Here is a 57,671-nt window from a genome sequence, read left to right as displayed (position 1 = left end):
GCCCGTTCGAATGAGGAGACACTGAAGGTCATCGGCAGTCAAATGGAAAAAACGGTGGACAGCATCTCGTTTGTCTCGGTGTATTTCTCTGAGGCTTATGATCCGGCCGTGCTGGAGAGTCTGCGTTATCTCAAAAATACGGGAAGCTTCGGAAATTACGGAGTGTATACCCATTACAACAAGCTCAAGACTACGGCCAATATCCTGTCGGTGCAGTCGCTCGATGCTGATCTTCAGATCATGCTGGTCAACCGGGAGAACCGGATACTGATCGGCAACCAGAATATTCCGGTGTTCTCTGTGCTGCCTGAGAAGCTTCTTAAGGAGAGCAGCAGGCTGGATGAGCGGGAAAAAGTGTCGCTGCAATGGTTCCCCTACGGCGGCACCCCCGCTGCACCGGATTATTATTATGCGGTACGGTTCATTACCGACCCGCTGAATCAGGACAAGCTGGCCACGCTGTACGTGGGCATTCCGAGCCACTACTTCCGCAGCCTGCTCGATACGGGCAATGCGGTAAGCAGGCTCGCGCTTGTTGACCAGAAGGGGAGAAGCATTGCGGTCACCGGAGAAGCCGCTCCTGCGGATGAAGGCCCGCTGCTGGCTAGTGAGGTCCGTATTCCCAAGGTCGGCTGGCTGCTTACCAGCAAGACGCCCCGCAGCTCCATCGACAGTCATATCAACCGGGAGTTTCTGGTCTCCATCTCGCTGATCGGACTGTTCTTCCTGGCGTTCCTGGTCCTGTCCATGCTGTGGGCCGGATATATGAACAAGCCGATCAGCCTGCTGCGGGCCAGCGTCAAGCAGTATGTCGGCGGCAACCGCGCGGTGCGGATACCCGTCAGGGGCAAGGATGAGGTGGCGGTGCTGTCGGCGGCCTTTAATCAGATGCTGGAGGATATGAACGGGCTGCTGCAGCAGGTCGAGAGTGAACAGGAGGAGAAAAGGCGGCTGGAGCTTCAGGCGCTGGCGGCGCAGATCCGCCCTCATTTTCTGCTGAATACGCTCAATTCCATCAAGGTGGATCTGCTGCTCAGCGGTGACCCGGCGCATGGCGCCATGATCGATGCACTCATGAAGCTGCTGCGTGTGTATGTGCATGTGGATAAGCCGCTGGAGCTGGCGGAGGAGTGCAGGGTGCTGGGCAGCTATGTGCAGGTGATGCAGATCCGCAACCGTCTGGATATCGTCTGGGAATGCGAGGTGGGCGAGGAGGAGGGTGCAGTGATGCTGCCCCGGCTGCTGTTGCAGCCCATTGTCGAGAATGCCATCAGCCACGGCTTCTCCGCCCGTCCGGACCATCCGGCGATCCGGCTCGAAGCGGCGTTCGAGTCCGATCTGCTGCGGATCAGCATCAGCGATAACGGCCGCGGGATGCCGGAGGATAAGCTCCAGCGCCTGAACCGGCGTCTGCAAGGAAGTGAAGACACTGCGCTCTGGCCGGAAAAAGGGGTCGGGCTGGTCAACACAGCACGCCGTCTGCAGGTATTGTACGGATATCGCGCACGGCTGAGCGCACGGGCAAGAGAAGACGAGGAAGGCATGACGTTCACCCTATATATCCCCGTGACCCGGGAGAAGGAGGCGGTTTCCCTTGATGACCCTGATGCTGATTGACGATGATGTCCCGATGCTGGAATACGTGGAATATCTGCTCGGGTCCTTGGGGCTGGACCTGCAGCTGGTGGCTTCGGCGTATAGCAGCGAGGATGCGCTGGAGCAGTTCCATACCGCACTGCCGGATATTGTGATTGTGGACATCGGCCTGCCGGGGATGGACGGGCTGGAGCTGGCGGATGCCTTCCGGATCACGAAGCCGGAGGTCCGCCTGATTTTCCTGACCTGCTATGAGGATTTCCACTACTCGAAGCGGGCGATCCAGCTGGAGGCGGATGATTATCTGATTAAGGATGAGCTGTCGCCCGAGCAGCTTAAGAGCAGTCTCGCCAAAGCGATGAGCCGCTTCAAGAGCCGCGAGGAACTGCTGGAGCGCTACTCCTTCCGCCAGGCGATTGAGCGCAATAAGGAAGTACTGAAGCAGAGCTTCCTGAAGCAGCTGTTGTCGGGTGCGGCGGGCCAGGAGAACACCCTGGAGTTCGGAGAACGGCTGGGCATCTCCTGGAAGCACCCCTTTCTGCGTCATGGATTCCTTCATATGGATGCCGCATCTGTCACCGAGCGTTACCGCTACAAGGATATTCCGCTGATCCATTCAGCCGTGAACAATATTGCGCTGGAGCTGTCTGCGGCAGAGGCTTCCATTACACCGATTATGAGCAGGGACGCCGATATTTATCTGGTCTGGAATGTGGCGGACCCCGGCGTTACAGAGAACAAGCTGGCTGAATTCATGCAGGCGGTACAGGATAAGGTGGAGCAGTATCTGAAGATTAGCCTGCGGGGGTTCTATTCGGAATCCTGTGCACCGGTCCGCAGCTTCGATGTGTTATACAAGACTCTCACCGATTGCCGGGAAAATAACTTCTACCAGTCCGTGAAGCCTGTGTCTCTGCTTGAGAAGCACGCGGATTTCGGGGTGGCGTTGGAACGGCGCGGGGAAAAGGAACGCGGGATGCTGTCGTTGGCGCTTGCAGACCAGCATGCCGCCTGGATTGATCTGGCGGTGAATCAGTGGACGCAGCTGGCATCGGCGGAGCGGCTGCTGCCCCGGCTGGTGAAGGAGACCTGCGGGAATCTCGTGCGCCAGCTGGCCTTCGAAGCCGGCGGGCTGGCTGAGGAGGACTTCTTCACGCAACTCGAGCAGACGGTTCATATCGAGGAAGCGGCCAGCCTGACCAAGCGGGAGCTGAGGCATCTGTGGCGGCAGTTTGCACTGGCCCCCGCAGCCGCTGAGGAGAAGGATGTCCGGCTTCAGGCGGTGGATGAGTTTCTGGAGGAGCATGTGGACCGGATGGTCACCTCTACCGACATGGCGGAGCATCTGCATCTGAACGCCAGCTACTTCTCCCGCTATTTCAAGAAGCTGTCCGGCGTGAACTTCACCGATTACGTCAACCAGTACAAGATGAATATGGCCATCACGATGCTGGCCCGCCCGCACGAGACCGTGGAGAATGTCGCCTACACGCTCGGCTTCTCCGACCGGGCCTACTTCTCCAAGGTGTTCAAGAAATACAGCGGCCGGAATCCCAGCGAATTCAAGGCAGGTCCGGTGGAAGAGCAGGGCAGAGAGCCATCCACGGATGACCCGAAGCCATAAAGGTCAAAACTGTCCACTGCAACAGGCAATCAGTCTGCACGCTGTTGCAGCCTCTGCCTTCTTATAATGGTGAGGAGTACTAAGTATAGCTTCAAGGAGGAAGAATGATGAACAGAACTGTATTTACCTTGCCAGCGGAGGAGATTGAGGTATCCCGTGAGGTGGATGTGCTGGTTGCAGGCGGCGGGCCTGCCGGTGTGGCAGCGGCGATAGCTGCGGCCCGCAGCGGGGCGCGGACGCTGCTGATTGAGCAGCGCGGCTTCCTGGGCGGCATGGGCACCGTTGCCCTGGTGCCAGCCTTCTGTCCTTACAGCGACGGGGAGAAGGCCGTCGTGCGCGGTATTGGCTTAGAGCTGCTTGACCGGATGAAGGCCGGATGTGAGCCGGAGTTCCGCGAGCGTTTCGGGGCGGAGCTGGATTGGGTGCCCATCGACCCGGAGGTGCTGAAGCGTGTATACGACGAGGCTGCCACCGAGAGCGGAGCGGAAGTTCTGCTCCATACCGTGGCGAGCCAGACGGTGATGGATGAGACCGGCCGAAGCATTGAGGGCGTGGTGATCGTCAACAAGTCAGGCCGGAGTCTGGTCCGCGCCCGGACCGTTATTGATACGACCGGGGACGCCGATCTGGCCGCCCTGGCGGGAGCGCCGTTCCATAAGGGCGGAGAATCCGGCGAGCTTCAAGCCGCGACGATGTGCTACCTGCTGGCGAATGTGGACCGGCAGCGTTTTGAAGAATACCGGAATGAAAGCGGTGACACGGATCAGATCCATCAGGCCGTCCAGCAGGCGCAGGTTGACGGGAAGCTGCCGCAGGGCCGGGACTCTGTCTCAGGCCTGGCTTGGATTGCCGATTATCTGGTCGGTGTGAATTTCGGCCATGTGTTCGGCATTGACGGCTCCCGTGCAGAGGATCTGACCCGGGGCGCCATAGAGGGACGCCAGCTGGTTCACCGCCAGCTGGAATTCTTCAGGGCGTATGTACCCGGATTTGAACAGGCCCATCTGGTGTCCACCGGGGAGCAGATCGGTATCCGCGAGACGCGGCGGATTGTGGGCGATTACGTGCTGACCCAGGAGGATTTCATGAATATGGCTTCCTTCCCGGATGATATTGCCCGCAACAGCTACTTCATCGATATTCATATGGCCCGCAGCAGCGGGGCGATGCATATTCACCATCTTCCGCCGGGGAAGTCGCATGGTGTCCCTTACCGCTGCATGCTGCCGGTGGGACTGGACAATGTATGGGTGGCGGGGCGCGCCGCCTCCTCGGACCGTGTCGTGCAAGGCTCACTGCGGGTGATGCCGAACTGCTTCGCCATGGGGCAGGCGGCGGGTATGGCGGCGGCGATGGCGGCCGAAGCGGAGGGACAGAGCCGGAAGGTGGATCTCGCCAAGCTTCAGAACGGGCTGGTGCAGCAGGGAGCCTGGCTGGGTGAGGCCTTGGCTGCTTTATAACTAATCTGCGGGAGCGTGATCAGAATGACAAGGTATCGTATGAAGCATAGATCAAGACAAGGCAGGCCGGGCAGGCTGACCTTGCTCGGTATGGTCGGCTTTCTGCTGTTCAGTCTTATCTCAGGAATATCGGGTCCGGTTGCAGAGGCGGCAGGCACCACGTATTACGTCGATTCTGCCCAGGGCAGTGACAATAGCTCCGGCACCAGTGAAGCGGCAGCCTGGAAGACGCTGGGCAAAGTCAACAGCGTGACCTTCAGCCCGGGGGACCGGATTTTGCTCAAGGCAGGCAGTATATGGAAGGACCAGTATCTGGATCTCAAGGGCTCAGGCGCAGAGGGGAATCCGATTACGGTAGACCGCTACGGGAGCGGAGCCAAGCCGCTGATTGATTTCGGCAACACAGCCGTGGGCGGGGAGGGCTTCGGCGTCCGGCTACGCAATGTCTCCTACTGGGAGATCAACAATCTGGAGATTACAAGCGGACAGCAGCCTACAGATATGCGCAGAAACGGCGTGCTGGTCGTAGGTGAAGGAGCAGGGGCTGGGAACTTCCGGCATATGTATATCCGCAATCTCGACATCCACGATATCTTCGGCACAGACCGCCGCACAGGCGGCATCAACTTTCATGCCCGGGGAGCCAATACAGCACTTGAGAGCACCTGGGAAGATATTTTGATCGAGAACAATACGGTCATTAACGTGGCGGACACGGGGATACAGACGATGACGGATGCTTTTTTCAACAATGCTTGGACACATAAGTTCGACGCCTTCCGGGGTGTAGTGATCCGGGGCAATGTGGTGGAGAAGATCCACCGAGACGGCATCCTGGTCAGAGCCAGCGCCTCGCCGCTGATCGAATACAACAAGACGAGATCCATCGGGGAAGCCTGCGAGGTGAATACATCCATCGTCAATTATCTTGAGGATATTACTGTAGTTGCGGCGCAGTGGGCCTATTATACCAAAGGTGCTATTTTTCAATATAATGAAGCTTCCGATACCCGGATGCTGGGTGGAGACGGCCAGCCCTGGGACTTCGACATCGAGGTGCACGACAGCATCTACCAGTACAATTTCAGCTATGACAATGAGGGCGGCACCCTGCTGGTGATGAACAACACGAACAATAATATTTTCCGCTATAATATCAGCCAGAACGATAAGGACGCTAACGGGGTGTTCCATCTGGTGAACGGCGGCGGCAATCTCTATGTCTACAACAACATTATCTACCGTTCGGGAACGCAGAATAAGGCGCTGACCCATGCGAGCAACACAGGAATGGCCTATTACACTAACAACATCTTTTATAATGCAGCCAGCGGACAATATACGAACAGCCCCAGAATGACGTATGATCACAACAGCTTCTACGGGCTGAATTCAAGTGTTCCGAACGATCCCAATAAAATCACAGGCAACCCCGGATTCGTAAGTCCCGGCACGGCCACAGGACGCGATTCGGCAGACGGCTATAAGCTGGCGCTCTCCTCTCCGCTGATCAACTCCGGGGCGGTGGTTGCAGGCAACGGAGGACAGGACTTCTTCGGGAATCCGCTGTATAATGGCGTGCCGGATATCGGTGTATTTGAGTTCCAGGGTACGATTACACCGCCGGTTACGCTGTTCCAGGATGATTTCGAGGATGGCAATTCCAGCGGCTGGACGACCTCGGGCGGGTCATGGAGTGTGACGGATGACGGGACGAAAGCTTTGACGCAGACATCAATGTCAGGGGAAGCACTGGCCTATACAGGCGATGCCACTTGGAGAAACTACACGTATTCGGCCAAAATAAAGCTGCTGAACGCCTTCGGCAACGCCGGGCTGCTGTTCCGTTATGCAGACGCTTCCAATTATTATATGTTCCGGCTGAATGATTCAGGCGACAAGGCGGAGCTGTTCAAAAAAACCGCCGGCACGCTCACGATGGTGAGCAGCGCAAGCTTTGCGCTTACGCCCGGCCAGTGGACGGAGCTGAAGGTCACTGTCAGCGGCAGTACGGTTACCGCCTACGCCGGCGGTGTCCAGCTGCTTCAGTGGACGGATACGGCGGCACAGCCGGCCGGAGGGAAGATCGGTCTGCGGATGCATTCCAGCACCGCACAGATTGACGATGTCAAGGTGATGGAGTGAACGTTGGTCCGCTTCGGGAGGATTCGATAAAATTCTACTTAAAAGCGAAACGAATCCTGCGCATTCGCGTAAGATAACAGCAAAGGGCACAGCCGCAATCCTTTTACAGGTGCTTAGCGGCGGTGCCCTTTGCTGCTTACACAGATTACACAGGGAGGCATAACTCATGAAATTCAGAAAACTGTTGTCGCTCAAACAATGGTCTCATATATTCCGCAGCTCCTGGCATTATATCGTTTCGCCTAATGTGGCTATGGCCGACAAGCTGCTGTTCACTATTCCGGCGCTGCTGTACTGGGTGCTGCCCGACTTCATGCCGTTTATACCGATTGACGATATAGGCGTAACGATGCTGCTGATGGGCTGGTTCGTTACACGGATGGACCGTAAATACGCGGCGCTGCACAGCGGAAGATGACATTTTAGCGACGATTGCACCTTTAAGTGTGGATGTCCATCTCCTAATGGTTGCTTTATCCTCCCATATTCCTTAAAATGAATTATTGAGTATTTAAAATATAGAGGCTTGGGAGATGGAATCGAATGAACGTCAAAATTACCCGCAACGCGGCTAAAGTGATAAAGAAAACCATGGAACTTGAAGGCAACAGCGAGCTTAAGCTTCGTGTAGCGATTACACATGCCCATGGCGACCATGCCCACTACGGACTGGATCTGGACACGCCTAAGGAGAACGATGTAGTGGTATCCACCGATAAGGATATCGATGTCATTCTTGATCCGAACCAGCCGCTGCTGGACGGGGTGAAGATTGATTATCTCTACTTGCCTGAAGAAGGCTTTGTGATTACTAATCCGTCTAAAGGAAATCATGGCGATCACTAGTTGATCCGCCCGTATTTTACGGACATAAAGAAGGGTTGCTTCATGGCTAACGATATAAGATTATGTGACGAGTGCAATCATATTAAAATGAAAAGCATCGTGCCCAAGCTGCTAAAGATGGCACCGGATTCTGAGATCAAGACAGGCTGCATCTCCTACTGCGGACCGTGCGGCAAACGCCCGTTTGTCTACATCAACGGCCGCTACATCAGCGGACCGACGGAAGACGAGGTGCTGGCCAAGGCGGAAGCCTTCGTCAAACGGCCGGTGGAGAAGAAGTAATTCAGATCTGCTGCGCCAGCAGCATCGTACAGCCCCTGCGTTATTTGCGGGGCTGTTTTGGTGTGCGCGGGTGTAGTCGGAAAACCGAACACAATAGGCGGGTGAGAGGGTGCGTGGGGTGGATGTATGCCGAAAACAACATACAATGTGCATCTGCGGGGGTGGACGGAGCAAATGTATGTGGAAAACAACATACAATGTGCAGCTTCGGGGGTGAGAGGAGCAAATGTATGTGGAAAACAATATACAATGTGCAGCTTCGGGGGTGAGCGGGGCAATGTATGCCAAAAACAACATACAATTTGCATCTACAAGGTGAGCGGAGGGAATTGCAACTCTATATTACTACCTTTATATTGCATTCGTTGCCCAAAAGTGGGACACTAATTCTAGGTACAAATTAACGCGGCAAAGTATGCCCCGCTCCCTTCCATTCAGAAGGAGGCGGGGTTTTATGCGTTCTGAGATTAAATTCGATGCTAAGTGGGGGGACTGAAATGGGCTTTGCTGGAGAGCATGATCAATGGTTAAGCAATCATCTCAAACGAAGAAAGGGGGAGCGGCTAGATGCGCTTAAGCGGGGGCATGGCTACGGGAACCGCTTATTCGTCGAAAGTGTATGGTGGCCGCTTGCCGGACATTTTCACGGACTGCATCCGGAATACGAAGTAAAGGACTGGCGCGGCAGATCCTATTTTGTCGATTTACTATGGAAGGTTGGATCTTCGCGCATTGCGTTTGAGATTATGGATTTTGGGTCGCATGGCACGGACCGTAGCAAATACCGGATGGACCTGAATCGGGGTCTCTTCCTGCAATCACAAGATTGCGTGGTGCTCTACATCTCTCTAGACGAGATGAAAGATAATCCATCTTTCATCCTTTCCGCACTACGGAACCTTTTGTTTCCTTATTTGTCGGCTGGAACTACAAATCGGAGTACAGAAAAAGCTTATTCCAGAATTGAACGAGAGTTAATGCGATTAGCTATCCGTTACAATCGTGTTCTTCGTCCGGGGAATGCTGCGAGAGAGCTTGAACTGCAAACCGCGACAGTCATTAAGTACAGTCGCATGTTGGTGGATAAAGGTAAATTTCGCCCTGTAGCTCGAGGAGTATCGCAACGGATTACTCACTATGAGTATGTAGGTTCGCTGCAAAGCCCAGATTTGGTTTAAGGTCTGATTCCACCCGCAAATGTATGCCGAAAACAACATACAATGTGCAACTGCGGGGGTAAGCGGGGCAAATGTATGTGGAAAACAACATACAAAGTGCAGCTGCGGGGACGAGTGGGGCAAATGTATGTGGAAAACAACATACAATGTGCAACTGCGGGGGTGAGCGGGGCGAATGTATGTGGAAAACAACATACAATTTGCAATGCGAGGGTGAGCGGGGCAAATGTATGCGGAAAACAACATACAATGTGTAGGTATGAGGGTGAGCGGAGCAACTGTGTTCGAAATTGATGCAGCATCAGCAGCTTATTGAGAACAAAAAGCCTTAAGTCCATAGCACAGAGTGCTTCATGTGACTTAAGGCGCTTTAGTGATTAAGGCTTATTAGGGATAGTTACTTAACTGCAAAACTGCTTACCCCTCGCCGCTCGTCCTATTTCCGTGGAGGCAGCGGCCCCAGGTATTGATAGTATTGGCATTCGATCCGGCCGTTGTAGAGCTTGCGGCGCTTGTCCGCCTTGCGTCCGTAGTATTGCTCGAACTCCTTGTACGGGCTGATGGCGAAAAAGGACCAGGTTGGCAGATAGAGCATCATCTCGCCGAACTGGCGGGTCAGCTTCTCCACTTCCTTGTCATTGCTGATCCGCTCGCCGTAAGGGGGGTTGGTGATGATGCAGCCGTATTCGCCTTCCGGCCGGGCCTTCGCAGCGGCCATATGCTTGAACGTGATCTCACCGGAGAGTCCGGCGCTCTTCGCCGCCGCCTCGGCGATCTCAATTGCTGCCGGATCGATATCCGTTCCGGTCAGCTGCAGCGGGTAATCGTCACGCACCGCATCGAAGGCTTCCTCGCGGGCTTCCTCCCACAGACGCTGCGGAATCTCCGGCCAGTGCTCGGACGGGAAGGAGCGGCGCAGGCCTGGCGCGATATTCCAGGCGATCATCGCAGCCTCGATCAGAATCGTGCCTGATCCGCAGCAAGGATCATAGAGCGGACGATGGCCGTTCCAGCGGCTGAGCTGGATCAGAGCCGCAGCCATCGTCTCCTTCAGAGGCGCTTCCGTAGCCTGGCGGCGGTAGCCTCGCTTGTGCAGGGCCGGGCCGGTGGTATCCAGGGTGATCAGCGCGATATCATTCAGCAGGATCACTTCTACCACATACCGGGGGCCGTTCTCCGGGAACCATTCGGTGTGGTACGACAGCTTCAGCTTCTCGACAATGGCCTTCTTCACAATCCCTTGGCAGGCAGGTACGCTGGTCAGCTGAGATTTATGCGAACGTCCCTCTACCGGGAATTCGCCGTTCTCGGGAATCCAGTCCTCCCAATTTATCGCCTTTACTCCTTCGAACAGCTCATCGAAGGTCCGGGCCGGGAACTGGCCCATCTTAACCAGTACACGGTCCGAGGTACGCAGCCACAGATTACAGCGGCAGATGTCGATGTAATCCCCGCAGAACAGGACCCGTCCATTCTCGACCGTGGTCTCATAACCCAGCTCGTTTAATTCGCGTGCTACTACAGCCTCCAGCCCCATGGGGGCGGTGGCGATCAATTGTAATTTGCCCAAGTGCGCTCAACTCCGTTTAACTTGTGGATAAATACGTATAGCCAGTACAATAAGAGTAACTGGTTTGTTAGCTGAACCTGCAGAACGTTCAGCTTACAGTATAGGGTAAGGAAGAGTTCTGCACAATGCCTGTCCGCAGGCACACACACCCATTCAAGAGGAGAATACATATGCAGAATCAGGAAGAGTACAGCGAACAGCTATATACAGAAGACGAATTATTGCTCCAAGTCAAAGCAGCCATCGCAGCCAAAGGCATGCCGGAGGTGTCCATTGCCCCGGGCTACGGCAGACTGCTGACGATGCTGGTGACCCTCTCCCGCTCGGCAAACCTGCTGGAGATCGGGGCGCTTGGCGGCTACAGCGGAATCTGTCTGTGCCGGGGACTCACGCAGGAAGGCCGTCTCACCTCTTTGGAGCTTAAGGCTGAATATGCAGAGCTGGCACAGAGCCATCTGCAGCAGGCGGGCCTCGGAGACCGGGTGGAATACCGGACGGGCCCTGCACTGGACAGCCTGAAGCTGCTCGAAGCACAGGGAAACAGGTATGATTTCTTCTTCATCGATGCCGATAAGGAGAACTATCCGAATTATCTGGAATATGCGATCCGGCTTGCTTCACCGGGGGCGATTATTGCCGGGGATAATATTTTTCTGCGCGGCCGCACGCTTAATACGGAGAAGAACGGACCGGCCGTCCAGGCTATGCGCCGCTTCAATGAGATGATCGCGGGCGATCCCCGCCTGACCAGCACACTGCTGCCTGCCTATGACGGCCTGGCGCTGGCGATGGTGAAATAGCCTGGACAGCATCGCCTATACCGTTCATGCCAATCATACCGCTCGTACCGCACACACCAGTTATACCGCCCATAAGAGAAGCAGCCTGTTAACGGAATAGCCGGGGTTCAGTCTTCTTGTACAGCTTGATCCGCACCCAGACCGTATTGATCAGCAGGAATGCACCGGAGACAATGAACAGGCCTTCAATCCCGATATAACCGGACAGGAATCCGCCGATCACCGCACCGAGCATATTGCCGAGCGCGAGCGTACTGCTGTTGAAGCCAAACGCCCGGCTCTCCTTGCCGTCAGGCGTATAGGAGCGGATCAGGGCGTTGACGCTAGGCAGCAGGCCGCCCATGAAGACGCCCATCAGGAAGCGGACGAGAATCAGCTGCCAGACACTGGTCACGAACGCCTGCGGGATCAGGAACAGAGCAGCGCCGATCAGCGCAAAGGTCAGTATCCGGTGCGCTCCCACCTTGTCGCTGAGCTTGCCGAGCAGCGGCGAAGCGAGCATATTCGAGATGCCGGTGACTGCGCTGACCATACCTGCCCAGAAGGCAAGGTCCACGGTGGTGCCGTGCAGCTTCTCTACATAGAGCGGCAGCAGCGACATGGGGCTGACCATGGCGAACTGCAGCAGGAAGGTCACGCCGAACAGGGCGGGAAGCTGCGGCACCTTCGCCAGTTCCTTTAAGCCTTCCAGCACGGATACCTGAGGCACCTGTGCTGCTTCTGCCCGGTCGAATTTCTCTTTGACGAGGAATAACGCCAGCAATGAAGCAACGAACAGCAGCGCGCCGACCACATAGAAGATCGGACGGAACCCGATCCAGTCGGCCAGTAAGCCGCCCATCAGCGGCCCCAGAATCGTTCCGGCTACCGCGCCGGATTGCATCAGGCCCATCGCGAAGCCCATCTTCGGTTTCGGTGTGGTGCCTGAGACCAGCGCGACAGAGGCGGGGTTGAAGCCGGAGATGGTTCCGTTCAGCAGCCGGAGCAGCAGCAGCTGCATCGGGGACTGGGCGAAGCCCATCAGCACAATAACAATCGCCATGCCGAAGCTAGAGCGCAGGAGCATAATTTTGCGTCCGTATTTGTCGGCAAGCTTGCCCCAGAGCGGCTGGAAGATGAACGAGGTCAAGAAGTTGGCGGCAAAAATAAGCCCGGCCCACATCCCGATCGCGCGGTCGCCGGTCACCCCCAGATCTTTGGCGAGATAAAGTGACAGAAACGGGGTAATCATAGTCATGCCTGCATTCACCAGAAACTGGCCGAACCAAAGCACCATGAGGTTGACTTTCCAGGTCTCCCAATTCTTCAAAGTGCTTTCACTTCCTTTCAGGGGATTCATTGATACAGAGTTCACGAAAAATTGACATTATATCAGTATATCATAGATTTTCAGCCGGACAATGCAACACATGTCATAGTAATGTCATGGGATTGTCATTCCCTTTCGGGTGAGGCGGTTGTTAGCCGCTTACAAAAGGGGCATAATAATGATATGTGTTTTTTCACAGTATTCTATCAAATCTAATGGAGATCTTATCATGACCTACAACGACACTTTTATCCGTGCCTGCAGACAGCAGAACACGGAGTACACCCCCGTATGGTACATGCGGCAGGCCGGCCGGTATGATCCCGACTACCGTACGATCAAGGAGAAATATTCGCTGCTTGAGATCTGCAAGCAGCCTGAGCTTGCGGCTGAGGTAACTCTGATGCCTGTGCGCAAGCTGGGCGTGGACGCAGCGATTCTGTATTCCGACATCATGAATCCGGTGGCCTCCCTCGGTGTGGATTTTGACATTGTGAAGAACATCGGGCCGGTTATCGAGAATCCGATCCGCTCTGCAAGCGATGTGGAGCGGCTGAAGCCGATCGATGTGGAGGGCGATCTGGGCCATATTCTGGAGACCATCGCCATACTGGACAAGGAGCTGGACGTTCCGCTGATCACCTTCGCCGGAGCTCCGTTCACCATCGCCAGTTATCTCATCGAAGGCAGACCGTCCAAGACGTATCACCGCACCAAGGAGCTGATGTTCAGCCAGCCTCAGGTATGGGAGAAGCTGATGGAGAAGCTGGGCGATATGGTTATTACCTATCTGCGCGCCCATGTCGCCAGCGGCGGGAAGGCGTTTCAGCTGTTCGACAGCTGGGTCGGGGCGCTGGCTCCGCGTGATTTCGAGCAGTATGTGCTGCCGACGATCACCCGGATTTTTGCCGAATTGTCCGATCTGGAGGTTCCGAAAATCTACTTCCCGGGTGTCAGCTCAGGGGAGCTGCTCCCCAGCTTGACCAAGCTGCAGGCCGATGTGATCGGACTGGACTGGCGGGTCAGCATCACCGAAGGACGGCGCAGACTGGGCGGAGGCTATGCGGTTCAAGGCAATCTGGATCCATACCTGCTGACCGCGCCGATGGATATGCTCAAAGCCCGGGCCAAGGAACTGATTGATGAAGGCATCATGCAGCCGGGGTATATTTTTAACCTGGGACATGGATTATTCCCTGAAGCTTCACTCGATACGCTCAAGGAATTAACGGATTATGTGCATGAGTATTCAGCAGCGGCAATGAAACAGGCGGCACCGCCGCTGGCATAGTTGAAGAAATAGCATCTGATGGCAGCAGCCTTTGCTGCTCTCTTTGCTGTATAGGACGTTAATTATTGTAAAAGGGGATGGAATCCGTGGCCAACAAAATTGGAGTACTCGTGATGTCGTACGGCACGCCTGAGAGTCTTGAGGATGTAGAGGCTTATTATACGCATATCCGCCGGGGGAACGCTCCTTCAGCTGAGCAGCTCAAAGAGCTGACTGACCGCTATAAGGCGATTGTCGGCGGGGTTTTTCCGCTTAGGGATAATACGGACCGTCAGGTGGAAGCCTTGCAGGCCAAGCTGAACAGCGGGCAGATCCAGTATGTCTGCTACCAGGGTCTCAAGCATGCCAGACCGTTCATCGAGGATGGTGTCGAGGCTATGGTCCGGGACGGTATTACCCAGGCGATTGGCATCGTGCTGGCTCCGCATTACTCTGTGATGAGTGTAGGAACCTATATCAAGCGCGCCAAGGAAAAAGCCGAAGCCTGCGGTATTCATATGGAGTTCGTAGAGAGCTACCATATGCATCCCGAGCTGATCGATGTGCTTAGCCGGAGAGTGACTGCCAAGCTGGACGAGTTCGAAGAGACCGGCGCGTCGCGCGAGGAAGTGCGCGTGCTGTTCAGTGCACATAGTCTTCCTGAACGTATTCTGGCGATGGGCGATCCGTACCGTGACCAACTGCTGGAGACCTCTCAGGCGATTGCCGCACAGGCAGGCGTAGAATCCTGGCAGTTCACCTGGCAGAGTGCGGGCCGGACGGCGGAGCCTTGGCTGGGCCCGGATATTCTCGATACGCTGCGTGAGCTGGCCGAGAGCCAGGTGAAATACGTGCTGTCAGCCCCGATCGGCTTCGTCTCCGACCATTTGGAGGTGCTGTACGATCTGGATATTGAAGCACAGCAGCTTGCCTCCGAGCTGGATATGCGTCTCTTGCGGATTGACTCGCTGAACAGTGATCCGGCCTATATGTCGGTGCTCAGCGATGTGGTGCGTACGAAGGCGAACCAGTTGAAGGTGAATCTGCCATGACGGCATCACCCCGCAAGGTAGTTATTATCGGCGGAGGCCTCAGCGGGCTCAGCGCCGCATTCTATATCCGCAAGTTCTACCGTGAAGCGGCAGTACAGCCGGAGATTACCTTAATCGAGAAGGACAAGGTCCTTGGCGGCAAAATCGAGACACTGCACCGTGACGGCTTCGTGATTGAGAAGGGCCCGGATTCCTTCCTGGCCCGTAAGACGGCGATGGTCGATCTGGCCAGGGAGCTGGAGCTGGACCACGAGCTGGTAAGCACGAATCCGAATGCCAAGAAGACCTACATCCTGCAGCGGGGCAAGCTTCATCCGATGCCTGCCGGTCTTGTGCTGGGCATTCCGACAGAGCTGAAGCCCTTCCTGAAGAGCGGTCTGGTCTCCTTCGGCGGCAAAATGCGGGCGATGATGGATTTGGTACTTCCGCCCCGCCGCAGTGCTGAGGATGAGTCGCTTGGCGATCTGATTGAGCGCCGTCTGGGTACAGAGGTGCTGGAGAATATGACGGAGCCGCTGCTGGCAGGGATCTATGCCGGGGATATGCGCAAGATCAGCCTTCAGGCGACCTTTCCGCAGTTCGGTGAGGTCGAGCGTCAGTACGGCAGCCTGATCCGGGGCATGACGACCGGCAGGAAGCCGGTGGAGACCCATACCGGGACGAAGAAAAGTGCTTTTCTCACCTTCCGGCAAGGATTGCAGAGTCTTGTGCATGCGCTCATCCATGATCTGCAGGATGTCCGGCAAATCACGGGGACAGGAGCGAAGTCCATCCGGGTGCTGGGAGGCGCCGGTTCTTCCGGCGCTGCCCGTTACGAGGTGGAGCTTGAGACAGGTGAGTTGCTGGAAGCAGACGACATCTATGTTACGGTGCAGAACTTCGCAGCCGCAGAGCTGCTGCGTCCCCATGTGGATGTATCGGCGCTGGATGCAGTGAACTATGTATCAGTAGCTAATGTGGTTCTGGCGTTCACCCGGCAAGATATCGTTACCGAATACGACGGATCAGGCTTCCTTGTTCCGCGTAAGGAAGGGCGGAACATCACAGCCTGCACCTGGACCTCTACGAAATGGCTGCATACCAGCCCTGACGATAAGGTGCTGCTGCGCTGCTACGTGGGACGCTCGGGGGATGAACAGAATGTGGAGCTGCCGGACGACGCGCTGGCAGAGCTGGTCCGCAAGGACCTGAAGGAGATTATGGGGATCACCGCAGCGCCGCTGTTCACAGAGATTACCCGGCTGAGGTCGTCTATGCCGCAGTATCCGGTCGGCCATCCCGGCCGGATTGCCGGCCTGCGCAGCGAGCTGGCACAGAAGCTGCCCGGCGTCTATGCCTTCGGCGCAGGCTATGACGGCATCGGAATGCCGGACTGCATCAAGCAGGCGAAGCTTACGGCAGAGACTGCCGCAGCCAGCCTCACGAAGCTGCCGGAGCCGGCGGGAGCTACAGTCTAAAAGGAACGGTGGAGCGGAGCAGTGGCGCTCCACCTTTTTTTAGAAAGATAAGAATTTATATGTGTTGGGGCCCCCGCAAAGTACCTGAGTCATCATCGAAGCTAAAGCCTCACTTTGTGGGGTGATTTAATAACAGCCTCCGTTCCCGGCTTGGAGCGGCAGCTGATAGATATGCTATAATAGAAACACTTTAAGGGTAAAGGAGATTACTTGGACTCATGTATCCGCCGAGATCAGGCAATAGACAAGGCAAGAGACAACATAGCAGGCGGCGGCGCAGAAGGATATGGGCGTGGGTCAATGTGGCGTTGCTGCTGATGATTACCGCTGCGCTCGCATATTCATTCATGGACGGCAAGGACCCGCAGGGCTCTGCTGCTCCGCCAGCGGCGCTCGTTACCCCCCCTTCGCCGGAAGCTGCTGCAACGGCGGCAGCCCCTACGGAAGCCGTCCCTGCAGAAGAAGACCCCGGGGCAGAGGCTACAGCCACTGCGGAGCCTGCTCCGGAGGAGACACCGGAGGCTTCTTCAGTGCCTGCGGAGACCACGGAAGCTTCGGCTACGCCTGCACCGTCACCAGCGGATCAGGCAACCCCTACGAATGCACCGCAGGCCACAACGGGAAGCGGCAGCGGGCTGGTCGCAGGCTTGCCGGAGAATACGTCCGGCGCGACGGTGAAGCTGAGCTTCGCCGGAGATATCATCTTCAGCGGGAAGGCAGGTGCGCTGCTGGAGCAGAAGGGCTACGATTATTCCTACAGCGCGCTGGATGGAATGTTCAAGAAGGATGACCTTACGGTAGTCAATCTGGAAACGCCGATTACTACACGCGGGGTTGGGGCCAAGAACAAGCAGTTTGTGTTCAAGGGCCCGCCGAAGGCACTCGACGCGCTCAAAGCCGCCGGTGTGGATGCCGTCAATCTGGCTAACAACCACACGCTGGATCAGGGGGAGGAAGGTCTGCTGGACACCCTGAAGCATCTGGGTGAGCGCGGAATCCCTCATGTGGGGGCAGGACGGAATAGCCAGGAGGCCTATTCGGCGCAGTATTTTGAACGTAATGGAATTAAGATTGCCCTGCTGGGCTTCACCCGGGTGATGCCGGTGATTGAATGGAAGGCGGAAGCGGGCAAGCCCGGCCTTGCCTCGGTGTATGACAGTGCGGAAGGTCTCAAGGCGATTGCCGCAGCCAAGCAAAAGGCCGATATTGTCGTTGTCGTCGTCCATTGGGGACGGGAGCGGATGGAGCAGTATGACAAGACCCAGCAGGCGCTTGGGCATAGCTTCATTGATGCCGGAGCCGATCTGGTGATGGGCGGCCATCCGCATGTGCTGCAGGGCATTGAGCCGTACAAAGGCAAATGGATTGCCTACAGCACAGGCAACTTTATTTTCACACGCGGCTCCATCCCGGCTACTTGGGAGACGGCGGTATTCCAGGCGGAATGCAGCAAGCAGGGGCAATGCGCTCTTAAGCTGAAGCCGATGGATGCCGAGCTGGCGCAGCCGGTGCCGATGAATGATGCCGACGGGCAGCTGCTGCTGCACAGAATACAGTCTATTTCTTCCGGCCTGATCAAGGTTCGCAATGACGGCACTGTGATCCAAGCGGTGAAATAGCCGGAGGTGCGTATAATGATGAACAATATGTGTGTAGCCCACCGCGGATTTTCCGGTAAGGCCCCCGAGAATACACTGGCCGCCGTGCGGATGGCGATTGCGCTGCCTTTTGTACGCTGGATAGAGATTGATGTGCAGCTGACGAAGGACGGGGTTCCCGTGGTCATCCATGACTATTCCCTGGACCGTACGACCAACGGACACGGCAAGGTGAAGAATATGGAGTACGAGCCGATGCGGCGGCTGGATGCGGGGAGCTGGAAAGGGCGTGCTTTTCGCGGAGAGCGGGTGCCTTCTCTGGAAGAGGTGCTTGCTCTGGCATCAGGCCGGCTGCGGCTGAATATTGAACTGAAGACGGTGGGGGATATGTATCCCGGTCTTGCGCAGGCAGTCATTGATCTGGTGAATGCCAGGGGAATGCGCGAGGAAGTGGTGCTGACCTCGTTCGATGCCGGTGTATTGCGGCGGATCAAGGAGCTGGACGCGCGGTTCCATACAGGGCTGATCTATGACTCCAGATCCGGTAATCCTGCGGGGAAGCTTGATGAGCTGGGCTGCTCTTTCTTATCCATCAGCTATGACCGGCTTAGCCCGGTTCTGGCCAAATCCCTGATTGAACGCGGGGTGCAGGTGATGGCCTGGACCTTGAATAAGGGCAAGGAAATGCGCCGCCTGTCGGAGATTCATTCCGATATTATGATCTGTACGAACCGTCCGGATATCTGGGGCGAACTCTTTTTGAAGGCCTAATAAGGATTGCAGCATTGCAGTATGAATTCCAATTCATAGAGGAAGAGAGCTGACGGAACAATGAGCAGTGCGATCAATAATGTATACTGTGTAGGACGCAACTATCAATTACATGCGGAGGAGCTGGGCAACAAGGTGCCTGCCGAGCCGCTGATCTTCCTGAAGCCGTCTCATGCTGCCGTGGCCCTGGACAAAGCGATCATCCATCTGCCCAAGGACGCCGGACTGATTCATTACGAGGGGGAGCTGGTGCTGCGCATTGCGCGTGATTACGTGCCGGGGATGAGCGTGCAGGAGCTGGTGGATGTGATGGCGCTGGGCCTCGACTTCACGCTCCGTGATGTGCATAATGATCTGCAGAAGAAGGGCCTGCCCTGGACGGCCGCCAAGGGCTTCAAGAATGCGGCTCCGCTGACCCCTTACATGGCATTGCCTGAGGAAGAGGAACTGGAGGCCACCGACTTCACCGTCCGCAAGAACGGAATTGAAGTTCAGCGCGGGAACGTGAAGAACATGATTTTCTCCCTGCAAAAAATCGTTGAATTCATTGCCGCCCGCTACGGGCTGGGCAAAGACGATATTATCTTCACCGGAACCCCCGCCGGAGTAGGTCCGGTAGTGGCGGGCGATTCGTTCGAGCTGTTCTGGGGTGCGCGCCTCATGGGCACCTGCCTGATCGGTTAAGGCGATGCTCTCAGGACTTGAAGTGCTGCAATGGCTGATCGGGGCCTGCGGTGCGCTGCTGGTTGCCGGGGCTGCCTACTGGAAGCAGTCGCTTAGCTTCTCAGGGATGGTGGCGGCAGTCGTCATGGGGACGATCTATTTCGGTGCGGGGAATCTGTTCTGGTTCGGTATCCTGCTCGTGTTCTTCATTTCCTCAACCCTGCTGTCGAAGCTGCATCATGAGAATAAGGCCGAGCTGGAGGCCACGTATGACAAAACCGGACGCCGCGACGCGGGTCAGGTCTTCGCCAACGGCGGACTCGGGATGCTGGCCGTTCTGCTGAACGCGGTCTATCCGCTGGAGCTCTGGGGCTTCCTGTTCATCGGGGTGATGGCTACCGTAACCTCGGATACATGGGCGACAGAGATCGGCACGCTGGCCCGGAAGCCTCCCCGGTCGGTGCTGACCGGGAAGGTGCTGCAGGCAGGCACCTCCGGCGGCGTATCCCTGCCCGGGACGCTGGCCGCGGCGGCGGGAGGGGCACTCATCGGCGCGGCCTCCTGGGTGCTGCGGGCGGCCTCCGGCATGACGCCCCATGCCTTCTGGCTGCTGATGCTGGCCGGACTGCTGGGCGGGCTCGCGGGAGCTTTTGCCGACTCCGTTCTGGGGGCTACTGTGCAACGGATGAATCGCTGCACAGTCTGCGGCCGCGAGGTCGAGGCCTCTATCCACTGCGGGAAGCCTACGGAATACGCCAGGGGCTGGCGCTGGATGGACAATGATACTGTAAATGCTGTAAGTTCTATAATAGGCGGTGCTGTAGCGCTGCTGGTCAGTTATATCAGTTACATAGGATAAGGACGGATCTGAGAGTTAAGCCGGCCGTTGCGTTATCCGGTAACATACAGGATTCTATGGGTTGGGAGGTGAACCGTTGAGCAGTGCATCCGTAGACAAACATGCAGCTATTCTGGATGCCGCTTATGAGCTTTTCGGTTCAGGCGGCTTTTATGAGACCAAGATGTCGGAAGTGGCCGAACGTGCAGGCATTGCCAAGGGTACGGTTTATTTATATTTTAAAAGCAAAGAGGAGCTCTTCATGGCGGTTACCCGCCGCGATTGTGAAGGCTTCCTTGAGCAGCTTGAGGGCAAGCTGAGGACCCGCTCCGCATTGACAGACAAGCTCTCCGTGATTGCAGAGCATCATCTGTTCTATTACTATGAGCGCAAGCAGCATACGAAGCTGTTCTTCCGTGCGCCTAACAATAACCCTGAGCTGGTGGCGTATATGGCACAGTTCATGGAAGCCTATATGCAGGCTGTGGTGAAGGTGCTGCTGGAAGGCGGGGCTACCGAGCCGGAGCTGATGGCGCAGTCGTACATCGGGATTCTGGACCGTCTGAAGATGGATATCCTGTTCGACCCTGAGTTTGCCGAGGCAGATGCGGATAAGCGGGCGAAGTTTGCGGCCAGGCTCTTTATCACTGGGGCACTGGGCAGCCTGGATTCGGCAATGGGCGACTTCCCTGCTGAAGCCGAATCTTAAGAGAGTACAGCCAATTCCGGTTTCAAAATATAAGGCAAGCGAGGACAACTGATGAATATTATGACGGTGGAACATCTCTCCAAGAGCTACGGGGAGAAAACCCTGTTCCGTGATGCCTCCTTTGGCATGGACGACAGGGATAAGATAGGCGTAATTGGCGTCAATGGCACGGGAAAATCAACCTTTCTGAAGATTATCGCCGGGCTCGATACAGCAGATGAAGGGCAGATTAGCATCGGCAATGATGTGCGGGTGCAGTTCCTGGCCCAGAATCCGCCTTATGAGCCTGGAAATACGGTCTTGCAGCAGGTATTTGCCGGAGAGGACCCGGAGCTTGCGACGATGCGGGAATACATGGAGGTGATGTCTCTTCTGGAGCAGAATCCGGGAGACTCAGGGCTGGAGAGCAGGCTTGTCCGGATTGGACAGGCCATCGACGCCGCCGGCACCTGGCAGCTGGAGAGTGAGGCCAAGACGGTCCTCACGAAGCTGGGGATTACCCGCTTCGATGCGCGGATGGAGAGCCTGTCGGGCGGACAGCGCAAGCGCGTAGCGCTGGCGGCGGCACTGATTACACCGTCGGAGCTGCTGATTCTGGATGAGCCTACCAACCATATTGATACGGATTCCGTAGCCTGGCTGGAGCAGTATCTGCAGAAGCGGCGCGGGGCGCTGCTGATGGTAACGCATGACCGTTATTTCCTGGAACGGGTAGCCAGTGTAATGCTTGAGCTGGACGGCGGGAATCTGTACCGGTATGAAGCGAACTATTCGCGGTTCCTGGAGCTGAAGGCAGACCGTGAAGAACGGGAGGCTTCGGCCGAGCAGAAGCGCAAGAATCTGCTGCGCACCGAGCTGGCCTGGATTCGCCGCGGGGCTAAGGCCCGCTCCACGAAGCAGAAGGCGCGGATCGACCGCTTCGAGAAGCTCAAGGAGAGTACGGGAGGCGCATCGGCGTCATCTATGGATATCTCTGTAGCCTCCACCAGACTGGGCCGCAAAATCATTGAGATTCAGGATCTCACCAAATCAATGGATGGCCGGACCTTAATCAAGGATCTGAATTATATTGCTGTGCCGCAGGACCGCGTGGGGATTGTCGGCAAGAACGGCAGCGGCAAGTCCACGCTGCTTAACCTGATTGCCGGTAAGCTTACCCCGGACAGCGGTGAGGTGCAGCTCGGGACAACCGTGAAGCTGGGCTATTTCACCCAGGAGCATCAGGACATGGATCTCAGCCTGCGGGCGATCGAGTATGTGAAGGAAGAAGCCGAGATCATCAAGACCGCAGACGGCAGTGTCATCACCGCCGGGCAAATGCTGGAGCGCTTCCTGTTCCCGCCTGCGATGCAGTGGACGCCAATCTCCAAGCTGTCCGGCGGCGAGAAAAGACGTCTCTACCTGCTGCGTGTCCTCATGGGAGCGCCGAACGTGCTGCTGCTCGATGAGCCGACGAATGATCTGGACATCGGTACACTCGCTGTGCTGGAGGATTACCTCGATGAATTCCCTGGCGTAGTCTTCACGGTATCGCATGACCGTTACTTCCTGGACCGCACCGTGGATAAGCTGATTGCCTTCGAGGATGGGGGCATCCGCCTGCATGTCGGCGACTATAGCGAATATGAAGAGTGGCTGGCGAAGAACGTCCCTTCGGGCAGCGGGAACTCCGGCAAGGCAGAAGGCGGCTCCGGCCGCAGTGCCAGCGGGACTGGTGCTGCCGCTGCTGAGCAGGGCGGGAATGCACAGGCCGGGTCAGCGCCGCGCGAGAAGCTGAAATTCACCTTCAAGGAGCAGCGTGAGTATGAAGGGATCGATGAGGCCATTGAACAGGCGGAGCAGCATCTGACGGACATCTCGGCACAGATGGAAGCGGCCTTCGCTGACTCCGGCAGACTCCAGGAGCTGGTGGAGAAGCAGCGGCAGGGCGAGGCAGAGCTGGAGCGCCTGATGGAGCGCTGGACGTATCTGAGTGAGCTGGCGGAGAAGATCGCGGGTAAGTAACCGCGGTGCAGAAGGAGGGACAGTGGCTGTGACCCATACGATAGAAGCTGCTGTGCAGCTCCGGTCCTCTGGCCGGGCAGAAGAAGCAAGGACCCTGCTGCTAGAGCTACTGTCAGCAGACGAGGGCAATGCCGAGCTGCATTATCAGCTGGCATGGACGCATGATGTGCTGGGCTTGGAGCGTGAGGCGGTAGCTTATTACGAGCAGAGTCTTGCCTTAGGTCTTCCAGATGCGGGGCAGAAGGCAGGCGCGATGCTGGGTCTGGGCAGTACGTACCGGACGCTCGGGCAGTATGCGGAGTCCCGTGCGCTCCTGGAGCAGGGTGCGCTTGAATTCCCGCAGCGGGCGGAATTTATGGCTTTTCTGGCCATGACGCTGCATAATCTCGGTGCACACACCGAAGCGATGGAGCTGCTGCTTACCTTACTTGCAGATACATCCGCCGATCCCGGTATCCGGGATTACCGTAAGGCCATCAAGTACTATGCGGACAAGCTGGAGCAGGTATGGCCTTAACCGGGGGATGCAACATCTCACGCCTGAACGCAGCTCTAATCCTCAAGGTCAGAGGTTTATGCGAGAATCCTGCCCATAATGCAACATCTCACTCGTTATCTCAGCTCTAATCGGCAAATGTTGCACAAAATGCAGGATAAATCCTCCCTGGAGCCGGTGGGCGGGGAAATTGTTGCAATTTATGCAGGAATCCCTGCAAATGTCCAATTAAGGGCGGGCCAGGTTGCAATAGTTGCAACATTTCGGCTTGGTCAAGATTAATATAGTCTACTAAAAAGGCAGCACCAGCTATTTACATGAGCTGGTGCTGCCTTTTTGTACTTGTTTACTAATATCCGCTTCGTGTTGCTATAGAAAGTGACCCGCCGTGGCGAGCAGCCCGATCAGTTCGCCCCTAAATAAGCCGCCAGCAGCTTAGCCGTATTCAGCACAGCCTGCTTATGGGTACGCTCCATGGAGTGCGAGGCGTGTACGCCCGGTCCGATCAGTGCGGCCCGGATGTTGTTCCCGCCGCGCAGCGCAGCAGAGGCGTCGGAGCCGTATTGCGGATAGATATCGACCGCGAATGGAATCGCCAGACCGTTCGCCAGCTCGATCATGCGGCTGGTCATGGCATAGTCATACGGGCCGGAGGAATCCTTGGCGCAGATGGAGACATCCGTCTCCTTGCAGCTGAGGTCATCGCCCATCGCACCCATGTCCACAGCGATCATCTCATTGATCTCCCCTGGAATCCAGGCGGCGCCGTGACCTACCTCTTCATAGTTGGAGATGAGCAGGGACAGGTTATGCAGCGGCTTCCAGCCTTCGCGCCGGATGCTCTCCAGCAGCCCGAATAAGGCGGCTACGCTGGCTTTGTCGTCCAGATGACGGGATTTGATATATCCGCTGGGAGTGAGCACCGCCCGTGCATCGAACGAAATAAAGTCGCCGACTGAAATCCCCAGCTTCAGCACATCATCCTTGGTGGAGACCAGCTCATCAATCCGGATCTCCATATTCTCTTCTGAACGTTTGAAATCACGGGCATCCGCATACACATGCACAGAAGGATGGCTTGTCAGGATCGTACCGGTATAAGTTAAGCCGCTGCGGGTATGGATGATGCAATATTCATTCTCAATGCTGTTCATGCTGAATCCGCCCACAGAGGTTAAGCGGAGGGTACCATTAGACTTAATGGAGCGGACCATGGCACCGAGCGTATCCACATGGGCGCTGATGCCGATGGTGCGCGAAGGATCAAGACCGGGCACGGTGAGCATCGCGCCGCCTTTTTCATTCCAGGTAAGCGGAATACCCAGCGCTGCCGCTTCTTCGGCCACGAGTGCCATCACCTGGGCGGTGAAGCCGCTGGGGCTTGGGGTGTCGAGCAGTTTTTTGAGCAGATTCAGAATATATTCTTCATTGGGCTGGATGTTAAGCAAGGACAGTTCCTCCTATTCGTTGGGTTACAGCTGGGATGATCCTTCTGGAGTAAAGGAAGCACTCTCAGCAGGGATAGGTTCCATGTTGATACTGTTAGCGTCACGCAGCTTGGCAAGCTCGGCATTCAGGCTCTTGATCTGCTTCTGCAGCTTATACTGGCGGAAAATCCCGTACGACCCCACAACCACGCCACCGATCAGCGCACAGCCGAGAATAACAAGAATAAGCGGGATGCTGACAAAGTCGAAGCCGAAATTCACCGGAACCGTATCGACATTCATTACGGCGAATACAGCTGTCAGCAGTGCAAAAAATAAACCTAATATAAGTGACCATTGAAATTTCATATATCTTCCTCCTCAGGATCTATGACAATACAAATCCCCTGCCCGCAGAGGGCAAGGGATTACTGTAATACTAAGCTTTCTGCCTCATTTGGTCAACTGCTCCATCTGTTCGATCACACTTTCGAATACACTCATCGCTTCGCGGATCGGTTCAGGAGAGGACATGTCAACCCCTGCCTTGGATAAAATGTTGATTGAATAATCACTGCCGCCGCTCTTGAGGAAGCCGAGGTAACGGTCAACCGCCGGTTTGCCTTCCTCCAGAATCTGTTTGGCGAAGCTCGTCGCCGCCGAGAAGCCGGTAGCATATTTATAGACGTAGAAGCTGTTATAGAAATGCGGAATCCGTGCCCACTCCATCTCAATATCCTGATCGACCACCATATTCTTGCCGTAATACTTGACATTCAGATCGTAGTAGATGGCAGAGAGATCCTGCGGTGTGAGCGATTCGCCTTCTTCGGCACGCTGGTGAATGATTTTTTCGAATTCAGCGAACATCGTCTGCCGGAATACCGTTGTGCGGAACTGGTCGGCATAATAGGTGAGCAGGTACATTTTTTCCTTTGGATCTGTGGATTTGTTCAGCAGGTAATCCATCAGCAGCGCCTCATTGGTAGTAGAAGCAACCTCCGCCAGGAAAATAGTGTACTGCGCATCCCGGTATTTCAGCGCTGTGTCCGAATAGTAGGAGTGCAGGGCGTGACCCATCTCATGTGCCAGTGTGAACATGCTGTTCAGATTGTCATTATGATTCAGCAGCACGTAAGGGTGGGTGCCGTAAGCCCCCCAGCTGTATGCGCCGGAGCGTTTGTTCTCATTCTCGTAGACATCGATCCAGCCTTTGTCATAGCCTTCCTGCAGAACACTAAGGTAGTCCTCGCCAAGCGGCTTCAGGCCTTCCTTGGTAATCTTCTTGGCTTCGTCAAAAGTAATATCCAGCTTATATTCGTCCACAAGCGGAGCGAACAAGTCATACATATGTAGCTCATCTACCCCAAGCAGCTTCTGGCGCAGCTTCATATAACGGTGCATCAGCGGCAGACTCTCGTGAATCGTATCGATCAGATTGGTGTAGACTTCCTTCGGAATATTGTCGCCGTACAAGGACATTTCCAACACGGAAGGATATTTGCGCACACGGGAGTAAAAGACATTCTTATTCACATTCGCGCTCAGCGTGGCGGCAATCGTGTTCTTTTGCTTGCCGTAGGTTTCATAGACCGCTTTGAAGGCGTTCTTACGAACCTCACGGTCCGGGCTTTCGAGGAACTGAATATAGCTTCCGTGGGTCAGCTCAACTTCCTTGCCTTCTTCGTTCTTAATCTTCGGGAACTTCAGATCCGCATTATTCAGCATGCTGAATACGGTTTGCGGGGCCTGGGCGATCGTGCTGACCTGAGCCAGCAGCGCTTCTTCCGCCTTGGACAGGACATGGGCCTTCTCACGCTTCATTTCAGTCAAGGTGAAGGTGTAGTCGGAGAGCGAAGGGTCGGCGATGAACTGGTCCAGTGTCGCGTCAGGCAGGGCCAGAATCTCAGGTGTGACAAAAGAAAGAGCTTCACCCGCTTCAACGCCAAGCTTCTTGGCCTTGGAGGAGAGAGCCTGGTACTTCGGAGCCGCTGTATCCTCGTCCTGGCGCATATGCGCATAGACATAGAGGCGTTCAGTCAGCAGGGACAGCTTATCGTCCAGCTCGAAGCACTTCTTCAGGGCATCCGGAGAATCCAGCTTCCCCTGGAAGGAGGCAGCGCTTGTAATCAGCGCCTTCACTTCCTTATATTCGGCATCCCATTGCTCCTCTGAAGCAAACATATCTTCAAGCTTCCAGCGGTTCTCGGCGGGTACTTCACTTCTCTTAGGTAATTGTTCCATAGAAATCCTCCTCGGTAGATGGGATGCGGCTGGGCTGCTCTCCGCCTGCGGGAGCGCTGAGGACAGATTTCCCTGCAGCAGGCTGAGCGCAAGCAGGAGCGGGAGTGATTTGGCGGTAACGGACATGACGGCAGCCTCCTGATTCTCAAAGTCTGCTTAGTATGCCCTGCCAATTCATGTTTATTAAATCTTGCTTACAGATGAAGTTATGTGAGCAGGCTATAAATAATGAAGACAAAAGCCAGCGCAATCATAATGACTGCGGTCAATGCCATCCCGCGCTTCAAGCGCGGGGGCATTTTGTCCTTGCTCATAATCAGTACGGCACCCAGGCACAGGACGACAATGACATAAATGACAAGACTCTCATTATCCATGCCGGACTAGACCTGTTTGAAGGCTGCGATGATATTCTTGTACTCTTCTTCATTATCCTTGTAGGATTCTTTATTGAAGCGGTTGTTCACCCACTGCATCATAGCCGGACGGCTCATGAAGGTATGCGTTTCTTCTCCCCATTGGTCAGAGATTTCACGAAGGATAATATATCGTCCCTGAACCTCCACCGTCATCATGTTCCACTTGTCTGTTTTGTATATTTCATGTTTTTTGATCATTATCATTACCACCCTGGCGATTTTTGGCTTTTGGGTCAATGATAACGCACCGGAGAAGGGAAAAGCAAATTAAATCATGAAATCAGGGAAAAGATGGATTGCTTTACAAGTATAGAAAGAGTATAATGTAAGCATACGCCATATATGGCGGTATTTTTAGGAGGTTGTTCATTTGAAAGGTACAGTAAAATGGTTTAACGCAGAAAAGGGTTATGGTTTCCTTCAAGTTGAAGGCGGCGAAGATGTATTCGTTCACTTCTCAGCGATTCAAGGCGACGGATTCAAGACTTTGGACGAAGGCCAAGCGGTAGAATTCGATGTTACGGACGGTAACCGTGGTCCACAGGCAGCGAACGTAGTTAAATTATAAAATACGGCCAAGGCAGAGCTTCTGTCAGCCGCAATATATATATTTGATCTAGCACGCACTGGCATAAGTAGCATCAGGCAGCTTGAGCAGCACAGTTCCTCCGGGAGCTGTGTTTTTTTATTGGTTAGGAAATTATGATTTACGTCCGCTGTGGATATATCCTTCCCCGCCCATAATCAGTCAGAGCGGGGTCTTGCTCTTACGCCGCAGCGGACGGTCTGTGCCGCCCCCGAGGTCCATCAGATGCTTGGACAGGAAGCCGATGAAGGCCAGAACCGAGAAGCCGGTAGCGACCAGATAGAATACAATCCGGCCGGAATCCTGATAGATCAGTCCGCCGAAGGTGCCGCTGAGCAGACCTGCGCCGCTGGACCATACGACGGTGAAGAGCGCCATTCCGGTTGCCCGCAGATGATCAGGGATGATCCGGGTGATGTAGCGGACCGCAGTTACATAATAAATGCCGAACGAAATGCTGTGCATGGCCTGAATGGCAACCACGGTACCCGGCTCCTGGGCCAGCGACATGAACAGAAAGCGCAGCGTGAACATCAGGCTGGCAAAAGCAAGCAGCGGCAGCTCCTTGAACTTGTCGCCATATCTGCTGAGCAGGAAGAAGATGGGGATCTCACTGAGCGCTGAAGCCAGCAGCGCCCAGCCCACGATCTCATCTCCTGCATTCATGCCCTTGAGGCTGATCGTCAGGAAGGCCTCGTTCATCCGGTAGCCGATGGCGAGCAGGAATACAGAGCCGAAGAACCACAGCACTTCCTTTTGCAGGAGAATCTCGCGGAGTCCGGCGCCCTTCAGCGGTTTGTCCGCAGCCTCCTTGTCTACAGAGAGCGGAGCCGCTTCGGTTCGCTTCACATCCTTCAGCCCAATCGTAATCAGCAGCGCGGTTACAACAATCACAATACAAATCGCTACGCTGTACTGAGGTCCCAGCGTTCTGAGTACATAGCCGATTGTAAGGGCGAAGAAGGAGTAACCGAGCGAGCCGAATACACGGATGGCAATGAAATTCCGCCCGTGGCGCTGGGCAATTTTGATCGCCATAGTATCTGCAAGTGGAAAAACCGGGTAATAGAAGAAATAGAAAAAGGATAAGATAAGCATGACACTTGAGAAATCGGTGGCTCTGGCCAGAATAATGGCGGTAATCAGCTGGCCTCCAAGCAGGAGGGCCATAATCTTACGGACGGTACCCAGCCGGTCGCTCATCATACTCCAGAACAGATTAGAGAGAATTGAGATTAGCGGTCCTACTGAGTAGAGCAGACCCATTTGCGGACTGCTGAAGCCCAGGTGGGCATAAAATAACGGGAAATAAGAAACAACCAGCACACTGGTGCCGTACAGCGTAAACATAAAGGATCGCAGCCAGTTTTGATCACTGTATTGGCCGCCGCTCCGCCTCGCATTCATGATTGTGCACTCCTTCGGGGTATAGAAAAGTATAGTATAGCATAAAGCGGAGAGGCCGGGGGATTCGTATAATATCGATTTTCTGAATCTTTCAAGAGTTTGCGAAAGTGATTTTGTTGTTTGTACAAATCCGCTCTGCATATTATAATAATCATGATTTGGATAAGGAGACAACAATGTGGAGGCACTGTCATTGAATGAATTTGAGCAAGGCCGTAACCGTAGTCCGCGCGGTCCTATTGGACTCATGAAGAGAGTCTATAAGTACGTGCTGCCGGAAGTGCGATCATGTCTCGATTCCTGGCGCAAGGATGCAGAAGGAATTCCCGATCCCGAGCTCCGCAAGCAAGCGCTTGCCAGCATTGAAACGAAGCAGTTTCATTGCGAAGGCGGCGGAATCTATGCCGCCGGCAATTTGTCGATGAGACATATACTGATTCCGCTAATTGTTGCTTATCAGACGATCAGTGATTATTTGGACAACCTGTGTGACCGCAGTACTTCGCTTGACCCGGCCGATTTCCGGTTGCTGCATAAGTCCATGCTGGATGCGGTTACCCCCGGCGCGGAGCCTGTGAATTACTACGCGCTGCGCACGGAACAGAATGACGGCGGATACCTGCACAGACTGGTCCGCAAATGCCAGGAGATGACCTCCCGGCTACCCGGCTACGGTGCTGCTGCTGAAGAGGTCTACAATCTGGCTGTACTGTACACCGATCTTCAGGTCTATAAGCACATTCACCCGGAGCTTAGAGAAGCTGCCCTCAAGGAATGGTGGGAGAAGGAGGGGTACCGCGCGCCTCATCTCCAGTGGAATGAATTTGCGGCCGCAACCGGTTCAACCCTGGGTGTATTCATGCTTTTTCTGGCATCCTGTGATCCTAAGCTAAGCACAGTGGCATCATCATCCATTCGTGCTGCTTATTTTCCGCATGTGTGCGGTCTGCATATCATGCTGGATTATCTGATTGACCAGGATGAAGACCGGGCCGGCGGTGATCTCAATTTCTGCAATTATTATGAGAATACGGATATGATGCTGAACCGGATCGCTTCCATTGTGGAGTGGGCCCGCAAGGATGTCCGGGGTCTTCCTGATAACTCCATGCACCGTATGATCATCGAAGGACTGCTGGCCCTGTATTTATCCGATCCCAAGGTTAGTGAGCAACGCGAGGTCCGTTCGGTATCCCGGAGGCTGATGAAGAATAGTCCGCTGACCAGACTCTTTTTCTTCGTCAACAGCCGCTGGATACGCAAACACATGTATTAGATGCTGCCGGATCTTCTCCGGGTAAGGGGAGAAACTGGCACAAATTTAAGGAGGAACTAACAGAATGTCTAACGTAAAAAAAATCGCAGTATTAACCAGCGGTGGAGACTCCCAGGGGATGAACGCCGCAGTGCGTGCGGTTGTCCGCAGCGCGATCTACTTCGGAATTGAAGTATTCGGCATTCAGCGCGGGTACCAGGGCCTGCTGAACCGCGACATTTTCCCGATGGATCTGCGCAGTGTCGGAGATATCATCCAGCGCGGAGGTACGGTTCTGCAGTCTGCACGCTGTCTGGAGTTCATGAAGCCGGAAGGCCAGCAGAAAGGTGCTGACATTCTGAATGAGCTCGGCATCGACGGTCTGGTTGTTATCGGCGGAGACGGCTCTTACCATGGCGCTAACAAGCTCAGCAAGCTTGGAATCAAGACGATGGCTCTGCCGGGTACCATTGATAATGATATATCGTTCACAGACTACACTATCGGATTCGATACTGCCGTTGGCGTGGTAGTGGATGCGATCAATAAATTGCGCGACACCATGTCATCCCATGAGCGTTCCTCCATCGTAGAGGTTATGGGGCGTCACTGCGGAGATATCGCTCTGCATGCAGGCCTTGCTTCCGGGGCGGAGACGATTCTGGTGCCGGAAATGCCTTATGACCTGAATGAGGTAGCTGACCGGATGAAGGATAATTTCGCACGCGGCAAACGTCACAGTATCGTCATTGTAGCTGAAGGCGTCGGCAAGGGTGAGGATGTTGCTCAGGCACTCAAAGACCGCCATGCTTCCCTGGATGCCCGTGTTACGGTACTGGGACACATTCAGCGCGGAGGTACTCCAACACCAGGAGACCGTAACCTCGCCAGCCGTCTGGCTGATTTCGCGGTTCGTAAGCTGATCGAAGGCGAATCGGACAAGGCATGCGGAATCATTAAAGGGGAATTGACCCTGACCGATATCGATAAGGTAGTGAATACGAAGAAGGATTTCAATATCGAGCTGTATGAGCTGGCTTCCCGTTTGTCCCAGTAAAAGCAGCAGAATTTATAGGATCATCAACTCTCAGCGGAGCAGCAAGCCTTCCATCACCGGAAGGGGCTGCTCTTTTTTGACTTGACAGTATACCCCCACCCGTATAATATCATACCCATAGGGGTATACAATTAGGAGGGAATAAGAATGAGCAGAACTATAGTCATTATCGGCGGAGTTGCCGGAGGGGCATCCGCTGCGGCACGCCTAAGAAGACTGAACGAAGAAGACAACATTATCATGCTTGAGCGGGGAGAGCATGTTTCTTTTGCCAATTGCGGGCTGCCTTATTATATTGGGGAGAGTATTGATTCCCGGGACAAGCTGTTTCTGCAGACACCGGCTGGAATCCGGGCACGCTTCAATATTGATGTGAGAATCTTTACCGAGGCGACAGAGATTGACCGTGAACGTAAGCAGGTACACTGCCGCAATGTTACAACAGGCGAGACACTGCAGATTCCATATGATATCGTAGTACTCTCACCGGGAGCAAAGCCGATCGTTCCCCCGATTCCGGGCATTTCAGAGGCTGAGAACCTGTTCACCTTAAGGAATATTCCTGATACAGACCGTATCAAGGCCTATGTGGACAGCCGTCAGCCAAGACATGCCACTGTAATCGGTGCAGGGTTCATCGGTCTTGAGATGGCTGAGAATCTGCGGGAGCGGGGGCTTGATGTTACTGTGATTGACCGGGGGGAGCAGATTCTGAACCCGCTTGACCTGGAGATGGTTCGTCCGCTGGAGGAGCATATGCGTCTGCATGGGGTAGAGCTGCGGCTGAATGAGGGCGTAGAGGCTATTGAACAGCAAGGCCGTCTGCTTCGTCTCTCTTCCGGCGGGGAGCTTAGAACGGATATGGTCATCCTGGCGATTGGGGTCAGTCCTGAGAATGACCTGGCACGGAGCTGCGGGCTGGAGCTGGGCGTCCGGGGATCGGTTAAGGTCAACGCCTCATTGCAGACCAGTGATCCGGCTATCTATGCTGTTGGAGATGTCATTGAAGTGAAGGACCGTGTTCAGGGGTTCGATACCATGGTATCCCTTGCCTGGGGTGCTAACCGTCAGGGGCGTCTGGCCGCTGATCATATCAATGGGCGGCAAGCCTCGTATACGGGAGCATTAGGTACTGCGATTATCAAAATCTTCGATATGACTGCTGCGCTGACCGGGAACAATGAGAAGACGCTTAAGTCGCTTGGGGTACCTTATGAAGCTGTGCATATCCATCCGAATTCCCACGCCGGTTACTACCCCGGTGCTGCACCGATAGCGCTTAAGCTGCTGTTCAACCCGCAGACAGGAGAGATTTATGGAGCACAAGCGGCCGGAAGTGCCGGAGTGGACAAAAGAATAGATGTCATTGCCACCGCGATCCGCAGCAAGCTTAAGGCAGATGAGCTGGCCGATCTGGAGCTGGCGTATGCGCCGCCGTATTCCTCGGCCAAAGATCCGGTCAATATGGCGGGCTATGTTGCCTCCAATCTGATGGAGGGACTCGTCCGTAATCTGCAATGGCATGAAGTGGACGAATTCTCGCGCAGCGGCGGCCTCATCATTGATGTCAGAGACGAAGCGGAGCGTTTAGCCGGTTTCATTCCGGGTTCCATCAACATTCCGCTGGCTGAGCTGAGAGACCGGCTCACAGAGATTCCCGGTGATCGGGAGATCGCCGTGTCCTGCCAGGTAGGGCTGCGCGGCTACATTGCTGCCCGCATGTTAATCCAATACGGATATGCAGTACGAAACGTTGACGGAGGGTACAAAACATACGCAGCGATGGCAAGGGAGAATAACGCTGAGATTTCCGGGAAGAGAGAGACACCGGCTTTAAAAGTGAATGCCCCGTCTCCCGCGGGTAGAGTCCATAGCCACGAACAGCTCAGCATTAAGCCGCAGCTCCTGCTGGATGCTTGCGGATTACAGTGCCCCGGCCCTATACTCAAGGTATATGAGACTATAAGCTCAATGGAGGAAGGCCAGCGGGTTGAGATTACTGCAACGGATTTCGGTTTTGCCGCTGATATCAGGCAGTGGTGCAGCAAGACAAGGAACACACTGGAATCAGTGGATGTATCCGGGGGCAAGGTTCAGGCGTTGGTACGCAAGGGAGTAGACCCGGCAGACAGAACCGTAGTTCCGGCGGAACAGTCAGCGGTCTCTGAAGGTACAACGATGATTGTCTTCAGCGGGGATCTGGACAAAACCATTGCTTCCTTCATTATTGCAACAGGCGCCGCAGCGATGGGCAAGCAGGTAACGATGTTCTTTACCTTCTGGGGGCTTAATGTCCTACGCCGGGGGCAGTCTCCGCAGGTGAAGAAGAATGCTCTAGACCGGATGTTTGGCATGATGATGCCGAAGGGAACGCGGAAGCTACCCTTATCCCGCATGAACATGGGCGGGCTTGGGTCGAAGCTGATCCGCTATACTATGGGCCGCAAGAATGTGGAATCCCTGGAGAATCTGATGCAAGGCGCACTGAATGCCGGGGTTAAGCTGATGGCCTGCACCATGAGCATGGACATCATGGGCATCAAGCAGGAGGAATTAATTGAAGGTGTAGACTTCGGCGGTGTTGCCAGCTATCTTGGAGCTGCCGAGGATTCCGGCGTGAACTTATTCATCTAGAGGGGGCTAAATGACAGTGGAGTATGATAAAGCTATTACCAACCGGTTGAAGCGGATCGAAGGTCAGGTAAGGGGAGTACTCGGAATGCTGGAGGAAGGCAAGGATTGCCGTGAGATTGTAACTCAGCTGACAGCGATCCGAACAGCCGTAGACCGCTCTATTGGTGCCGTGATCGGAGACAATCTGGAGCACTGCATTCAAGAGGAGCTGGCGCAGGGGAATTCACCCGATAAAGTCATTAAAGAAGCTGTAGAGCTGCTTGTCAAAAGCCGGTAAGCGAATAACAGCCACAGACGAGGGAGCGCAACACTCCCTGCCTGTGGCTGTTGTCAATTATACCTTTCCGGGGGCGAATCTGCGCTGCACCCTGACGAGCCGGGCCAGCAGCAGAATTGCGCCGATTCCAAGGCCGGTAATGAGTCCGATCCAGTAGCCGTAAGCCCCAAGCTCAGTATAAGTAGCAAGCAGGTATCCGACGGGCAGGCCGATCACCCAATAAGCAATGAAGCAGATGACGAACGCAGGATTAACATCCTTATATCCCCGCAGTACACCTTGAGTCGGGGTTGCGATGGCATCGGAGATTTGGAAGAAGATCGCGTAGATCAGGAAATGCTGGATCAGCGAGATCACCTCATGGTCATCCGAATACAGTCCGGCGACATGATTCCCGGCGAAGAGCAGCACCAGCGCTGTGAGCAGGGAGAGGACAGCCGCCGTACCAATGCCCATAATGCCATACTGGCGCGCATCCTTCAGCCGGCCGGAGCCGCTCTCGAAGCCGACGAGAATTGTCAGACTCATGCAGATGCTCAGCGGAATCATATAGAGGGTGGAGGCGAAGTTAATGGCGGCCTGATGGGCAGCGATTGTAATGGTATCGAAGCGGCTCATCAGCAGGGTTACAGCCGAGAATACCGCCGTCTCGAAGAAGATCGAAAAGCCGATAGGCACACCAATCTTCAGCAGCTCCTTGAGACTTACCAGGGACACCGCGTGAAATTTACGGAAAATCTGCAGATCGCGGAAAGGCTCAGCCCGGTAGACAAAGATTAGGGCAATCAGAAAAATGACCCAATACGTGATCGCAGAGGCTACGCCTGCGCCTACTCCGCCAAGGCGGGGGAAGCCGAAGTTGCCGAAGATCAGCAGATAGTTAAGTCCCACATTGACCGGCAGGGCAATCAGGGTGATGAACATGGAGACACGGGTCTGACCCAGGGCATCAATACAGCTGCGGACAACGGTATAGCCGAACAGCGGGATAATGCCGAAGGAGATGGCACCGAGGAAGCGGAAGGCAATATCCCGTACCGCAGGCTCCAGATTCATGAAATTCAGGATCGGTGTGAGCGCGAGGCTGCCAAGAATCAGCACGAGCACGGATACGATCAGGGAGAGCCAAATGCCCTGCATCACCTGGTTAGCCACATCCTTACCCCGCTTGCTGCCGAGGAGATGAGACACAATGGGTGTAATCCCCATAAGAATACCGCTAAGGCCTGTCTGGATCGGAATCCACAGGCTTGTGCCGATGGCTACGCCGGCCAGATCATTCGTGCCGAATTTGCCGGACATATTGGTGTCGAAGAAGGTAATGGCCGACAATGCAATCTGAGTAATCAGAATCGGAAGCAATATATGCAGGAATTGCCCGGCCTTTTGTTTAATGGAAGTTGTCTGTTTCATAATCATCAATGCCCCGTTATCTTTATTTTAAATACTTATATTCCCAGTGAAAATATTCCCAGTAAAAAGCCCGGCAGCTGCCGGGCTCTCTAATATCATGCGGCTATGGATACATCTGGATAATTGCAGAAAGCTTATTGGTCGTACTTCACATCGGCCGTATAGCGGTTGTTGGCATTCCAGAGCAGGAATTCGTCAATATTCTGATCCTTCAAGGCGCGGATCTGATCTTCAACCTGCTTCTTGCCGTATTTGACATAATGCCCGCTGCCCAGCCAGCTGGCGGTGAAATCCTGAATCCATGGGCGGATTACCGGTTTGAAGCTGCCTAGCGGATTCAGCTTCTTGTGTGTATCGACCATTGAGCCCTTAATGGTAGCATAAGGGTCTTTGTCCGGGTCCTTCACATCGAACCAGCCGGTGGAATAATGGCTCGGATAGACCATCGGGCTGATGACATCGACATTCTTGGAGATCTTCACGAAATCCTGGCCGATACCTTCTGCAGCAGGTACCGAGGCGGCATAGCCGAAGATATCCACAGAGATCCGAACTCCCAGCGGTGCCAGCTCAGCTTTGGCATACTTAACAAAGTCAGCGATAATTTCCACGCGCGGTCTGTCGCTCTTCGTGTATTTCAGAGTGTCCGCACGCTTCTCGAAGCCTTCAGGGAAGCGCACATAGTCAAACTGGATTTCCTTGAACCCGAGCTTAACGGCCTCCTTGGCAATATCTACGTTATACTTCCATACATTTTCATTATAAGGATTGACGAAGCTGTCTCCGCCTTTGTTGGCCCATACCGAGCCGTCTTTGTTCACGAAGGATAATTCCTTGTTCTTTTTGGCGAGCACAGAATCCTTGAATACTACGATCCGCGCAATCGGGTAGACATCATGCTCCTTCAGGCGGGTCATCAGCTTGTTGATATCACCTATGAACGGCTGTGGATGTCCCATTTGCTGAAGCTCAGCATTGTCCGTCTTGTAGGTGATGTATCCGGCATCATCCTTAATATCGATAACCATGGAGTTGAGCTCAGTCTTGTCCAGCAGGGCAAGCAGGGTCTCCATCCGTGCACCCCCGGCGCTGTAGGCAGTCACGTATATCCCTTTAACCTTGGGAGCATCCGGCTGCGGATCGGCAAGAAGTGCTGTCTCCGGCGATGCGCTTGGTGAAGGTGAAGGAGAGGCAGTACCGCCCCCGTTCGGTGATGCTGCTGCGTCCGGATTAGTGGTGTGTTCTGCGACGATGGGGGGATTCATGGCGCTCTGCAGTACTGCTGCCACATCGGCTTCATGTCCTTGATTCGGGACACCTACGCCTCCCAGGGCCATCATCAGTAAAGCCCAGGTGATATTCATTTCTTATTCGCTCCCTTTATGTACATTCCTTATAAAGTATAAGGTAACGGATGCACCCAAAAAGAACAGACTTGTAACAATACCCGTAATTTTTTGAGGTCATATTTCCGCTCTTGTTGTTTATAAACGGGATGTACAGATTTTGAACCGCTGATTATAAAAGTAAATGCCGCCCCGGACTGGCACGAAGGCCAATGACCAGGACGGCAACTATTACAACTTGCTCTTTAGGGCAGCTTGCTTAATGAAGATACGCAGAATTCTGATGCTCGCAAATGCTGTAATGGATGATATCCATGGCATCTGCCGGTTCCAGAATACTCAGACCGTCACGCAGTACGATTACAGAATTGAGTTCGTCCTGCTTCAGGAACGGTATCATATCCGGATACCACCTCATGACGATTGCTGACAGTTTTACCGTTTCCATTTCCACAAAAATCACCCTTTCCTTTTTCGAATCGAACTGAATCAGAATTCAGGGTCCACCCGGAAAAACGAAGTGCCTGGAAAAAAGAGGGTAAATCACAATCTTCATGAAATTGTTAAGGTCCTGCGTAGCTATAATATAACATAATATAATATAACATAATTTGAACGGATAAGCATTTTCTTATGAATTACCGTTTGCGGAAAGAGCCCATTACACCGACAGTCTCAACAATATTTACAAAAGCCTGCGGGTCGCTTGTTTTAATAATACGTTTCAGTTCTGCAAGCTCATACCGTGTGGTCACTGTCATTAGCATGTCCCGTTCTACATGAGAATAAGCACCTTCTGTCTTAAATTTTGTAACGCCGCGCTGAAGGCCCAGCAATTGCTGCAGCAGCTCGTCAGTCCGGTTGGTGATGATGTACACGGTAACTTTGATGTGGCTGATATGAATCAGGTCGACCACCTTGCCGGTGACGTAAATGGAGACCATCGAGGCAAGCGCCAGATTCCAGTTGTCGTCAAAATAAGCCGCAGCAAGAATGACGAGACCATTGAGGCCGACCAGCACACTGCCTACCGGGAAATCCCGGTACCGTGTTATAATGGAGCCCAGAATATCGAAGCCGCCCGAGGAGCCGCCTACCCGGAAGGACACACCAGCCCCGACACCTACGAGCACCCCTCCGAACACAGAGGCAAGCAGCATATCCGACGATACCTGAAAGACTGGTACCACTGTCATCATCCAGGTTGTTGCCCCTACAGAGACAATGCTCAGAATGATAAATCTCCGGCCGAGCTGGAACCAACCGGCAGCAAGCAGCGGGATATTGAATAGTAAATAGAGTAAGCTGATGTTAAAAGGAGTGAAATAACCGGCCAGCATGGCGAGGCCGGATACGCCTCCGCTGAGCAGTCTGTGGGGGATCAGGAACAGATTAAAGCCGCTTGCGATCATCGCTGAACCGAAGAGAACGGCAAGAAAGCTCCCGAATAATCTTAGTTTAACCAAGCAAATTCACCTCTGAGTGTAGTGTGAGTGTCATGTAAGTAATGAAAGTAAGGAATACACTGGTATTCCTGATTGGGTTTGTGATATAATGTATAGGATATTCTTGAGTAGGACGTTACAATGGTATTTTTGCATTGCTTAGAATGCGAAGCTACAATTGTCAGGTGTATGTAGTGGCCTGATCATAGGACAGTTGTTTGTCCCAATACGCGCTAAACCATGCAGAAAATACGGCATGATTGGACAGCCTATAAATGTGTTTACCGCTACTTAAGAATACAGACAAGCATGTGGAATGTCCACTGTATAGAAGGAGCATGAATAATTTGAAAACATTCGCAGAATTCGGCTTGGAGCCAAAAGTACTTCAAGCAATCACAGAGCTAGGATTTGAGGAAGCAACACCAATCCAGGAGCAGGCTATCCCGCTTGCTATGGCCGGATCGGATCTTATCGGACAGGCACAGACGGGTACAGGTAAGACCGCAGCCTTCGGGATTCCCCTCATCTCCAAGATCGCAAGAGAAGAAGAGAAGATTCTGGCACTGGTAATGACGCCAACACGTGAGCTGGCCATCCAGGTCGCTGAAGAAATCGGTAAGCTGACCCGCTTCAAAGGACTTCGTTCACTGGCAATCTACGGCGGGCAGGATATCGGCCGTCAGATCCGCGGACTGAAGAGAAAACCACAGATTATTATTGGTACACCAGGACGCCTCCTGGACCATATCAACCGCAAGACCATCCGCCTGGATGATGTTCAGACGATCGTACTGGATGAAGCCGATGAAATGCTAGATATGGGCTTCATGGAGGATATCCAGACCATCCTCAAGCTCGTTCCTGAAGAACGTCAGACCATGCTCTTCTCGGCTACTATGCCTCCTAACATTCAACGCCTTGCCCAGCAGTTCCTGAAGAACCCGCAGCATGTATCCGTAATTCCTAAACAGATTAGCGCACCGCTGATCGACCAGGCTTATGTTGAAGTGCCTGAACGCCAGAAATTCGAAGCGCTTAGCCGCTTGATTGACATGGAATCGCCAGATCTGGCCATTGTATTCGGCCGCACGAAGCGCCGGGTAGACGAGCTTGCAGAAGGCTTGCAGAAGCGCGGATATTCCGCTGACGGCCTGCATGGCGACTTGTCGCAGAACCAGCGCGATGCTGTAATGCGCAAATTCCGCGACGGCAGCATTGATGTACTGGTAGCTACAGACGTTGCTGCACGCGGTCTGGACGTATCCGGCGTAACGCACGTAATCAACTTTGACCTTCCGCAGGACCCGGAGAGCTATGTACACCGTATCGGCCGTACAGGCCGCGCCGGTAAAGAAGGTACTGCATGGTCCTTCGTGACTCCGCGCGAAATGGATCACCTGCACCTGATCGAGCGCGTGACCCGTCACCGCATTACCCGCAAACCGCTTCCAACAATGGCTGAGGCTATTGAAGGCAAACAACGCATTACAGCAGAACGTCTGCTGGCAATGGTTGAGGTTGGCGAACTGAACGAATACAAAGGAATTGCCATTCAATTGCTGGAGCAATATGATTCTGTTCAGCTGCTGTCCGCAGCTATGAAGCTTCTGACCGGCGATAACAAGGATGCGCAAATTGAGCTGACTCCTGAAGATCCGATCCGTGCCAAGCGCCGCGGCGGCAAGAACGATATCCGCAGCGGTCGTAAGCCTAACGGCGGCTATGGCGGCAACCGTTCCGGTTCCGGTTCTAGCTCCGGTGGCGGCTATCGCGGCAACCGGGACAATGCAAGCGGCGGCGGCTATCGCGGAAATCGTGACAACGCCAGCAGCGGCGGAAGCACCCGTGGCGGCTACAGCAGCGGCTATGGCGGCAACAGCGGAAGCGGCAGCAGCTACGGCGGCGGCTACAAAGGCAACCGTGATGGAGCGAGCCGTAACACAGACGGAAGACCGTCCTCGCGTCCGAGCAGCACAAGCACCCGCCCGGCCAAGCAGGATTTTGACGCTTAAGCTATAACGGAACACCTTGAAGAAGACGAGCAACCGTTACCGGTTCCCGTCTTCTTTTTTACTGTGGATTCACTTAGATGAAGGTACGGCTGATGATGACCAGCAGGATGAAGAGCACGAGAATTGTTCCGGTGGAAGTCCAGGGATTGCAGCAGCCAGGTGCAGACATGAGGTCAACCTCCTTTGAAAATGGGGGATTTGTTGTGGTTACAATGTAATATATGGACGTATTGCAGAGCTTGCTTAGACACTTACCTAGAACTTGTAAACTTGGGCGCTGGAAAAGTCCTGTACAAACAGGTATAGTTAAGATACGCAGTATGCACAAGATAGACAGGAGGAAGGGAATTGGAGTTTAAAGGAGCAATGGGCGGTATATACCGCATCACGGAATGGATCTCACGCATCGCCTTCAGCAATATTTTATGGGCATTGTGTTCGATACCGTTCCTGTTCGCAGGAATTATGAAGATCCTCATGCTGGGTTCAGGAGCAGGCGGACCGAATGAGCAGATTATGCTGAACTGGGTACTTGGCGTATTCGCGCCATTCACTGTATTTCCGGCTACGTCGGCATTATTTACAGTGGTACGCAAATGGGTAATGGGCAATACCGATGTAAGTACATTCCGCACTTTTTTTCAGGGATACAAAGAGAATTATCTGAAAAGCATGCTGGGAGGGCTTATCTACACCCTGCTGTTTGTCGTGATGTACGTTGATGTGACCGTATACATGACGCAAATGCCGAATTTCAAGATCGTTGGTATCCTGATGCTGGTGCTGATGATTATTTTGTTCGTATCGATGTTTAACTTCTTTTCCATCGTGGTTCACTACCAGATGACGTTCAAGGAAGTGGTAACCAATTCGATTCTGCTCACGATCGCCCGGCCGATCCGTGTGTTCTCGACGTTGATTGGTTCAGGCGTTCTTCTCTATATAGGTCTGCGTTATCCGGTGCTCTATGTGCTGTGTATTCCTACGCTGATTGCTATGCTCGCCTTCTTTAATTTCTTCGCTACATACAATAAGCTGCAACTACAGGTGGAGAAGAAGAAGCTGGCTGAAGAACAGGCCGCGCTGGAAGCAGCTGAGAATGAAGGTCTGCCAACCGATGATGATGACGATGAGGACGAAGACGAGGATGAAGACGACAGAGATAAGGACACCGGTAAGGATTTTAAGCGGACTTAACATTCCTGCGATCATCCGGGCAGTAATGTCAACGGAAAATGATCCCGGCGTTAAATAAAGCGCATACAGGTTTACTTTTTCGTCAAAACGCAATATAATGATTATAAATCCTGCGATGTACGTTATGGTTGCTCGTTGTTTTGAACCAATGATAATGTCTTGGGAGATCTACATGAAGCGCGGCTGAACAGCCCTGTCTATATGACCTGGGGAATTCAAAAACGACTTCTGCGGTCACCCACCTGCTCTAGCAGGTTCAGAAGACACTGCAGCCGGACGGCATAGGCGGGTTTTCTAATGGAATTGACAAGGCATCCTGTTACCTGCTCACCAGCGGGTAGAGGGTGCCTTTTTCAAGGTTAAAGTGAGCAATGCCCTTTTGTTCCGCGGACAAGAGTGTTACACTTAGGGTAGTGAACTTGGGATTTGAAGAGGGGGAAGAATTTTGTCGTTGAAAAGAACCTTGGTCGGTTTATTTCGCAGTCATGACGGAACAAGCGACCGTGCCAAAGATCCGGCATTGAAAACGCGTTATTACAATCTTTCAAGAGACAAGGCGTGGGATGAAGTATCCGCAACGCTGAAGAAAATTCCTGGTTATAAGGTCTTGCATGAAGTGCAGTCTGTAGGGGAGATTACCCTGGAGAAAAGAACGGCGTTAGGCCGCTCGCTGGATATTACCGTATCTGTGTTAAGCACCACGCCCGTACGCTGTGCCGTAGATATATATTCAGCATCCAGAGGGTCGCTTGGCGATCTGGGTGCCAATTACCGTGTCATTCAGCGTTTGTACCAGTCTCTGGATAAGAAGCTGGGCAAATATAAGGTGGATTAAGGACAGCATTCGGGCTTGTATTGCCGGGATTGTATGCGGTTTCCGCGAGTGGGACAGCCCGTTCCGGGCACGGATATCCTTATTGATCATCATACGCAAAAAGCGGAGAAGGATGACCTTCTGCCGCTTTTTTTCAAAAATGTACATTTATAGGCTTGGATGCTGTATAACATATCAGTGCTGTCCGTTCAAGCCTAGAGCAGAGCTTTAACTGCGGAAATCGCCGCTTCGTAGTCCGGGTGCTCAGCCATTTCACCGAGATACTCGACATAAGCCAAAGTGTCGTTCTTGTCTACAACGAAGATGGAGCGCATGTCGAGGCGGAATTCCTTGATCAGGACGCCGTAGGCTTGTCCGAAGGAAGTCTCTTTGTGGTCGGACAGGGTGATTACACTGTCGATGCCTGCGGCGCCGCACCAGCGGGCCTGGGCGAAAGGAAGATCTGTGCTGATGGTGAGGATGACCACATCATCGCCAAGACCGGCAGCTTCACTGTTGAAGCGGCGGGTCTGCGCATCGCACACACCGGTATCCAGGGAAGGTACAACGCTGATCAGCTTGATTTTGCCAGCGTAATCTGTAAGTGTAACATCTTCCAGAAGATTCTTGCTTACCGTGAATTGCGGCGCGGAATCTCCGGCTTTCAGCTGCGGGCCTACCAGAGTAATGGGGTTGCCCTTAAAAGTGGCTACGCCTGTTCTTTCTTGCGTCATGTCCTTGTTTCCTCCTTGAATTGCATTATTGGCATGTACCTGCCAGAATAAATTATAATCTTTTTAGAAGCTGGATGTCGAGCTGGACAACATACATAAAAGGATGGGTGTTATGATTTTTATAAGGTATGAGAAGTGGAGAAGCTATCTCCGGTATTATCCTGTAACCTGTGCGCTGATTCTGGCCAATGTGGTTATGTTCATCGTGCTGTCCCTGAATGGCGGCTCCACCAACCTGTATACACTTGTGGAGTACGGGGCTACGGTCAATGTGGGTGCTGAAACGGATGAGCTGTGGCGTTGCGTAACGGCGATGTTCCTTCACAACGGCTTCGCCCATTTGTTCTTCAACAGCTTCTCGCTGCTAGTGTTCGCCCCGCCGCTGGAGCGGCTGATGGGCTGGTGGCGTTATGCACTGCTGTATCTGGGCGGCGGCTTCATTGCTAATCTGCTGTGGGTTCTTATAAGCAGCCGCGGGAATGTGGAGATTGGAATTGTCTCTGTAGGGGCCTCGGGGGCGATCTACGCCGTCTATGGCGCATTCCTCTATATTGCAGTGTTCCAAAGGGCAATGATGGATGAGGGCTCGCGCAAGACGCTTTACGGACTTCTGATGATGGGGATTATCGTATCCTTTGCCGCTCAAAATATCAACTATATCGCTCATATCGGCGGCCTGATCGCCGGATTCTTCATCTATGGGCTAATCATCCGTATATTCAAACGAAAACGGCGATAAGGAAGGGTGTAATCGTGGAGCTTAGACAGCTGCAGTATTTTCTGAAGGTTGCCCAGAAGGAACATGTCACCAGAGCGGCGGAGGAGCTGCATGTCGCACAATCTGCGGTAAGCCGCCAGATTCATCAGCTGGAGCAGGAGCTGGGAGTGGATCTGTTCATGCAGAAGGGAAGGAATCTGCAGCTTACGCCTGTAGGACAGCTCTTTTGCAAAAGAGTGGAGTCGGTGCTGAATGAACTCGACCGGTCGGTGGCGGAGGTGCATGAATTCCTTGACCCGGAGCGCGGCGAGATCCGCATCGGCTTCCCGCACAGCCTCGGGACCCATCTGATTCCTTCCATTGTGGCGGAGTTCCGCCGTCATTATCCCCATGTGAAATTCCGCTTCAAGCAGGGAGCCTACCCATCTTTAATCAAGGATGTTATCTCTGGAGAGGTGGATCTGGCATTCATCTCGCCGTTCCCGGAGAATGTAGGGCATGTGGCCGGAGATATCGTAATGACCGAGGAGCTGTTCGCTATTCTGCCGCAGAATCATCCGCTTGCAAGCAGGGAAGTGATCCGGCTGGAGCAGCTGCGGGACGAGAAGTTCGTATTGTTCAGCCAAGGCTACTCGTTGCGGCCGATTGTGTGGCAGGCCTGCCTTGCGGCAGGGTTCAAGCCGCAGATTGCTTTTGAAGGCGGGGAGACCGATACAATCCGCGGTCTGGTAGCCGCCGGGATGGGGGTAAGCTTGCTGCCGGAGATGGCGCTCTACCAGACCAACCCGATGCAGCCTGCACAGGTCCGGGTGGTGGAGCCTACGATTACCAGAACCGTCGGGCTGATTCACCGGGCGGAAGGCAAGCTGCCGCTGGTCGCCCAGTCCTTCCGTAACTTCCTGCTTACCTATTTCAAAGACAGACACACAGACAATACCCCGGTCGGCTCATAGCCTACCGGGGTATTGTCTGTGTAGTGATATAGATCTTAATCGCGGTTACCGAGGAACATCAGGATCAGGCGGATCAGCTCGATCAGGGATACCAGTGCTGCTGCCACATAGGTGAGCGCTGCGGCATTCAGGACCTTGGCTACGCCGCGCTCTTCATCATTACGGATGAAGCCCTGCTGTACCATAATCTGGCGCGCGCGGCTGCTGGCGTTGAATTCAACGGGCAGCGTGACGAGCTGGAAGGCTACTGCGGCAGAGAAGAAGATAATGCCGAGTCCGATAAGGTTGAACGAGCTGAAGATGAAGCCTGCCAGCAGCATGAAGGGAGCGACCCCGGAGGCGAAGTTCACGACCGGGAACATCCGGTGGCGGAGCGCCAGCATCGGATAATGCTCCTTGTGCTGAATTGCATGGCCGATCTCGTGACAAGCGACGGAGACTGCTGCGATGGAGCTTTCATAATATACAGGCTCCGACAGCCGCACAACGCGGTTAATCGGGTCGTAGTGGTCTGTAAGGGTTCCCTGAACCGGTTCAATGGGAACATCGTAGAGTCCGTTGGCATCCAGCATGCGCCGGGCAGCTTCATAACCTGTCAAGCCGTTCATGTTCGGCACCTTGGCCCATTTCTTGAAATTGCCCTTGACCCTGAACTGGGCCCATAGAGAAAAGATAAAAGCGACAGCTAACAATACATACATTAGTGGCATCATATGTGCTCATTCCTCCATTATAAATTACAAGCTGTTACATTGGCGGCCCCTGCGTCAGCAGAAGCCGGATCGCTTCCATACAGGCGACGCCCTGAGGAATCAGTGCTGCCAGTGCCCGGTTGGCCTGGCCCGGCTTCAAACCGCTTATCACGGGCTCCAGGGCCTTCACTTCCCGTTCCAGCTGCTGCATCTGAAGCTCAAGCTGGACCAGCTTGCCGGAGACCTCAGCCTCAGGTGTGGCTGCATTCCACTTGCCCATCAGGGATTTGATTTCTTCCAATGTATATTTCTCTTGCTTAAGCTGATTAATACGTTGCAGAACGACTAAGGTTTCATGACTGTAGAGCCGGTAATTCTTCATGCTCCTGGATTCCGGTGTTATCAGTCCAAGCTTCGTATAATAATCAATGGTACGTTCACTGATGCCGGCCGCCTTGGCCAGCTCTCCGATCCGGTAAAGGGTCATATCTCCAAGTTATCTCACCTCGCTATTTCCTGCGTAAAATAATCATATCAAATTGGAAACCGTACAGTCAAACGTGACGCTTACTTTAAAGTATATGCTGACTTTTCATAAAGATGCTGGGGAGGCAATCGAAGCGAGAATACTCCTTAGAGGATAAAAAGTCATGTTAAACATGACATAACGTGTTACATACTTGAGTACCCAGGTCATCTGTAAATCATCAGGATCGCGGTGGGCGGAGAGTGCGAAGTGGTGTGATCAAAGGATAATAAAAGGCATGTTTACTAATAGACATTAATAAAAATACAGTATGCAACCTAGGGGAAAGCTCTGTTGACTGTATGCGTTTGCATAATTGGTACGTAAGGAAGTACGCTAGTCCTGGCGGGTTACCGGTAATCATGCTCGGGAGTGGTCCTTGAGTGAAGAATGGTACAACTTCCAGAATTAAATTAGAGCATTCAAAAAAATAGTCTTGTCAATTTACCTGACTTCTGATTATAATGACATTAAGAGTTTCACGCTTTGTTAGAAAATATAACATTGGGGAGTGGGGTACACTATGAAAAAAAAGATGTTGATGATGTTCCTGGGTATGATTACACTAATGATCTATCCGGTCAGCGCCTTCGCGGCTGAGGGTCCGGCAGCACCGGATCTGCAGATTGGACTCGACACTGCATTTACGTTCCTGGCATTTATCCTTGTGTTCTTCATGCAATCAGGATTTGCATTACTTGAGGCGGGTTCGGTCCGGATGAAGAATGCCGGTCACGTGGCCGGTAAGACGGTACTGACACTGGCGATTGCCAGCTTGTGCTTCTGGGCACTGGGCTTTGGCCTTGGCTTCGGTAACGGCAACAGCTTCTTCGGAACTACAGGCTTCTTCTACGGCGGTGATTCTACGGCCTCTGCATTCGAATCCCTGGCCTTCTCCGATGTTACACTAAATACGAAATTCCTGTTCCAAATGGCATTTGCCGCAGTCTCCCTGGCGATTGTATCCGGCGGTATGGCTGAACGTGCTAAGCTTAGCGTATATATTATCTTCGGAATTCTCTTCTCGGTTGTAATTTATCCGGTTGTCGCTCACTGGGTATGGGGCGGCGGCTGGCTGGCAGAGCTGAGCATGCAGGATTATGCAGGTTCTACAGTAGTCCATCTTACAGGTGCAACGGCGGCTGTAGTGGCGACCATTCTCCTCAAGCCCCGTCTTGGCAAATTCAACAAAGAAGGCAAGCCGGTTATTATTCCGGGTCATAACCAGGTCTTCACTGTACTTGGGGTTATCATTCTCTGGTTCGGCTGGTTCGGCTTCAACCCAGGCAGCGCCTTGTCTCCTATGGGCGGATTCTTCGGACACGTAGCGCTGACTACGAACATTGCAGCGGCGGCAGGCGGTCTGGCAGCACTGGCAGCTTCCTGGCTGTACTTCGGTAAATCCGATATTCCGGCCATGCTTAACGGCGTACTGGCAGCTCTGGTTGCCATCACCGGTGCCTGTGCCTTCGTAGAGCCTTGGGCAGCCATCATTATCGGTCTCATTGCCGGTGCCTTCACCTTCATGACCTCGCAGTGGCTGGAGCGTGCAGGATTGGATGATCCGATCTATGCTTTCTCTGTACATGGTATCGCCGGTATGTGGGGGGCGTTGTCTACAGGCCTCTTCGCAGCACCTGATCTGATTGAACAAGGCGCACTAGTAGGTAAAGCAGGTCTGTTCTACGGCGGCGGCTTCCATCAGCTCGGCGTGCAGGCACTGGGTGTAGTCGGAACCTTCGTGTTCGTAGCTGTGATGTCCTTCGTCATCCTGTATGTAATGAAAATGGTTATGGGTATCCGTGTAACGGAAGAAGAAGAATTGATGGGTCTGGATATCAGTGAGCATGGTACGTACGGTTATCCTGAGCAAATGAAGCTGATTAGTGAATCAGAATCCAAAACCCTCAAACACTAATATTTATACTCAGGCAGGGAGGCGGACCGAGTGGCTTCGATGGAGGCAGCAGATTGGAACGAAGAAGAAAGTTACTTGTCCATCGTAACAGCCGGTTCGCCGGAGGAGCTTAAGGCGAGGCGTGCCGCATGCCAACAAGTGCTGCTGGAGCAGCTGAGTGTGATTCCCGTTCAGGAATGGATGCACCGGGTCAATGCGATGCATGACCAGCTTGCCGGGACGGCGGTACGCATATGTGAGGCGCAGATGAAGGAGGCGGGCTACGGCCTGCCTCCCTGCGCCTATTCCTTTATTGTATTCGGCAGTGCGGGCCGGCAGGAGGCTACGCTGTGGAGCGATCAGGATAACGGCTTAATTGTAGAGGAAGCGCTGGAGGGTGAGCGGAAAAGGTATTTCGAAGCTTTTGGCAGCATGCTGTCGGATATGCTTGAGGCGATTGGCTATGAGAAATGCGAGGGCAGGGTCATGTGCTCTGAGCCGCTCTGGCGGAAGTCACTGGCAGACTGGAAGCGCCAGCTGGCTGACTGGATGGAGCAGCTCGAATGGGAGCCTGTCCGGTACCTGATTATAGCTTCGGATATGCGTCATGTAGCGGGAAGTGAGGCGCTGTCTGCGCAGTGGAGGGAAGCCCTGCATGCCGGATTCACAGATAACAGCAAATTGACGATGGCGGTACTGCGCAATACGGTGCGTCATAAAGCAACGCTGAATCTGCTGGGGCAGGTGCTCACGGAACGGTTCGGTGATAATGCCGGCGGCTTCGATGTCAAATACGGCCTCTACATTCCGCTTGTCAATATTGTCAGGCATTTGTCGCTGCTGCACGGAATCGAAGCAACTTCGACACTGAAGCGGCTAGATGAGCTGGCTAAGCTGGAGCAGTATCAGCATCTGGAAGAGATCAGGCGCGCTTGTCTGACGGCGCTCAGGATGCGGGTGAACACGCCGTTTACGGTGACGGACGGCCTGCTCGTGAGCAGTGATTATTATGCGGAGAATGATCTGAAGAATAAGCAGCTCCGGGCGGAGCTGCGGGAAAGCCTGCTGCTGATCCGGCGCCTGCATAAGGCGCTGCAGCGGCAGCTCCGGTCAGCGGAAAGGAGACAGCTATGAAGGAGCCGAGCAAGGGCGGAGGATTCTGGAATAATCTGCGGCAAGGCGGAATGCCCTCCGCCATCGCTTCCATGAGAGGCGGAGAATCGGCGCAGCAGACAGCCCAGCAAATGGCCTTTATCCGTTCTCTGATGCGCGAGAAACGGCGTCCCGAGGTGCTGCATACTCCGCTGTCTGAACTGGAGACGGTGATATTCGATCTGGAGACTACGGGCTTCTCCCACCAGGGCGGGGATGAGATTATGTCCATCGGGGCGATCCGGGTGGTCGGGGAAGAGATCAAGGCAGAGGAATGCTTCTATACACTGGTGAACTGCGGGGCAACGATTCCGGACAATATTACGAGACTGACCGGAATCTCAGCAGAGATGACCTCCTCTGCTCCGCCGCTGATGGACGGCCTGCATAACTTCATGTCCTTCGTCGGCCAGCGGGTGCTGGTGGCGCACGGAAGTGCCCATGACAAGGCGTTCCTCAATGCCGCCCTATGGAAGACCTCCAAGGTGCAGTTAACCCACCGGGTGCTGGATACGATGATGCTGGCCCGCTGGCTGGAGCCGCACCGCAGCAATTACACGCTGGATGAGCTGCTGGCGGTTCATGAGATTCCCATTGAGGGCCGCCATCATGCGCTGGAGGATGCCAAGATGACGGCGAAGCTGTGGGTAGCTTACATCCGCCAGATCTTACAAAAGAATCAGGTAGATACGTTAGGCGACTTGTACGCCTATCTAAGCAGGACATGAGGGTTATTGTGTAAGACTGGCCGGATTGCAGTGCAAAGCGGGGACTAATTAAGCTATATCAGGAAGGCGGCGGGTCAGGCGCTACGTTGCGTATCGGCCTTAGGCCAATACACATGCCGCCCGCTGCGGCAGCGCCAGCAGCTGCCCGCAGGTCTCCTGCGGCAGCCGGGCAGCAGAAGCTTCCCCAGCCTCTGCTGTACGGATGAGTCCGGTCTGAACAGCCGGGGGCTTCCCTGGACCGCTGTCAGCTTTACCCCTCTCTCTTCATGGGATTTCGTCTTTGACGGAATCCTCTTTTTTTATGATTACGTTTGAAACTGGAGCAAGTGGGGGTACAATAGAGGAAAATCCTCCATGTAAAGGATCTGAACTCTATGAAAGCAGTCCATAAACGGAATGTAACGATTCTGGCCTTGATTGTTTTTCTGGCCGTTCTTGCCATAGAACATAAAGTAAAACCGGAGCCTAAGGCGGTTGCGGTCCTGCAGCAGACGGCGGAACCGGAGACTGGTGCATCTGCCGGACTCAAGGCGCCTCCTTTTACAGTGCAGGAAGGGGATAAGCAGTATGGCGTCGATGGGGCAAGGGAGAAGCCGGTGATTCTTAACTTCTGGGCCTCCTGGTGCGATCCTTGCCGGCAGGAGGCTCCTGAGCTGAATAAGCTGGCTATGAAATACAGCAAGGTGCTGGATGTATACGGAATTAACGTGACCAGCCAGGATTACAAGCCCAATGCGGAACGCTTCGTCAAGAAGTACATGCTGACCTTTCCGGTGATGTATGATCTGAAGGGCCAGATCTTCGACAAGTATAACGGGGCGGTGTTCCCGACCAATGTATTAATTGATAAGAACGGGGTCATCAGCGAGATTATTCTTGGGGTCCTGAGCGCAGAGGAATTGGAGAAAAAAATTATTGCGCTGACTGGCTCTTAGCACCGGCGATCAGCCGCGTAGTGAAAAGCCCTCCTGCGCGGATTAAGTTCCGCAGCGGAGGGCTTTTTGGAGTGCATAGAGCGAAGCCAAGGAGGTCAGTGATTGACCAGACCTCTCGGTTCATTGCTGGTCTGGATGCCCTGCTCCAGTGAGATCTGTCCCAGAAGGGCATATCGCATGGAATCGACCAGGGCCTCCCAGCTCGCTTCGATCACATTGCTGGACACGCCTACCGTGTTCCAGGTGTCGCTATAATCCTTGGATTCAATCAGCACGCGCACCTTCGCGGCAGTCTGGTCCTGTTCATCCAGCACACGGACCTTGTAGTCCGAGAGGTGCATATCCTTGAGCTGCGGGAAGTAGGTCTGAAGCGCCTTGCGCAGTGCGTTATCCAGCGCGTTGACCGGTCCGTTGCCTTCGGCGGCGGTGTACAGGCTCTCGCCGCCGACCTTCAGCTTGACGAAGGCCTCGGAGACGACAGGGCGGCCGGCGGTCTTCTCAACCAGCATCTTGAACGACTCGAAGGTGAACAGCTCATTCATCTCGCCGGTCGCTTCCCGGAGCAGCAATTCAAGCGAAGCATCCGCGCCTTCGAACTGATACCCCTGGTGTTCAAGATTCTTGATCTTGTCAATCACCTTGCGCGCCTGCTCGCTGCTTGGATCAAGGCTGAGGCCCATCTCCTGCGCCTTGGACAGCACATTGCTCTGTCCGGCAAGCTCGGAGACCAGCACACGCTGCTTATTGCCGACCAGCTCAGGAGCGATATGCTCGTACGTCCGCGAATCACGCAAAATGGCAGATACGTGAATGCCGCCCTTGTGGGCGAAGGCGGCTGTGCCGACATAAGGCTGATTCACCGGCATATTCACATTGGCAACCTCGCTGATGAACCGGGCCGTGTTGGTTAACTGCGGCAGGGAATCGCCAGGGATGCAGTGATAGCCCATCTTAAGCTGAAGTGTGGGAATGATGGAACACAGATTGGCATTGCCGCAGCGCTCGCCATAGCCGTTAATGGTCCCCTGAACCTGCCGGGCACCGGCGCCGATTGCGCTCAGGGTGTTGGCAACCGCAAGCTCACAATCGTTATGTGTATGAATACCGAGCGATGCTTCCGGGAGCAGCACACCGATGCTTGTCACAATATCATGAATCTCATGCGGCAGTGTGCCGCCGTTCGTATCGCACATCACCAGCCAGTCTGCTCCGGCCTCGCGGGCACGGGTGAGAACAGCGGCGGCGTATTCGGGGTTGTTCTTGAAGCCGTCGAAGAAATGCTCAGCATCGAAGATGACCTCAAGTCCCTTGTGCTTCAGATAAGAGATGGAGTCGCCGATCATGGCCAGGTTTTCTTCCAGGGTCGTTTGCAGGGCAGTGTGAACATGGAAATCCCACGATTTGCCCACCAGGGTAGCCGCCGGAACGCCAGCGTTAATCATCCGCTGCAGCCCCTCGTCCTGCTCGGTTACAGTGTTTTTGCGCCGGGTGCTGCCGAATGCGGTAATCTTGGCATTCAGATGAAGCTCCTGGACTCTTTTGAAAAATTCGATGTCCTTGTTGTTGCTTCCCGGATTGCCGCCTTCGATATAATGGACACCCAGATCGTCGAGTTTCCTGGCAATCTTCAGCTTGTCATCCGCCGACAGACTGATCCCCTCGCCTTGTGTTCCGTCGCGCAGGGTAGTATCGAAGATGGAGATAGACTTAGACATGAGTGTCCTCCTAAAAGTGTTATTAGCCTTCGCAAAGGAAATTAATTTTTATATTATAGCATTTTTACGCGGGAAAGTAACAAAGAACTTTTCTCCCCGCTGTCACGAGGCGCCTCTCCGGGAAGTTGACCTCCCGCCGGGGTAGAGGTATGCTGACAATAACAATGGAACCCCGAAGATAAGAAGGTGGATGCCATGCAGAGTGTGGATCAATATTATCCGGCAAGCGGCAGGGTTATTCTGCATGTGGACATGAATGCCTTTTACTGCTCTGTGCATGAGGCGGAAGATCCGGAGCAATATAAAGGCAAGGCGACAGCGGTGGCGGGCAGCGTGGAGGCAAGAAGGGGAATTATCGTCACCTGCTCCTACGCCGCGCGCAGGCTGGGCATCTCCACGGGCATGCAGGTGCAGAAGGCGCTGCGGATTTGTCCTTCCTTAATGCTTATTAAGCCGGATTTCCATCTATACCGCAAGTACTCCAATGCATTCATGCAGATTGCCTACAGCTATACTCCGCTGCTCGAAGCCGTCTCCATAGACGAATGCTATCTCGATATCACCGGCTCCCGCCAATTCGGAACGCCGCCGGAGATTGCGGAGGCGCTGCAGCGGCGGATTATGGAGGAGCTGGGTCTGCCTTGCTCCATCGGAATTGCCCCCAACAAGCTGCTGGCGAAGATCGCTTCCGATCTGAAAAAGCCCAGCGGCATCTCCGTGCTGCGGCTGCGCGATGTGCCGTCCGTGCTGTGGGACAAGCCGTGCAATGAGATGTTCGGCATTGGCGGCAAGACGGCCGAGAAGCTGCGCAAGCTGGGCATCTACAGCATCGGACAGCTGGCGGCGGCGGATGAGGCGATGCTGGTCGGCCATTTCGGCGTCATGGGCGCCTGGCTGAAGCGGGCGGGGAACGGGATTGATCACGGGATCGTGAATCCTGAGCGGGAGCAGAGCAAATCCATCGGCCATACCACCACGCTGCCGCATGATGTGGTAGGGCTGGCTGAGGCGCGCCCGATTCTGCTGAACCTGAGCGATCAGGTTGCGCGGAGACTGAGGAAGCAGGGGCTGGTTGCAGCGGGGGTACAGCTGACGATCCGCACGCCGGATATGAAGACGATCACCCGCTCCCGCCAGCTTGAGGCTCCCACCGAGAGCGCCGAGGACATTTATAAGGTGGCATGCGACCAGTTCGCGCGCCACTGGAAGGGCGACAAGCCGGTGCGGCTGCTGGGGGTAACGCTCCAGGGGCTGATGCTCAAAGAGGAATCGGCTATTCAGCTGGATCTGTTCGACTACGAACGGCAGCCGAAGAAGGAGTCGCTTAATAAGGCGATGGATATGCTGCGCAACAAGTTCGGCGAGAATGCGGTGCTGACCGCAGGCATGCTGAGCGACAGCCACTCGGCGCGGCTGCGTAACCATAAGGAGCGGGGAACCTCGCTGCAGAAGGACAATCTGGGCGGCGCAGACAAGGATATAGACTGAATTAAGGCCCGGCATCAGCCGCTCGCAGCCTCGCAGAGAATGAGGCAATAATGTCAACACATTGAAAATTCATTGAAATTGTATCCTATTTATATTAATATGAGAAAAATAACAGGCTGCGACTGCAGGCTGTATAGTTAAGCGGGAGGCAGAGAAAAAATGGCTAAGTACACTTGGGTCGAGAAGGACACATGCATCGCTTGTGGTGCTTGTGGCGCGACGGCCCCTGATATTTTTGATTATGATGACGAAGGTTTGGCAGAAGTGATCTATGAGAACGACTGCAACCACGGGAATGTTGTGATTCCGGACGACTTGTTCGATGACCTGCAGGATTCAGCTGACGGATGCCCTACAGATTCCATTAAGATTGCAGATGCGCCTTTCAACAAAGAGGGCTAAGCTTCTGCCGTCTCCATAAAAGACATCTCCGGACCGCGATAAATGCGGCTTGAGGTGTCTTTTTTTGCGTCCAATGCCGATATACAATAGAAGGTACATACGAATACATAACCATACCACCAATAGTGGAGGCCAACATGAAGAATGCTCAGCATCTAAAAGCCTATGTACAGATGCATCCGGATAATAAGATGGCATGGTACTTGCTTGGTAAGGAATACTATAAGAACGGGCAGTATGGAAAAGCGAATTACTGCTATAATCAGGCCGGGGAAGTGTATGAGGCTTTTGAACGCAGCAAGGTGCCGGCGGATATGCTGCAGCAGTACGAGGAAGGGCTGCTGGAATCGGCCCGGGAACGGCAGACTGCGAGGCTCAGGAAGCGCCGGGTGCTGCTGGCCTTAATGCTGCTGCTGCTCATGCTTATTCCGGCTGCCGTCGCACCGGGAATTCTGCCGGACAGTAAGGGTGCAGCTGCGCCGGTCGCGAATATCTCAGCCGTGCTGCCGGAGACAGCCGATGAGGCGCAGGTAAGTCCGCAAGAACCGGCAAGTCTGGATTTCACGGCGGTAGCGGCGGATGCTGCTGCGGGGGGCGGGGGCCTGGCAGCCATCCTGAAGTCGGCGAAGACGCCTTCCGCCGCCGCGCTGCTCGGTATGAAGCGCTCGGGCAAATGGCTGCTGTGGAAGAAAGGGCTGCCGCTGGAGGCTACTCTTGCCAAGAGCGGAGAAGGGCGTATAGTCTATCAGTCCTATAATCCGGCAGCGTGCGCATGCCAGCCGCCGGATTCGGCGGAGCTTAAGCAGCAGGGCCTGGACTGGCAGAAGCAGCAGGAGGAGCTGGCTGTGCTCTGGAGTGCGCTGCGTGCGTACAAGACCAGCAAGGGGGCTTATCCCGAAGCAGTACAGGAATTAGTGAAGCCGTTCCCGGCGAACGTGCTGGGCGGCATCACCCCGCTGATGAAGGAAGCCTTCGCTCCTCTGCGCAGAGCCGCACGAGGAGAGGCGCCGCTGTTCTCAGCAGCACCGCAGCCGTCCGGCGGCCAAGATGCAGGTATTCCGGGGCAAGAGCAGACGGGCGGCGGAGGTCCGGCGGCGGGGCCGGGGGAGAAGCTTTTTTTCAAAGAACCGCTTGCTATTATTGTAGATAAGCAAAACCACCGTCTGGCGGTCACCAGCGGCAATGTGATTCTACGGAATTATGCCGTAGGACTCGGCGGAGATAAGACCCCTGAAGGGGAGTTCTTCATTAAGGATAAGGTTGTGAACCCGAACGGGCGCGATAACGGGGAGTTCGGCAGCCGCGGCATGCAGCTCTCGGACAGTAATTATGCGATTCACGGGACGAATGAGCCGGATAGCATCGGCAAGGATGAGTCGCTGGGGTGTATCCGGATGAGCCGGAAGGATGTGGAGGAGCTGTTCGCCATGGTGCCGATGGGCACGAAGGTTCAAATCAGTCAAGGGGTTCTGCCTGAGGAGCTGGTCGTACCGGAGGAACGTTTCCCTTCGGATTCGCCCCGTAATCAGACCAACCCCCATAAAGTATACCATTGGCTGAACTAATTCCCGACAAAGACAAATAAAACGGCGATCAGCGCAATCAGCAGTACCAGACTGGCGCTGATCCACAGAATGGCTTTGCGGTTGACTTCTTCTTTTTTCTGCTGGAGTGTGGGAGGTTTGCGTTTCGTTGACATTTGGTCACCCTTCTTTCTCTCTTAGTCTGTGATAACCCTTACATGTGAGGATTGGTGGTGGTTCATGGAACTTGTACCCGCTCCTCTATTCTAGTCTGGATGAAAAGACAAGTCTAGCTGCAATCTCTTACGGTAGGGACTGGATGGCCGAAGTCTTGGTCTATACAGAGGAATACCGGCTGGAGTATCATAAGGAAGGTTTTATGCTGGAGCGTGAAGAACACAAAAGCAGGAGTGATGCTGCCATGGCAAGCAGGTCCAAAAGCAAAATTCCGGTACTGCTCTACCGCTACACAGGTCCGCCGAGGAATATAGGGTTCACCTTTTCCCGGTATGATTTGAACATGGACGCGGGCGGAATTGCACCGGGAGAGATGCTGTTTATTTATGAAGGCGATTTCGAATATCTTAAGCCTGCGGTCAGCAGGGTCTTCCCTCTATCCGATCCGTTCACCGGGGAAGAGATGACATCGCTGGACCCGTGCTGGGAGAACCCGATTCCGAAGAGCCAGTGGGAGTCTATCTTGTCTGAACTGGAGCAGCAGCCGGTTACAGACTCTGAACTGCAGGATTTCCAGAACCAGTTCATAAGCTGGGCAAGGAATCATCTGAAGACTGCGGACGGAATTGAAATTACGGGGAATCTGTGAGAATTGGCGGCGGCGTGAAGGAAGTGCGGCAGGGCAGGGACAATCGCTGCGGCAAAAAACTTTTCTTTTCCCCCGGAAACGGATAAAATTAAGAAGAAACCTATAGATACGGGAGTCGTTATGTCAATTGTGGTTCCCTTGAAGGAGCGAGAACGGTGCTGTATCGACATTTTGGTAA

The 57,671-nt window shown here is 54.1% G+C and carries 56 protein-coding genes and 1 other RNA gene (2 of these 57 running past the window's edge); 39 read left to right on the top strand and 18 right to left on the bottom strand.

Annotated elements, in window-relative coordinates; translation table 11 throughout:
• The 8 genes from NSS64_RS17565 to NSS64_RS17530 form a co-directional block, all read left to right on the top strand.
• Positions 1-1,617 carry the 3' portion of a sensor histidine kinase gene (locus NSS64_RS17565; protein ID WP_341140960.1) on the top strand. Its footprint begins 132 nt before the window's first position, so only the last 1,617 of its 1,749 coding nucleotides appear in the window; the start codon falls outside the window, past its left edge; the stop codon is at positions 1,615-1,617.
• Positions 1,598-3,220, top strand: a complete 1,623-nt coding sequence (locus tag NSS64_RS17560) for a response regulator transcription factor (RefSeq protein ID WP_341142835.1) — start codon at positions 1,598-1,600, stop codon at positions 3,218-3,220. Before NSS64_RS17565 ends, NSS64_RS17560 begins: the two co-directional genes overlap by 20 nt.
• 107 nt (positions 3,221-3,327) lie before the next feature.
• Positions 3,328-4,680 (top strand): FAD-dependent oxidoreductase, encoded by a 1,353-nt coding sequence (locus NSS64_RS17555; protein WP_340941953.1) that lies wholly within the window; start codon positions 3,328-3,330, stop codon positions 4,678-4,680.
• Between the two features lie 24 nt (positions 4,681-4,704).
• On the top strand, positions 4,705-6,825 hold the full coding sequence (locus tag NSS64_RS17550) for a family 16 glycoside hydrolase (protein WP_341140959.1): 2,121 nt from the start codon (positions 4,705-4,707) through the stop codon (positions 6,823-6,825).
• 166 nt (positions 6,826-6,991) lie between these two features.
• On the top strand, positions 6,992-7,243 hold the full coding sequence (locus NSS64_RS17545) for a hypothetical protein (RefSeq protein ID WP_340941951.1): 252 nt from the start codon (positions 6,992-6,994) through the stop codon (positions 7,241-7,243).
• Positions 7,244-7,368: 125 nt separating this feature from the next.
• Positions 7,369-7,671 (top strand): HesB/IscA family protein, encoded by a 303-nt coding sequence (locus NSS64_RS17540; RefSeq protein WP_036702251.1) that lies wholly within the window; start codon positions 7,369-7,371, stop codon positions 7,669-7,671.
• Between the two features lie 42 nt (positions 7,672-7,713).
• Entirely contained in the window at positions 7,714-7,953 is a 240-nt protein-coding gene (locus tag NSS64_RS17535) for a DUF1450 domain-containing protein (RefSeq protein ID WP_341140958.1), read from the top strand.
• Positions 7,954-8,450: 497 nt separating this feature from the next.
• Complete coding sequence (locus NSS64_RS17530; RefSeq protein ID WP_341140957.1) at positions 8,451-9,131, top strand: hypothetical protein; 681 nt, start codon at positions 8,451-8,453, stop codon at positions 9,129-9,131.
• Positions 9,132-9,567: 436 nt separating this feature from the next.
• Here the strand turns inward: NSS64_RS17530 and NSS64_RS17525 are convergent, their stop codons facing one another.
• Positions 9,568-10,701 carry a THUMP domain-containing class I SAM-dependent RNA methyltransferase gene (locus tag NSS64_RS17525; RefSeq protein ID WP_341140956.1) on the bottom strand — a complete coding sequence of 378 codons (1,134 nt, stop codon included), beginning with the start codon at positions 10,699-10,701 and terminating at the stop codon, positions 9,568-9,570.
• A gap of 170 nt (positions 10,702-10,871) precedes the next feature.
• On the opposite strand from NSS64_RS17525, the gene NSS64_RS17520 reads away from it, so the two are divergent.
• Positions 10,872-11,501 (top strand): O-methyltransferase, encoded by a 630-nt coding sequence (locus tag NSS64_RS17520; RefSeq protein WP_341140955.1) that lies wholly within the window; start codon positions 10,872-10,874, stop codon positions 11,499-11,501.
• Positions 11,502-11,589: 88 nt separating this feature from the next.
• On the opposite strand, the gene NSS64_RS17515 is transcribed toward NSS64_RS17520, so the two are convergent.
• Positions 11,590-12,810: an MFS transporter gene (locus NSS64_RS17515; protein ID WP_036725253.1), complete on the bottom strand. Its 1,221-nt coding sequence runs from the start codon at positions 12,808-12,810 to the stop codon at positions 11,590-11,592.
• A gap of 229 nt (positions 12,811-13,039) precedes the next feature.
• On the opposite strand from NSS64_RS17515, the gene hemE reads away from it, so the two are divergent.
• The 10 genes from hemE (at position 13,040) to NSS64_RS17465 (ending at position 23,689) form a co-directional block, all read left to right on the top strand.
• A complete protein-coding gene (gene hemE, locus NSS64_RS17510; protein ID WP_341140954.1) occupies positions 13,040-14,101 on the top strand; it encodes a uroporphyrinogen decarboxylase in 1,062 nt (353 codons plus the stop codon).
• Positions 14,102-14,187: 86 nt separating this feature from the next.
• Complete coding sequence (gene hemH, locus NSS64_RS17505; protein WP_341140953.1) at positions 14,188-15,132, top strand: ferrochelatase; 945 nt, start codon at positions 14,188-14,190, stop codon at positions 15,130-15,132.
• The gene (hemG, locus tag NSS64_RS17500; RefSeq protein WP_341140952.1) at positions 15,129-16,589 is read left to right on the top strand and encodes a protoporphyrinogen oxidase; all 1,461 of its coding nucleotides are present in this window, start codon (positions 15,129-15,131) and stop codon (positions 16,587-16,589) included. The genes hemH and hemG overlap by 4 nt, the downstream gene beginning before the upstream one ends.
• 218 nt (positions 16,590-16,807) lie before the next feature.
• Positions 16,808-18,208, top strand: coding sequence for a CapA family protein (locus NSS64_RS17495; protein ID WP_341140951.1), 1,401 nt, complete (start codon positions 16,808-16,810; stop codon positions 18,206-18,208).
• Between the two features lie 18 nt (positions 18,209-18,226).
• Complete coding sequence (locus NSS64_RS17490) at positions 18,227-18,958, top strand: glycerophosphodiester phosphodiesterase (RefSeq protein ID WP_341142834.1); 732 nt, start codon at positions 18,227-18,229, stop codon at positions 18,956-18,958.
• 60 nt (positions 18,959-19,018) lie between these two features.
• On the top strand, positions 19,019-19,642 hold the full coding sequence (locus NSS64_RS17485; RefSeq protein WP_341140950.1) for a fumarylacetoacetate hydrolase family protein: 624 nt from the start codon (positions 19,019-19,021) through the stop codon (positions 19,640-19,642).
• 25 nt (positions 19,643-19,667) lie between these two features.
• Positions 19,668-20,480, top strand: a complete 813-nt coding sequence (locus tag NSS64_RS17480) for a DUF92 domain-containing protein (RefSeq protein ID WP_341142833.1) — start codon at positions 19,668-19,670, stop codon at positions 20,478-20,480.
• A 76-nt stretch (positions 20,481-20,556) separates the two neighbouring features.
• Positions 20,557-21,168, top strand: a complete 612-nt coding sequence (locus NSS64_RS17475) for a TetR/AcrR family transcriptional regulator (RefSeq protein WP_340941940.1) — start codon at positions 20,557-20,559, stop codon at positions 21,166-21,168.
• Positions 21,169-21,219: 51 nt separating this feature from the next.
• Positions 21,220-23,172, top strand: a complete 1,953-nt coding sequence (locus tag NSS64_RS17470; RefSeq protein WP_340941939.1) for an ABC-F family ATP-binding cassette domain-containing protein — start codon at positions 21,220-21,222, stop codon at positions 23,170-23,172.
• Positions 23,173-23,200: 28 nt separating this feature from the next.
• Positions 23,201-23,689, top strand: a complete 489-nt coding sequence (locus NSS64_RS17465; RefSeq protein WP_341140949.1) for a tetratricopeptide repeat protein — start codon at positions 23,201-23,203, stop codon at positions 23,687-23,689.
• Between the two features lie 383 nt (positions 23,690-24,072).
• On the opposite strand, the gene NSS64_RS17460 is transcribed toward NSS64_RS17465, so the two are convergent.
• The 5 genes from NSS64_RS17460 to NSS64_RS17440 form a co-directional block, all read right to left on the bottom strand.
• On the bottom strand, positions 24,073-25,116 hold the full coding sequence (locus NSS64_RS17460) for a M42 family metallopeptidase (RefSeq protein ID WP_341140948.1): 1,044 nt from the start codon (positions 25,114-25,116) through the stop codon (positions 24,073-24,075).
• A gap of 24 nt (positions 25,117-25,140) precedes the next feature.
• A complete protein-coding gene (locus NSS64_RS17455) occupies positions 25,141-25,464 on the bottom strand; it encodes a LapA family protein (protein WP_341140947.1) in 324 nt (107 codons plus the stop codon).
• Between the two features lie 84 nt (positions 25,465-25,548).
• Positions 25,549-27,339, bottom strand: a complete 1,791-nt coding sequence (gene pepF, locus NSS64_RS17450) for an oligoendopeptidase F (RefSeq protein WP_341140946.1) — start codon at positions 27,337-27,339, stop codon at positions 25,549-25,551.
• A 206-nt stretch (positions 27,340-27,545) separates the two neighbouring features.
• Entirely contained in the window at positions 27,546-27,716 is a 171-nt protein-coding gene (locus NSS64_RS17445) for a hypothetical protein (protein ID WP_209874284.1), read from the bottom strand.
• Positions 27,717-27,722: 6 nt separating this feature from the next.
• Entirely contained in the window at positions 27,723-27,956 is a 234-nt protein-coding gene (locus NSS64_RS17440; protein ID WP_036702226.1) for a hypothetical protein, read from the bottom strand.
• Between the two features lie 172 nt (positions 27,957-28,128).
• Between NSS64_RS17440 and NSS64_RS17435 the strand changes: the two genes are divergently transcribed.
• Entirely contained in the window at positions 28,129-28,326 is a 198-nt protein-coding gene (locus NSS64_RS17435; RefSeq protein ID WP_036725228.1) for a cold shock domain-containing protein, read from the top strand.
• A gap of 180 nt (positions 28,327-28,506) precedes the next feature.
• Here NSS64_RS17435 and NSS64_RS17430 read toward each other — a convergent pair whose 3' ends face one another.
• Positions 28,507-29,751 carry an MFS transporter gene (locus tag NSS64_RS17430; protein WP_341140945.1) on the bottom strand — a complete coding sequence of 415 codons (1,245 nt, stop codon included), beginning with the start codon at positions 29,749-29,751 and terminating at the stop codon, positions 28,507-28,509.
• Between the two features lie 193 nt (positions 29,752-29,944).
• Here NSS64_RS17430 and NSS64_RS17425 point away from each other — a divergent pair, with 193 nt between their 5' ends.
• The 4 genes from NSS64_RS17425 to NSS64_RS17410 all read left to right on the top strand — a co-directional run bounded on the left by NSS64_RS17425 (position 29,945) and on the right by NSS64_RS17410 (position 34,974).
• On the top strand, positions 29,945-31,027 hold the full coding sequence (locus NSS64_RS17425; RefSeq protein WP_340941930.1) for a tetraprenyl-beta-curcumene synthase family protein: 1,083 nt from the start codon (positions 29,945-29,947) through the stop codon (positions 31,025-31,027).
• Positions 31,028-31,091: 64 nt separating this feature from the next.
• Positions 31,092-32,063 (top strand): 6-phosphofructokinase, encoded by a 972-nt coding sequence (pfkA, locus tag NSS64_RS17420; RefSeq protein WP_036725223.1) that lies wholly within the window; start codon positions 31,092-31,094, stop codon positions 32,061-32,063.
• 147 nt (positions 32,064-32,210) lie between these two features.
• On the top strand, positions 32,211-34,697 hold the full coding sequence (locus NSS64_RS17415) for a CoA-disulfide reductase (protein WP_341140944.1): 2,487 nt from the start codon (positions 32,211-32,213) through the stop codon (positions 34,695-34,697).
• Between the two features lie 16 nt (positions 34,698-34,713).
• Positions 34,714-34,974, top strand: a complete 261-nt coding sequence (locus NSS64_RS17410; RefSeq protein ID WP_340941926.1) for a metal-sensitive transcriptional regulator — start codon at positions 34,714-34,716, stop codon at positions 34,972-34,974.
• A gap of 57 nt (positions 34,975-35,031) precedes the next feature.
• Here NSS64_RS17410 and NSS64_RS17405 read toward each other — a convergent pair whose 3' ends face one another.
• The 4 genes from NSS64_RS17405 to NSS64_RS17390 form a co-directional block, all read right to left on the bottom strand.
• Positions 35,032-36,387 carry an MATE family efflux transporter gene (locus NSS64_RS17405; RefSeq protein ID WP_341140943.1) on the bottom strand — a complete coding sequence of 452 codons (1,356 nt, stop codon included), beginning with the start codon at positions 36,385-36,387 and terminating at the stop codon, positions 35,032-35,034.
• 134 nt (positions 36,388-36,521) lie between these two features.
• Entirely contained in the window at positions 36,522-37,751 is a 1,230-nt protein-coding gene (locus NSS64_RS17400; RefSeq protein WP_340992227.1) for a putative glycoside hydrolase, read from the bottom strand.
• 241 nt (positions 37,752-37,992) lie between these two features.
• A complete protein-coding gene (locus NSS64_RS17395; protein ID WP_171718441.1) occupies positions 37,993-38,181 on the bottom strand; it encodes a hypothetical protein in 189 nt (62 codons plus the stop codon).
• A gap of 190 nt (positions 38,182-38,371) precedes the next feature.
• Positions 38,372-39,199, bottom strand: a complete 828-nt coding sequence (locus tag NSS64_RS17390; protein WP_340941923.1) for a YitT family protein — start codon at positions 39,197-39,199, stop codon at positions 38,372-38,374.
• Positions 39,200-39,525: 326 nt separating this feature from the next.
• On the opposite strand from NSS64_RS17390, the gene NSS64_RS17385 reads away from it, so the two are divergent.
• A complete protein-coding gene (locus NSS64_RS17385) occupies positions 39,526-41,193 on the top strand; it encodes a DEAD/DEAH box helicase (protein WP_036725212.1) in 1,668 nt (555 codons plus the stop codon).
• A 73-nt stretch (positions 41,194-41,266) separates the two neighbouring features.
• On the opposite strand, the gene NSS64_RS17380 is transcribed toward NSS64_RS17385, so the two are convergent.
• Positions 41,267-41,362: a hypothetical protein gene (locus NSS64_RS17380; protein WP_036702210.1), complete on the bottom strand. Its 96-nt coding sequence runs from the start codon at positions 41,360-41,362 to the stop codon at positions 41,267-41,269.
• A 179-nt stretch (positions 41,363-41,541) separates the two neighbouring features.
• On the opposite strand from NSS64_RS17380, the gene NSS64_RS17375 reads away from it, so the two are divergent.
• The 3 genes from NSS64_RS17375 to NSS64_RS17365 all read left to right on the top strand — a co-directional run bounded on the left by NSS64_RS17375 (position 41,542) and on the right by NSS64_RS17365 (position 43,225).
• The gene (locus NSS64_RS17375; RefSeq protein ID WP_340941922.1) at positions 41,542-42,390 is read left to right on the top strand and encodes a YesL family protein; all 849 of its coding nucleotides are present in this window, start codon (positions 41,542-41,544) and stop codon (positions 42,388-42,390) included.
• 104 nt (positions 42,391-42,494) lie between these two features.
• Positions 42,495-42,686, top strand: a non-coding RNA gene (gene ssrS, locus NSS64_RS17370) — 6S RNA.
• A 149-nt stretch (positions 42,687-42,835) separates the two neighbouring features.
• Positions 42,836-43,225 carry a DUF1499 domain-containing protein gene (locus tag NSS64_RS17365; RefSeq protein ID WP_036725209.1) on the top strand — a complete coding sequence of 130 codons (390 nt, stop codon included), beginning with the start codon at positions 42,836-42,838 and terminating at the stop codon, positions 43,223-43,225.
• 194 nt (positions 43,226-43,419) lie between these two features.
• On the opposite strand, the gene tpx is transcribed toward NSS64_RS17365, so the two are convergent.
• Positions 43,420-43,938, bottom strand: a complete 519-nt coding sequence (gene tpx, locus NSS64_RS17360) for a thiol peroxidase (protein ID WP_036725207.1) — start codon at positions 43,936-43,938, stop codon at positions 43,420-43,422.
• A 112-nt stretch (positions 43,939-44,050) separates the two neighbouring features.
• On the opposite strand from tpx, the gene NSS64_RS17355 reads away from it, so the two are divergent.
• Together NSS64_RS17355 and NSS64_RS17350 are read left to right on the top strand one after the other, a co-directional pair.
• Entirely contained in the window at positions 44,051-44,677 is a 627-nt protein-coding gene (locus NSS64_RS17355) for a rhomboid family intramembrane serine protease (protein ID WP_341140942.1), read from the top strand.
• Positions 44,678-44,691: 14 nt separating this feature from the next.
• Entirely contained in the window at positions 44,692-45,609 is a 918-nt protein-coding gene (locus tag NSS64_RS17350; protein WP_340941920.1) for a LysR family transcriptional regulator, read from the top strand.
• Between the two features lie 35 nt (positions 45,610-45,644).
• On the opposite strand, the gene NSS64_RS17345 is transcribed toward NSS64_RS17350, so the two are convergent.
• Both NSS64_RS17345 and NSS64_RS17340 read right to left on the bottom strand, forming a co-directional pair.
• Positions 45,645-46,322 carry a zinc metallopeptidase gene (locus NSS64_RS17345; RefSeq protein WP_445321996.1) on the bottom strand — a complete coding sequence of 226 codons (678 nt, stop codon included), beginning with the start codon at positions 46,320-46,322 and terminating at the stop codon, positions 45,645-45,647.
• Positions 46,323-46,356: 34 nt separating this feature from the next.
• Positions 46,357-46,788, bottom strand: coding sequence for a MerR family transcriptional regulator (locus NSS64_RS17340; protein ID WP_036725200.1), 432 nt, complete (start codon positions 46,786-46,788; stop codon positions 46,357-46,359).
• A gap of 562 nt (positions 46,789-47,350) precedes the next feature.
• Here NSS64_RS17340 and NSS64_RS17335 point away from each other — a divergent pair.
• The 4 genes from NSS64_RS17335 to NSS64_RS17320 all read left to right on the top strand — a co-directional run bounded on the left by NSS64_RS17335 (position 47,351) and on the right by NSS64_RS17320 (position 51,539).
• Positions 47,351-48,745: an ammonium transporter gene (locus NSS64_RS17335; RefSeq protein ID WP_036725199.1), complete on the top strand. Its 1,395-nt coding sequence runs from the start codon at positions 47,351-47,353 to the stop codon at positions 48,743-48,745.
• A gap of 39 nt (positions 48,746-48,784) precedes the next feature.
• Positions 48,785-49,858 carry a DUF294 nucleotidyltransferase-like domain-containing protein gene (locus tag NSS64_RS17330; RefSeq protein ID WP_341142832.1) on the top strand — a complete coding sequence of 358 codons (1,074 nt, stop codon included), beginning with the start codon at positions 48,785-48,787 and terminating at the stop codon, positions 49,856-49,858.
• Positions 49,855-50,604, top strand: a complete 750-nt coding sequence (locus NSS64_RS17325; RefSeq protein WP_036725197.1) for an exonuclease domain-containing protein — start codon at positions 49,855-49,857, stop codon at positions 50,602-50,604. Before NSS64_RS17330 ends, NSS64_RS17325 begins: the two co-directional genes overlap by 4 nt.
• Positions 50,605-50,978: 374 nt before the next feature.
• Positions 50,979-51,539, top strand: a complete 561-nt coding sequence (locus NSS64_RS17320; RefSeq protein ID WP_341140941.1) for a TlpA family protein disulfide reductase — start codon at positions 50,979-50,981, stop codon at positions 51,537-51,539.
• A gap of 95 nt (positions 51,540-51,634) precedes the next feature.
• Here the strand turns inward: NSS64_RS17320 and cimA are convergent, their stop codons facing one another.
• Positions 51,635-53,254: a citramalate synthase gene (cimA, locus tag NSS64_RS17315; protein WP_341140940.1), complete on the bottom strand. Its 1,620-nt coding sequence runs from the start codon at positions 53,252-53,254 to the stop codon at positions 51,635-51,637.
• Positions 53,255-53,449: 195 nt separating this feature from the next.
• Here cimA and NSS64_RS17310 point away from each other — a divergent pair, with 195 nt between their 5' ends.
• From NSS64_RS17310 to NSS64_RS17300, 3 genes are all read left to right on the top strand, one after another.
• Positions 53,450-54,742, top strand: coding sequence for a DNA polymerase IV (locus tag NSS64_RS17310; RefSeq protein ID WP_341140939.1), 1,293 nt, complete (start codon positions 53,450-53,452; stop codon positions 54,740-54,742).
• Between the two features lie 159 nt (positions 54,743-54,901).
• Complete coding sequence (locus NSS64_RS17305; RefSeq protein ID WP_340992232.1) at positions 54,902-55,144, top strand: ferredoxin; 243 nt, start codon at positions 54,902-54,904, stop codon at positions 55,142-55,144.
• Between the two features lie 137 nt (positions 55,145-55,281).
• Complete coding sequence (locus tag NSS64_RS17300; RefSeq protein ID WP_340992233.1) at positions 55,282-56,709, top strand: L,D-transpeptidase family protein; 1,428 nt, start codon at positions 55,282-55,284, stop codon at positions 56,707-56,709.
• On the opposite strand, the gene NSS64_RS17295 is transcribed toward NSS64_RS17300, so the two are convergent.
• Complete coding sequence (locus NSS64_RS17295; RefSeq protein ID WP_200869536.1) at positions 56,706-56,843, bottom strand: hypothetical protein; 138 nt, start codon at positions 56,841-56,843, stop codon at positions 56,706-56,708. The two genes, NSS64_RS17300 and NSS64_RS17295, sit on opposite strands and share 4 nt — an antisense overlap.
• 143 nt (positions 56,844-56,986) lie before the next feature.
• Between NSS64_RS17295 and NSS64_RS17290 the strand changes: the two genes are divergently transcribed.
• Entirely contained in the window at positions 56,987-57,493 is a 507-nt protein-coding gene (locus NSS64_RS17290) for a hypothetical protein (protein WP_341140938.1), read from the top strand.
• 155 nt (positions 57,494-57,648) lie between these two features.
• Positions 57,649-57,671 carry the 5' portion of a quinone-dependent dihydroorotate dehydrogenase gene (locus NSS64_RS17285; protein ID WP_341140937.1) on the top strand. It continues 1,072 nt past the right edge of the window, so only the first 23 of its 1,095 coding nucleotides appear in the window; the start codon lies at positions 57,649-57,651; the stop codon falls past the right edge of the window.

The sequence above is a fragment of the Paenibacillus sp. FSL H8-0122 genome, assembly GCF_038005345.1.
Lineage (GTDB): Bacteria > Bacillota > Bacilli > Paenibacillales > Paenibacillaceae > Paenibacillus_AQ.
The sequence above is the reverse complement of the archived record's forward strand: the minus strand, read 5'-3'. Positions and strand labels throughout refer to the sequence as shown.

Excerpts from the sequence above, each read along its gene's own strand:
- NSS64_RS17560 (WP_341142835.1), top strand. The coding sequence starts at position 1,598 with ATGACCCTGATGCTGATTGACGATGATGTCCCGATGCTGGAATACGTG.
- NSS64_RS17555 (WP_340941953.1), top strand. The coding sequence starts at position 3,328 with ATGAACAGAACTGTATTTACCTTGCCAGCGGAGGAGATTGAGGTATCC.
- NSS64_RS17550 (WP_341140959.1), top strand. The coding sequence starts at position 4,705 with ATGACAAGGTATCGTATGAAGCATAGATCAAGACAAGGCAGGCCGGGC.
- NSS64_RS17545 (WP_340941951.1), top strand. The coding sequence starts at position 6,992 with ATGAAATTCAGAAAACTGTTGTCGCTCAAACAATGGTCTCATATATTC.
- NSS64_RS17540 (WP_036702251.1), top strand. The coding sequence starts at position 7,369 with ATGAACGTCAAAATTACCCGCAACGCGGCTAAAGTGATAAAGAAAACC.
- NSS64_RS17535 (WP_341140958.1), top strand. The coding sequence starts at position 7,714 with ATGGCTAACGATATAAGATTATGTGACGAGTGCAATCATATTAAAATG.
- NSS64_RS17530 (WP_341140957.1), top strand. The coding sequence starts at position 8,451 with ATGGGCTTTGCTGGAGAGCATGATCAATGGTTAAGCAATCATCTCAAA.
- NSS64_RS17520 (WP_341140955.1), top strand. The coding sequence starts at position 10,872 with ATGCAGAATCAGGAAGAGTACAGCGAACAGCTATATACAGAAGACGAA.
- hemE (WP_341140954.1), top strand. The coding sequence starts at position 13,040 with ATGACCTACAACGACACTTTTATCCGTGCCTGCAGACAGCAGAACACG.
- hemG (WP_341140952.1), top strand. The coding sequence starts at position 15,129 with ATGACGGCATCACCCCGCAAGGTAGTTATTATCGGCGGAGGCCTCAGC.
- NSS64_RS17495 (WP_341140951.1), top strand. The coding sequence starts at position 16,808 with ATGTATCCGCCGAGATCAGGCAATAGACAAGGCAAGAGACAACATAGC.
- NSS64_RS17490 (WP_341142834.1), top strand. The coding sequence starts at position 18,227 with ATGAACAATATGTGTGTAGCCCACCGCGGATTTTCCGGTAAGGCCCCC.
- NSS64_RS17485 (WP_341140950.1), top strand. The coding sequence starts at position 19,019 with ATGAGCAGTGCGATCAATAATGTATACTGTGTAGGACGCAACTATCAA.
- NSS64_RS17470 (WP_340941939.1), top strand. The coding sequence starts at position 21,220 with ATGAATATTATGACGGTGGAACATCTCTCCAAGAGCTACGGGGAGAAA.
- NSS64_RS17455 (WP_341140947.1), bottom strand. The coding sequence starts at position 25,464 with ATGAAATTTCAATGGTCACTTATATTAGGTTTATTTTTTGCACTGCTG.
- pepF (WP_341140946.1), bottom strand. The coding sequence starts at position 27,339 with ATGGAACAATTACCTAAGAGAAGTGAAGTACCCGCCGAGAACCGCTGG.
- NSS64_RS17445 (WP_209874284.1), bottom strand. The coding sequence starts at position 27,716 with ATGGATAATGAGAGTCTTGTCATTTATGTCATTGTCGTCCTGTGCCTG.
- NSS64_RS17440 (WP_036702226.1), bottom strand. The coding sequence starts at position 27,956 with ATGATCAAAAAACATGAAATATACAAAACAGACAAGTGGAACATGATG.
- NSS64_RS17430 (WP_341140945.1), bottom strand. The coding sequence starts at position 29,751 with ATGAATGCGAGGCGGAGCGGCGGCCAATACAGTGATCAAAACTGGCTG.
- pfkA (WP_036725223.1), top strand. The coding sequence starts at position 31,092 with ATGTCTAACGTAAAAAAAATCGCAGTATTAACCAGCGGTGGAGACTCC.
- NSS64_RS17415 (WP_341140944.1), top strand. The coding sequence starts at position 32,211 with ATGAGCAGAACTATAGTCATTATCGGCGGAGTTGCCGGAGGGGCATCC.
- NSS64_RS17405 (WP_341140943.1), bottom strand. The coding sequence starts at position 36,387 with ATGAAACAGACAACTTCCATTAAACAAAAGGCCGGGCAATTCCTGCAT.
- NSS64_RS17400 (WP_340992227.1), bottom strand. The coding sequence starts at position 37,751 with ATGAATATCACCTGGGCTTTACTGATGATGGCCCTGGGAGGCGTAGGT.
- NSS64_RS17395 (WP_171718441.1), bottom strand. The coding sequence starts at position 38,181 with ATGGAAACGGTAAAACTGTCAGCAATCGTCATGAGGTGGTATCCGGAT.
- NSS64_RS17380 (WP_036702210.1), bottom strand. The coding sequence starts at position 41,362 with ATGTCTGCACCTGGCTGCTGCAATCCCTGGACTTCCACCGGAACAATT.
- tpx (WP_036725207.1), bottom strand. The coding sequence starts at position 43,938 with ATGACGCAAGAAAGAACAGGCGTAGCCACTTTTAAGGGCAACCCCATT.
- NSS64_RS17355 (WP_341140942.1), top strand. The coding sequence starts at position 44,051 with ATGATTTTTATAAGGTATGAGAAGTGGAGAAGCTATCTCCGGTATTAT.
- NSS64_RS17345 (WP_445321996.1), bottom strand. The coding sequence starts at position 46,322 with ATGATGCCACTAATGTATGTATTGTTAGCTGTCGCTTTTATCTTTTCT.
- NSS64_RS17340 (WP_036725200.1), bottom strand. The coding sequence starts at position 46,788 with ATGACCCTTTACCGGATCGGAGAGCTGGCCAAGGCGGCCGGCATCAGT.
- NSS64_RS17335 (WP_036725199.1), top strand. The coding sequence starts at position 47,351 with ATGAAAAAAAAGATGTTGATGATGTTCCTGGGTATGATTACACTAATG.
- NSS64_RS17330 (WP_341142832.1), top strand. The coding sequence starts at position 48,785 with ATGGAGGCAGCAGATTGGAACGAAGAAGAAAGTTACTTGTCCATCGTA.
- NSS64_RS17325 (WP_036725197.1), top strand. The coding sequence starts at position 49,855 with ATGAAGGAGCCGAGCAAGGGCGGAGGATTCTGGAATAATCTGCGGCAA.
- NSS64_RS17320 (WP_341140941.1), top strand. The coding sequence starts at position 50,979 with ATGAAAGCAGTCCATAAACGGAATGTAACGATTCTGGCCTTGATTGTT.
- cimA (WP_341140940.1), bottom strand. The coding sequence starts at position 53,254 with ATGTCTAAGTCTATCTCCATCTTCGATACTACCCTGCGCGACGGAACA.
- NSS64_RS17310 (WP_341140939.1), top strand. The coding sequence starts at position 53,450 with ATGCAGAGTGTGGATCAATATTATCCGGCAAGCGGCAGGGTTATTCTG.
- NSS64_RS17305 (WP_340992232.1), top strand. The coding sequence starts at position 54,902 with ATGGCTAAGTACACTTGGGTCGAGAAGGACACATGCATCGCTTGTGGT.
- NSS64_RS17300 (WP_340992233.1), top strand. The coding sequence starts at position 55,282 with ATGAAGAATGCTCAGCATCTAAAAGCCTATGTACAGATGCATCCGGAT.
- NSS64_RS17295 (WP_200869536.1), bottom strand. The coding sequence starts at position 56,843 with ATGTCAACGAAACGCAAACCTCCCACACTCCAGCAGAAAAAAGAAGAA.
- NSS64_RS17290 (WP_341140938.1), top strand. The coding sequence starts at position 56,987 with ATGGCCGAAGTCTTGGTCTATACAGAGGAATACCGGCTGGAGTATCAT.